Genomic DNA, 57,671 nt, shown 5'->3' with positions numbered 1-57,671 from the left:
CCTGAACATGGTTCAGGATGACCGTTACTGCGTTGATATTCTCACACAGATCTCCGCAATCAAATCCGCGCTTGATGGTGTTTCCATCCAGATCCTGTCCACCCACGCTAATGGTTGTGTCAGGAAAGCCGTGCAGACGGACGGTGGCGAAGAGGCGATTGACGAGCTTTTGCAGGTCGTGCGCCGGATGATGCGCTGACGCCTCCTCTTTTCCATCGGTGGATTTAGCGGTCCTGTGTCGCGTCCGGGGCTGTGTCAGAAGGAGCGTCCATGCTCATCGCCTGACAGGCCTTGAGCTGCTGCTGCATCTTCGGAGTTAAAGGTTTGCTCTGCGTCTTGAGAGTTTCAAGGCGCTCGCAGAGTTCCATCTGCTGATCCATGGTCAGGCCTGCCAGAGGATCTGCCTTTACCTTTACGGCCACAGGCGCCTTTGGTTCGGTTGTCTGGCTGGAGGCAGCATATGCCACTGTGGCGAACAGAAAGGCAGAGGCGGTGAGAAGAGCTTTTTTCATTATAAGAACTCCTGAAAAATGAAGATCAGAACCAGCTTCTGATGCCGAGGCTGAAGCGTACCGAGCCGGGCTTTTCGCCCTGATCCCGTACGATCCTGCGAGCCTGTGTCAGATGGCCGGAATATGTGACGCCCACATAAGGCGCGAATTTTCGCCATAGCTCGTAACGAAGCCTGAGCCCGGCATCGACGTCTGACAGGCCTGCGCCTGCCTGCCGGGCTGGATCAGACTTCGTATAGAGATTGAACTCCGCCTGAGGCTGGAGAATAAGACGATTGGTCAATAGGAAGTCGTATGATCCTTCGACGCGGGCACCGAAGCGCCCACGATCACTGACATAACCTGTGGCCTGGAACTCGAACTGGTATAAGGCCAGCCCTTGAATACCGAAGGCCCCCCACGTCCGGGCCGGGCCATCATCCAAGTCAACACGCACGCCTCCCTGCAGGTTCCAGTATGTGGAAATGGCACGGCTGTAGAGAATATCCTGCTGGCCATCGCTTAGGCGCCCTTTCTCAAGGGTGCCTTCAGACTTGATCCAGAGTCGATTATAATCCGTGCCGTACCAGACTTCACCGTCCCAGCGGAAATCAGTGCCGGCGGGGGCATAGCGCCCTTCTGCCTGCTCCAGAATGCCATGGAACCAGCTGCTCTGGTCCATCATCACGGGCATGATGTTGCCAAGATGCGTGACCGCGCCCGGAATCGGAGCATCCGCGGCGTGATATTGCGTGGTGTCTTCGGCATGAGCCATACCGGTTCCAGCCAGAAGCATGGTTGCTGCCCAGGCGGCTTTCATGACACCACCACGGTGCGAAACATGCCCAGATCCATGTGATAGAGCAGATGACAGTGATAGGCCCACATGCCGGGAATATCTGCCGTCACGAGATAGCTCATGCGAGATCCCGGTTGTGAAATGATGGTGTGCTTGTAAGGGCGATAATCGCCTTGGCCATTCTCCAGTTCACTCCACAGGCCATGTAGATGGATCGGGTGCTCCATCATGGTGTCATTGATCAGTGTGAAGCGGACCCGCTCTCCTTTTTTCAGGCGGATTGGTCCGGACTCTGAGAATTTTCGGCCATTAAAGCCCCAGATATAACGGTCCATATTTCCCGTCAGATGCAGGATGATCTCCCGTGATGGAGGCCTGCGGTCTGCGCCCGGTCGTGTCGCGCGAAGCTGCCCATAATTCAGGACGCGTCGGCCATTGTTTTCCAGCCCATCCCCTGGGCTGTTTGTCCGATCAATCGGCATTATCGCGACGTTCTGGTTTTCGACATTAATCGGCGGCGGCCCAGGATCGTCGATTTCCATCTTTGGCATGGACATATGCCCCATATGGCTCATGTCCATGTGAGACATATCCATTCCAGGCATGTTCTTCATGTCCGTGCCGTGGTCCATGCTCTCTCCCGGCTTCATGTTGCCCATACCCATGTCGACCATGGTGCGGACGGGGCGTGGATCCATGGGCGGAATCAGTGCACTCATGCCCGAGCGAGGCGCCAGTGTGCCGCGGGCAAAGCCTGTTCGGTCTTCGCTTTGAGCAAAGATCGTATAGGCCCGGTCTTCCTTGGGCTGAACGATGACGTCATATGTCTCCGCCACGCCGATGCGGAATTCATCAATCGGAACTGGCTCCACATCGTTGCCGTCTGCCTGAACGACGAGCATTTCGAGCCCGGGAATCCGCACGTCAAACAGCGTCATGGTGGCGCCATTGATGAAGCGCAGACGCACACGCTCGCCTGGGCGGAACAGGCCGTTCCAGTTCATGTCTGGCGCGTTGCCGTTCAATGTATAGGTGTAGATAGCGCCTGAAACATCCGCGATATCGGTTGCGGCCATGTTCATCCGGGACCAGGCAAGCCGGTCCTTCAGAGCGGCCATGGCGCTCCCCGCATCACGGGCTTCTTTGGGAAAGGATGCGGCTGTTCGTTGACGGAAGACGTAATAGTCATCCTGCATTTTGAGATTGCTGACGATGTCATGCGGCATGACATCCGTCCATTCTCCCAGAAAGATAACATAATCCCGGTCGCAGGCATTCGGATCAGGACGAATGGGGTCAATGACGATGGCGCCATACAGTCCCATCGCTTCCTGCATGTTGGAATGGCTGTGATACCAGTATGTGCCGCTCTGATGCAGGCGAAAGCGATAGCTGAAAGTCTTGCCCGGTGGGATGCCCGCAAAGCTCAGGCCCGGCACGCCATCCATATTGGACGGGACGCGGATGCCGTGCCAATGGATCGACGTTGTTTCATCCAGCGCGTTTGAGACGTTCAGTGTGACGGTTTCGCCCTGTTTCCAGCGCAGGATGGGGCCAGGCACTGTTCCACCAATATTGGGGGCGTGCATGGATTTTCCATCGAGAGAAATATGCGTTCGGCTGACCTTTAGATCCCAGATATTGGAAGGGGTTGAAGGCAGAAGGCCTGTAGACGTGCGAGTGCTCGCTTGTGCTTTGTGAGGCAGGGCGCTTAGGCAGGCTCCCGCACCGAGGCTCGTAACAAAACGCCGCCGCGTCAGGGGGCGTATGGGGTCGAATGAATTAGGCATCAGCTGAAAACCGGGAAACGGTGCAGGAAAACCGGAGCGCACGGATGCACACTCCAGCCGCAGCAAAGCTGCGGATCGGGTCGTTTCAGGAAATCAGCTGTTTGGGGGGAGGGGGCGTCGGAATCCAGTCTGTTCCAGACAGCGATGTGTGGCCTGTTTTGGCAAAGCGTCTGGCAATCGCAGGATGCGCCGACAACGAGGGTGTGTTCGCAAGCGTCAAGAGAGGGTCAGCCGACACGGAATGGATGTGGCAGCAGCCCTGTCCATGCCCCGCGCGGTGATGATCATGGAGAGTGGGAGTTCCGAGGCCCGGCATACTGTGCTTGTCGCAGGCATCAGACGTCTTGTGAGTCATGGATGCGCAGTGCGTCATGGCCATGGCGTGTGCCCGTGATGCTGCATGCGCCGGAAAGGCACCAGCCATCAGTCCCACCTGCATCAGCAGGCAGGCGATGACGCCAAGCCATGTCCGGGTATGCGTTTTGAGCATCACAGATCCCTGTCTTCCACAGGCGTCTGGATGTCCTTTCGCCTGCCTCCTGCAATGACCCTATACCCAGGCAGGGAATGAATGGAAGAGACATTTCACCCACAGAGCATACACAAAAAGGAGGGAGACAGGATTTCTCTTGGATACCCCCCATCCGTACACATTATTTAATACGGTATATTAACGATTTTAATTTCAAAACCGCCCGGAAATTGCATAGGAGAAAAACATATACCCAACAGGGGTATGAAAGAATCGCAGTATTCCAAGGATACTGAGTAAGCCGGAAGGAAAATGACCATGACGCAGACAGCACATCTCAAAGTGGAAGGAATGTCCTGCGAAGGATGTGCAAAGCGTCTGCGCGAGGCGCTGGAACACGTGCGCGGCGTCTCATCGGTTACAGTCGTACTGGCTGGCGGACAGGTTACGGTGGCGTACGATCCCGACGTGGCAACTCCTGCGGGGCTGGCCGAAACTGTTGAAGAGACAGGGTTCGACCTGGTTTCCTAACGCGCGTCGCCTTCTCATTCAGAGAGGCGCACGGTACACAACACCCGGTTCAATCTGTGAAACCAGTCCGGGTGTCATGCTGCAGCGTTATATTGTCAAATCGAAACAAATTGTGCGGCAGAGTTATTTTTTCTGGGCAGGTTTTATGACACATCACGGCATTGACGCATCCAGACGTTTCCTGAAGTTCTCGGTCTCCGGGTCTGCCCTTCTTTGTGGGACTGTCCTGATGGGCTCCGCTCCTGATGCTCAGGCTGCTGAACGCGGAGAGAAAACACGCCAGAAAATGTCTCATTGCCGCATTCAGCACAAAGATGCGGGGGGACGACAGGTCTGCGGGAAGCCGATGGTTTCTCCGGAAACTACAGCCGCTATTGCTGAAGCACCCGTGGCCCAAAGCCCCGATCTGGCCTCGACCGTAGAAGGCGGAACAGAGAACCTGCGTGTTTATGGAACGCCACGCTCCTATACCGCACCCGCCGTAGAGGCATGGGGTAAAACGCTTGTCGCATTGAAGGATATTCCGCACTCCATTTCTGTCATCACACAGCAGCGCATGGAAGATTCCAACATGCTGACGATGACGGACGCCATGCGGCAGATTAACGGTATCCGCGTTCTTCCCGGTTCCACTGCCAACAGTAATTTCTATTCACGCGGCTATCAGCTCACGACGTCCATCGATAATACGCCGAACGCTGCTGGAACGCTGAACAATGCGAGTTTTGACCTGTCCATGTTTGACAGGATCGAGGTCATGCGCGGGTCGGCTGGACTATTGCAAGGTGCTGGCGGAGCTGGTGGCGTTGTCAATCAGGTGACAAAAAAGCCCGGCAAGGATTTTGCTGCAAGCGGAAGTGCCTCGGTTGGTAGCTTCAATAATTATCGCGCCGATGTTGATCTGACCGTTCCGCTCAATCGCTCCAAAACGCTACGGTTCCGTACGGCCGACGTCTTTCAGGATAACGATTACTTCTACAAGTATGCCCATAATCGGATGTGGCAGGCTTATGGCGCTTTGGAATGGGACATCACACCGTCCACCACATTCCTTGTGTCTCATGCAGCTCAGAAGCAGAATATTGATGCACCCTATTACGGGCTCCCCGTCACGACCACGCGGACGCTCTGGTATGGCGGGCGCGATGCGAACCCCACGCCTCCCTGGGGCTACAGCAATTACATGACGCAGCAGACGATCGCCTCGTTGACGCAGAAGCTCTGGGGCGACTGGAGCGTCACAGCACGTGGGACATTCTACGACCAAAGCTACAATACATCGTATAATTCTCCCGACACTCTTCCGGATGTGCGTACCGGCCTTACAAGTTACGTAGACAGTGGGACTTTCCCTTATCGTGGGACCAATACATCCAGATCTGCGGACATCTACGCAACAGGCAGCTTTCGCCTTCTGCACCGCACGCACCATTTGCTGCTGGGCTTTAATTATAACGCCTACAACACACATGTTGCCTACGGAGCTGTAAATTCAGACGCGCTCTACTCTGATGTCAGCATTAACAATACGGCAGTTGTAAAGAAGCCTGCCACAGGCAGTATTACCTATAACCCGGCGGACGGGGCTGAAGGCACAGACGACAATGCTTATCAGTGGGGGTTCTATGGTCAGCTACGCCTTGAGCTGATCCATCATCTTTCGCTGATTCTTGGCGGCCGGGTGTCACGCTTTTCCGAAAAGACGCGGGATGGCAGTCCGTCTCCGGAAAGCCCATGGAAAACCACGGCGAATATTCATGGCCAACTGACGCCTTATCTCGGCACGGTGTATCAGATCACGCCCAACCTCTCCTGGTACGCCAGCTATGCCAGCATCTTCACACCTTCTGTGGGGCGGCTGACTTTCAACGGAGAAGGTTTGACGCCGCAGCAGGGCAATCAGGTCGAAACGGGGTTTAAGGGCGAGTACTTCCATGGGCGCCTCAATATCTCGACAGCCCTGTTTCGTATGGAGAGTGTGAACCAGCCTGTTCAGGATCCGGATCACACCAGCTTTTATATCACGACCGGCCCAATCCGTCGGCAAGGCTGGGAAGCGCAGGTGGATGGCCAGATCCTGCCGGGACTGGATGTCTCCATCGGATACACATATCTGGATACCAAGGTTTCCAACCCGAAAGTTTCAGACTTCGGGGGTGTTTTCTCACCGCATCACATGTTCAAGTCCTGGGTACATTACAATGTGCAGCAAGGTCGTCTGAAGGGACTGAACTTTGGCGTCGGGCTGGACGCATACAGCAATCTTCGGGGCAGTTATGCCACGACAGTCCAGGGCGGTTACATGACGCTCGACAGCGTCATTGGGTACCGGTTCAACAAGCATCTCAAACTTCAGCTGAACGCCTATAACCTGACAGACCGCTATTATTACGAACGTGCCAGCGGCGTCTGGCAGTTTAACTTCCCAGCCGCTCCCCGCAGTTTCATGGCAACGCTTCGTGGCACATACTGAATCCCCGACACCCCCACATTCTCTTTCTGACTGGAAGGTTCTGCTCCCCTACTGGCGGTCGGAAGATCGCTGGAAGGCGCTGGGCCTACTGGGCAGTATTATCGGCTTGTCCTTTCTGGATGTTCAGGTCGCGGTGTGGTTTGGGAAATGGGACCAGACCTTTTTCGACACAATGTTCGCGTACCGTGTTGCAGCCTGCATTGCGTTACTGCCAATTTATATTCTGATGACGTCGCTTAGCGCCGGAATGAGAGTTATCCAGCAATATATGACACAGGTGCTCTCCATGCGCTGGCGCCTGTGGAATACACGGGTTTTTCTGCGCAAATACCTCTCCGATGACGCCTATTATCATCTGGAACATGGTCAGAACCGGGCGGATAACCCGGACCAGCGTATTGCCGATGATCTGGCCCAGATGACCGTCTGGACGCTCCGCCTCGGGCTGGAAGCCATTCAGGCTGTCACAACCTTTTTGTCCTTTGCAGTCGTGCTTTGGACAATTGGTGGAACGCTCTCATTTGTCTGGCATGGTTGGCACATCGTCATCCCGGGATACATGTTCTTTGGAACGACGATTTCCATTCTTCTGGTCTCGTTCGTGCTTGAGAAAGCAGGTGGCCCCCTCGTAAGCGCTAATTATCGTCAGCAGCATTACGATGCTGATTTACGCGCGACCTTGCTGGATGTTCGCCGCAACGCGGAACAGATCGCGTTCTATGGTGGGGAGGCTGCGGAGCACTTCCGTTTGTCCGAATGCCTGAACCGTATTGCCAAAAACTGGCGCGGCGTCATGACCTACACGTGGCGCGCCAATACTGTGGTCGAACTCTATACGGGTGGCGTTAATATCGTTTTGTGGGCGCTGCTTGTGCCGAAGCTGCTGGCACATGCTCTGACGTTTGGTCTGTATTCGCGAATCAATTCAGCATTCATGAATGTCCGCCGAAGCCTGCAATGGTTTATCGAAAATTACACGGATCTGGCAACGCTTCGCTCCATCCTTCAGCGTCTGGGGGAGTTTGAGCGTGTTGTTGTGAGCCTTCCGGCTGGTGGCATCGTGCGGACGCCGACGGATGCAGACGGGCTTGAAATCAAAGCTCTGTCTCTGGATCGCTCTGATGGTTCTCGCATCGTTGATATAGGAAGTCTCCATATTCCTGCGGGAGAGCGATGGTTCATTAGCGGGCCATCCGGGGCAGGAAAGAGCACCATGCTTCGTGCCCTCGCCGGACTATGGACGCGGGGGACGGGGCATATTTCTTTCAACATGCGCGATGCCATGTTCCTGCCTCAGCGCAGTTATGTTCCGGCTGGCTCTTTGCTTCAGGCCCTTAGCTATCCAGCAACCCCGGATCGCTATGCCCGTGAAGCCTGTGAAGAGGCGCTTCTGGCGGCAAATCTGGAGTTTCTTATGCCAGACCTGGAGAATGAAGCGGCCTGGGGAGACGTGTTATCTCCGGGAGAGCAGCAACGACTGGCATTTGCTCGGGTTTTTCTTGCTCGACCATCCACGTTGTTCCTCGATGAAGCGACGTCTGCTCTGGATGAGAAGAACGAGGCTGATCTTTATGCGCGCCTCCTTGAACGCCTGCCTCACATCACCCTCATCAGTGTTGCGCATCACGCAGCCCTCAAGGCATTTCATGGCCAGGAAATGATTCTTCGCGAAAAAAGCGTAACTGTTCAGCGTCTTTTATAATACCATATGGGGGTATATTATTCCCCTTTGTTTTGGAGCCTGTGGCTTCGCGAATTCCGTTCGCTCAGGAGAGTCCCAGATGTCACAAACGGTCAGTTTTCCAGTTGGTGGAATGACCTGTGCGGCCTGCGCTGCGCGGATCGAGAAAGTTCTGAACCGCAAGGATGGTGTTCAGGCAGCCGTCAATTTTGCGTCTGAGCGTGCGCAGGTCGAACTGGAAGGCTCGGGCACCACAGTCGGGGACGTTATTGCCGCAGTGCGCAAAGCCGGTTTCTCGGTGGATGAGCAGAGTGTGGACTTCGCAATTACGGGCATGACCTGCGCTGCCTGCGCTGCGCGGATTGAAAAGGTTCTGAACCGGATGCCGTCCGTGCAGGGAAGCGTAAATTACGCTGCCGAGCGTGCGCATGTCACTTATGTTCCAGGCATTGTGACGCCTGATGATCTTGCAACCAAAATCACCAAGGCTGGGTTTGGGGCATCTCGTCTGGATGAAGGGACGCGCGAAGATCCGAAGGCAAAGCGTGAAGCTGTATGGCGTCGGGAGCGAAACCGCTTTCTGCTGACATTCGTACTTGCACTACCGCTTTTCATTGAAATGTTCGGAATGTTGCTGGGGCGTATGGAGACAGTCCCGCTTGCGGTTCAGTTTGTAAGTGCGACGCTGGTTCAGTTCGTCTGTGGCGCTCATCTTTATCGCCGGGCCTGGAATGCAGTTCGGGGCGGATCGGCGAACATGGATGTGCTGGTCGTTCTGGGAACGAGTATCGCGTATCTGTTCAGTGCCCTGGTGGCGATCCTGCACTTGCCCCAGCCAGTTTATTTTGAAGCCAGCGGTGCAATCATCACTCTGATTTCGCTCGGCAAGCTGATGGAAACGCGCGCCAAAGTACGTACCAGTGCAGGGATTGAAAGCCTGTTGCAGCTTCAGCCGCAAACCGCACATGTCGAGCGGGACGGTGTTCTGGTTGATCGTGCGGTAGCTGATATGCACACCGGAGACATCTTTGTCGTCCGGCCGGGCGAGAGTGTCCCGGTGGATGGCGAAGTGCTGGATGGTGCTTCCGATGTAAACGAAGCCATGCTGACGGGCGAAAGCGTACCGGTTCTGAAGCAGGTCGGGAGTGAAGTTTTTGGCGGGACGATCAACGCGAACGGTATGCTGCGAGTTAAGGCAACAGGTGTTGGCTCGGATACAGCTCTGGCGCGGATTGTTCGCATGGTCGAGCAGGCGCAGGGATCGAAAGCAAATGTCCAGAGACTGGCAGACCGTGTTTCCGGCATCTTTGTTCCCGCCGTTGTCGCATTCGCTGTTGCGACTTTCCTGATCGGATGGCTGGTGACGGGTTCCATGACATGGAGCCTGATTTCAGCGGTTTCTGTTCTCGTCATTGCCTGTCCTTGCTCGCTTGGTCTGGCTACACCGACGGCCATCATGGTCGGGACAGGGCGAGGGGCCCAGAATGGTATTCTGTTCCGGAATGCAGATGCGCTGGAGCAAGCCGAGAAACTTACGACAATCATTCTCGATAAGACTGGAACCCTGACGCAAGGTCGCCCGACCGTCACCAGTTTGCATCCTGCTGTCGGCGTTTCGGCTGACCGTCTGCTGGCCGTAGCTACATCCCTGGAGCAGAATTCCGAGCATCCTCTGGCTCGGGCTATCGTGGATTATGCATCAGCTCACCATGCGACGATTTTGAGTGTGGATGGGTTCAAGGCCATCCCAGGTCTGGGCGTTGAGGCCCAGATTGACGGAGAGGCAGCCTTGCTCGGATCTCCGCGCTATCTTACGCAGGCCGGCTACAGCCTGGATGCTCTTCCTGTGGCGGCGCTCGAAAATGAAGGGCAGACCGTAATTGCGGTCGCCACGGGAGGACGCCTGCTTGGCATCGTCGCGTTGGGGGATGGTCTTCGCCCGGATGCCATTTCAACGGTTACAGCGCTGAAGGCACGTGGAATCAAGGTTGTCATGCTGACGGGCGATAATGAGCGTGCCGCAGCTGTTGTTGCGCGGCAGGTTGGCGTGGATGATTACCTCGCTGGCGTTTTACCGCAGCACAAGGCTGAAAGCGTGACGAAATATCGTGCTGAAGGTGCCGTTGTGGGGATGGTCGGGGATGGCATCAATGATGCACCGGCCCTGGCAGCAGCGGACGTGGGCTTTGCTGTCGGGGCCGGTTCTGCCGTTGCGTTGGACACGGCAGATGTCGTGCTTATGAAGAGTGAATTGGCGGCCGTTCTGGATGCCATTTCCCTATCCAGGGCTACGCTTTCGAAGATCCGGCAGAATTTGTTCTTTGCCTTTATCTACAACGTTCTGGGTCTGCCACTGGCCGCACTGGGCATGCTGAACCCGATTGTCGCGGGTGCAGCCATGGCCATGAGCTCAGTCTCGGTCGTTAGTAATTCCCTGCTGCTGAACCGCTGGAAACCACATTCTCATCACTGAGCTGGTGGCGTGAGGCGGCGCTGAACAAAGGAGATAAGGGTTCTGGCGCCATGGCTCCAGAGTCCCAGAAAGTCATTACTCCCCACATGTCCTGTCAGACCGGCATCCGTAAATTCAGCCTGCCACCGTTGTGCCAGTAGCCGGGCACGATCGTTGGAAAGCCACTGATCGTTCCGGCTGGCCATCATGGCAACGGGAACCGGAGAGGGAGCCTCTGAAAGTGGAGCAAACGCGTTGATGCGAGATGCTTCCGGGTGCGTCGTATGCTCAATATCCGCTGGCGCGACGAGGAACGCACCAGCGACATTGGATGACTCATGCTGTGCGAGCCACCGCATGGTCAGGACCGCACCAAGGCTATGGGCGATCAGAAGGACAGGTTTTTCTGCTTGCTGAATGGCCTGTGTCAGCGCAGCGTCCCACTCTTCCGGTGTTGGATTTTCCCAATCTGCCTGATGCAGGCGAGGCAGGCCAAAAGCAGTTTCCCATCGGGTCTGCCAGTGGTGCTGTCCGGAACCGAAAAGCCCTGGCACAAGCAAAGGCGTGAACTGTGTTTTGATGTGATGAAATTCGGCGGCAAGAACCGTCTCTTCAGACGAGTGCTGAAAGGAAAGCGCTCGAGCACTCGCTGCTAGGTCCAGAGCAGTTGCGCGGCCAGAGAAAAGGTTCATGCCCAAAGCCTCCAGAAACCTGACCGGGAGACAATTCCCGATCAGGATTTGTGATCTGGATTAATAACGAACATAAATCAGAGTTCAATAAAATAACTATATTATAAAGTTATTTTATTGAACATTCTTAGGCCAGCCCGTCGAAAAGCTGTGTGGAGAGATAACGCTCCGCAAAAGACGGGGCGATAACAACAATCGTCTTGCCGCGATTGGCGGTTTTCTTGGCCAAAGTCATGCCAGCATAGAGTGCGGCGCCAGAGGAAATTCCGATGGGAATGCCTTCGACGGCGGCACAAAGACGGGCTGTTGTCAGCGATTCCTGCTCTGAAACCTCAATCACGCTATCCAGTGCCCGCAGATCCAGCGTATCTGGCTGGAATCCGGGGCCAATACCCTGAATACCGTGGGGGCCAGGTTCATCACCATGTAGAACGGCGCTTTCCCGTGGTTCTACACCAAAGACCTTGATCGCCTTGTTGTGTTTCTTGAGGCCGTGCGCAATTCCGGAGGCTGTGCCGCCAGTGCCCAGCCCGGCTACAACCATATCCACTTGCCCGGCAGTGTCGTTCCAGATTTCTAACGCGGTTGTCTGCTCATGAACTGCCGGATTGGCGTCATTTTCAAACTGACTTGGCATCCACGCGTCAGGCAGCGTTTCCATCAGCTCTTCTGCCCGGCGGATGGCACCCGCCATTCCGTCATTTGCAGGTGTCAGCTCGGTTGTCGCGCCCATGAGACGCAGCATCTTGCGCCGCTCAATGGAGGCACTTTCCGGCATGGTGACGATCAGGCGATAGCCTAGCGCAACAGCCGCAAATGCAAGCGAAATGCCTGTATTGCCGGATGTCGGCTCAATGAGGGCTGTCCGTCCCGGCGTGATCAGCCCGCGGGCCTCGGCATCGCGGAGCATGGCAACGCCAATACGGTCCTTGACGGAGCCTAGCGGGTTGAAGAACTCGAGCTTCAGCAGGAGGCGCCCCTGCAGCTTTTCCTGTTCCGTCAGGCGGGGTAGTGCAACGAGCGGCGTGCCCCCGACTGTCTCCAGGAATGAGTTGTAAACCTTACCGCGCGGAGCGGCATAACCTTCGAAGGGAGCGGGGGAAGACAAGGCCTTTTTGTTCATATCGTTTCTGTATCACAGGACGTGGAAAAGGGCAGGACGGAATTTGATCTTAAAAAACTAAATATAAAAGTAATATAATATATAATTTTACGAATCACTTATTGTTTATCGTAATATATTGACGATCTGACGTTTCATCCGTTATGAGAGCATGAACTGATCCACCGGAAGGGCATCCTGATGATGTGTCGAATGTGCTGCTGGCAACCCCCGTGTTGCCGACTTTCCGCGAGCCGGAATTCTTTCTCTTTTCATTCGTAATTTCCCGACAGCACACAGATGTCGGGCGCTTTTAAGGTTCGACGTCATGCTTGGTTCCACAGTTATCGAAATCAATGGTATTTTTCTCGGCGTTGCCATTCTGGTCAGCGCAACGGGTGCGCGCCGCTTCTATGCCGCCCATGACAGCGTTCGCGGGCTGCATAACCAGACCCTGACAGATTTGTCCGCCCTGCGCCGCCTGGTCTCGCAGCACGCACGGTCCGTTCTGAGGCCGATCTGAAATAAACGATTTACGTTTCTTCCTTTACACCTCTTCTCTTCCCCTGTCGGTCCGCTAGAACGGTAGGCTGAACAGATCGGCAGATGGGAGTGTGTGTGGGAGGAAACGGTTTTCTGCGAATGATCCGCGCGCTTTCCGTCAAGAAAGGCGTTGCTCTTGCAGTCGCGGCGTTGGGGCTCGTCATTCTGGCGAGCTTATGCGCTCCGCTCTACGCCCAAATGGCGGGAGTGGACCCGTTTTCTTCCAACATCGCGGGAACCACCACACGTCACGGCCAGTCACTGGACCTGATGCAGCCCAACGATAATCCTCTGCATCTGGGTTTGACGCCCCTGGGGCCTGACTGGTCACCGGGTGCCTATATGCTGGGTTCTGATTCCCAGGGACGGGATGTTGCGTCTCGTCTGTTGTATGGCGGTCGAAGCTCCCTCTTGATCGCGGTATCGGCCGCACTGCTGTGTCTGTGCCTCTCGGGAAGTATCGGTATTTGTGCCGGATATTTCGGGGGGTGGGTGGATGTCGTCCTGTCCCGGTTACTCGATATCCTGTGGGCTATCCCGGTTTACCTGTTTGCCATTTCACTGTCGGTTGTAACGGTAGGGCATGGCCTTCATCTGGGGTTTATAACGCTTGCTGCCGATAGCTTTCTGATTCCCATAGGCATTATTGCGCTGGTTTATGTGCCGTATGCTGCCCGCCCATTGCGAGCCCGTGTCCTGAGTCTGTCACGAGCAGAATTCGTCATGGCTGCCCGGGGGATGGGAGCCTCGGATTTTCGTATTCTCCGACGTGAAATCCTGCCCAGTCTTGCGCCTTCGATGGTTGTTCTCGGGCCTCTCGTCATGGCTCTTTGCCTTCTGGCGGAATCGGCGTTGTCCTTTCTGTCTCTTGGTGTGCAGGCCCCCGCAGCGTCATGGGGAACGCTCATTCAGGATGGAGAAGGCCTTCTTTATACGAGGCCGATTGTCGCCATAGCGCCGGGCATAGCGATTGTCGTGACAGTGCTGGCCCTGAATGTTCTGGGGAATGCCCTTCGGGATCATCTGGACCCGAAGGGAGCCGGTCGATGATACGCAGTTTCCTGTCGCGCACCGGGCAGATGGCGCTGGTGATTTTCGGCATTTCCGTTCTGGTATTCTGCATTTTCTTCGCCACTCCCGGAGCAGACCCGACTGCGCGTATCGCAGGGAGAGGCGCTAGCCCGCAGGTCATGGCGCGGATCCGTACCGAATATGGGTTCGACCGCCCGTTACCTGTTCAGTACGTGCGCATGATGGAGAAATTGTTCGTCACCAGAGATCTCACGTCTTTCGTCAATCACGGTCAGAAAGTCGTGCCCGAAGTGGTGTCTGCGGCGCCGGTAACGCTGTCCCTCGTTGTGTGGGCTGCCTTCTTCTGGGTTGTGGGATCTCTGGGAATTGGCGTTGCGTCCGCGGTGCTAAGGGATAGCTGGGTGGACCGCGTCCTGATGGTGCTGGGTCTGATCGGGCTGTCCATGCCGGTTTTCTGGCTCGGGGAGGTGATCAATCTGTTCACCCAGAGTCGCTGGCACGATACGTGGCTGTTTCGATGGGTGCCTCCGCTGGGATATGTACCGCTCTCTCAAAGTCCGATCGGCTGGGCAAAATCCCTGCTTCTTCCATCGCTGACGCTCTCGGTCTCCTTCATGGGACTATATGCCCGTATTCTGCGATCAGAGCTTCTGAGTGCGATGGGAGAAGACTCTATCCGCACGGCAAGAGCGAAAGGCGCAGGGCCGGCACGTGTGTGGCTCTGGCATGGATTGCGACTGTCATGGTTGAGCTATGTCTCTCTCTTCGGTCTGGATTTTGCCCAGTTGCTAGGAGGCGGAGCGTTGCTGACAGAAGTCGTGTTTGCTTTGCCGGGCGTGGGACGTCTGACTTATCAGGCTCTGGCCACCCTGGATCTGCCTCTGATCATGGCGACGGTCATGTATGCAGCCGTATTCGTTGTCATCGCGAATGCTCTGGTGGATGGACTGTATGCGCTCCTCGATCCGCGTATCAGGAATGGTCAGCATGGACGCTGAACAGTTGCTCGATATTCAGGGCCTGAAGCTGAACCTGCCCGATGGTACGCGGCTCCTTGAAGGTGTCTCGTTTCACCTGAAAGCTGGCGAGGCTCTGGGAGTCGTGGGGGAATCTGGGTCGGGGAAGAGCCTTACGGCCATGAGCGTCATGGGGCTTCTTCCCGGCCTGAAAGCATCAGGGCGCATCCTCTTTTCTGGACAGGAACTGGTTAACCTTCCGGACAAGGCTATGCGTAAGCTTCGGGGCGCGCGGATTGCGATGATCTTTCAGGACCCGATGACGGCTTTTTTACCAGTAAGGTCTATCGGGGCGCAGATTGACGAGCAGATCCGTTTGCATCATCGCGTCAGTAGACGCGAGGCCCGTGCAAGGACGGTGCAGCTTCTGGAGCGGATGGGTGTGCCCGATCCGGCCATGGCCGCAAAGAGGTACCCTCATCAATTGTCAGGCGGTCTGCGCCAGCGCGCCATGATTGCGATGGCACTCTCCTGCACACCGGCCCTACTGATTGCTGATGAGCCTACGACGGCGCTTGATGTCACAGTGCAGGCTCAGATCCTGACATTGCTGCGCGAAATCCGGGAAGACGGCGCCGGGGTCATGCTGATTACGCACGATATGGGTGTTGTCGCGCAGGCCTGCACACATGTGGCAGTCATGTATTCCGGACTGGTGGTTGAAAATGGCCCGGTTCGGGATGTGCTGGATCGTCCCTTGCATCCCTATACTCAGGCGTTGCTCGCAGCCATTCCACCCCTGGACGGTCCCAGACCCGAACGGCTTCCAACCATTCTAGGTCAGCCGCCGACACCTGATAGTCGTCCAACCGGGTGTGTGTTTGCTCCCAGATGCAGCGTCGTTCGGCCAGAATGTGCCGTGCGTCCGCCGCTGACTGAAATCGAGGAGGGACGACGCGTGGCGTGTGTCCTGTATGCGGCATGAGTGTTCTGCTGGAAGCGCGCAATCTGGAGAAATCTTACCGTCTTGGCCGGGGACGTGTGTTGCATGCTGTCTCGGGTGTTTCCCTGCAGGTGCGGAAAGGAGAAGCTCTGGCGCTCGTCGGGGAATCCGGATGCGGAAAGTCGACCCTGGGACGTACTCTGATTGGTCTGACACAGCCGACATCTGGCAAGGTTATGTTCGACGGGGAGGAAATTTCCGGACTGTCCGATCGCGCAATGCGCCCTTGGCGCGCGCGAATGCAGATGGTCTTTCAGGATTCTTCTGCTGCCTTCAATCCACGCCGAACCGTGGGGGAGTCTCTGGCCGAGCCCCTCCGCATTCATCGTCGGCACGGGGTTAGGGAGCGTGTTGCGGAACTGCTTGATCAGGTGGGTCTTTCCCAGTCAGTCGCGGGGCGTTTTCCGCATGAGTTCTCCGGGGGGCAGAGACAGAGGTTGAACATTGCCCGCGCTTTGGCGCTAGGGCCGGAGCTTCTTGTCGCAGACGAGCCCGTTTCCGCACTGGACGTTTCTGTTCAGGCTCAGATCGTCAATCTGTTTGGGGATCTGCGGGCTTCTCTCGGCGTGGCATGCATCTTTATCTCTCATGATCTGTCCGTTGTCCGGCAAATGGCAGATCGGATTGCTGTCATGTATCTGGGCAGTATTGTGGAAGAGGGAAACGGCCTCGATGTGCTGGACCGGCCGGCACACCCCTATACCAAAGCATTACTGGATGCGGTTCCGCGCCCGGATCGGGCCTTGCCGCCGCCTTTGCAAGGCGACGTGCCTAGCCCGATCAATCCGCCATCAGGGTGTCGTTTCCATACCCGCTGTCCGATTGCCCAGCCGCGTTGTGCAACAGAACGTCCTGTACTTCAGCCGTCCGGTGAGGGACGGCAGGTCGCCTGCCATTACCCTCTGTGAAGTTGAAATTCAGCGAGAGGCCGTTTCAAAAGCCAGTGGGTAAAGGGACGCAACCAGTAACAGAGCCATCGCATAGTTGAAGCTCCGTAACAGAAGCGGCCGATGAAGCCACCGTCTCATGCCTGCGCCAAAGCCGGCCCAGAGCGCGACGGAAGGGCAATTCACCAACCCACAGATGACGCCGGCGATGGCAAGGTTGAAGAAGAAACCTTCCTTCGGAACATAGGCTGCAACAATACCGACGGCCATGACCCAGGCTTTCGGGTTGACCCACTGGAAACCAGCAGCCTGCAGGAAGCTGATGGGCTTTCCTTTCCCATTGGCTTCAGGCGTTGCTGAGGATGTGGCAATTTTCCAAGCCAGCCAGAGCAGATAAGCCGCGCTGGCATATTTCAGGCCAACGTAAAACCAGGGTGCATGCTCAAACAGGCTTCCCAACCCAAGGCCGAGAATAACCACCATTAGGACAAACCCCAGCGCAACCCCAAGCATATGTGGGATCGTCCGGCGGAATCCGTGTGTCAGCCCGGAGGACGCCAGCATCATATTGTTGGGGCCGGGCGTAACGGATGCGACAAACGTGAAAAGAACGAGAGGCGCAAAAGCCTGCCAGTAAGTCGGCATGACGGAATTTCCTGTTGCAGACGGGATTATCCTGATCACTATGACAAGGATTACCGGAACAGTACCGGTACAGTTGAACAGGATTCTTTCAGACTGTTCCGGAGGTTTGACCATGACAGTAATGCCAGCTCAGCATGGGACATTTCCCCTCTGGAAGCCCGTCCGTGGTGGTGACACAACGCTCGTCGAGCAACTCGAAACTGAATTCGCCGAGCGTATAGAGACACACAGGCTCAGGCCCGGCAGCCGCCTGCCGTCAGTTCGCAAGATGGCCGAAAGCGCAGGGCTCAGTCGCTATACGGTGATGGAAGCGTATGAGCGTCTTCTGGCGCGCGGGCTGGTTTTGTCACGGCCAGGCGCGGGATATTTCGTGCGCTCACCCGTCGAGCCGCCGGTCTTTGCGGAAGCCATAACGCAGGCGCCCCCGGAACAGTCAAAGCTCGATGTGACATGGCTTTTGCGCGAAATGTTCGGCACCGGACAGTCTAATCGCCTGACTGCGGCCTCTGGTGTTCTTCCATCGCACTGGCTGGATGCGGATCTGATCGCCAGCGCCATTCGGGCGGCCGCACGGGAAGATTCTGCGGGGTTACTGCAGTACGGCCATCCCCAGGGGAGCCCGCAGTTACGCCGACATATTGCGGCCATGCTGGGTGGTCAGGGAATCGCTGCGCATCCGGATCATCATCTGCTGATGACGGCGGGTGTCACGCATGGAATTGATCTTGTGCTGAGATTGATGGTCCAGCGTGGAGATACCGTACTGGTGGAGGAGCCGGGCTGGCCTTTGATTTTTGGTCGCCTGGCTGCCTACGAGGCAAGAATCATCAGTGTGCCGCGGGGACGGGAAGGGCCGGATCTGGAGGTTCTGGAGCGTCTGGCTGCGGAGCATAAACCGAAGCTTTTCCTAATTAACAGCGTTGTTCACAACCCCACGGGTTATACTCTCGGAGCCGCAGCGGCGCATGATATCCTGCGTTTGGCCGAGAAATATGACTTCATGGTTCTGGAAGACGATACCTACGCGGACTTCCATGATGGAACTGCTATTCGTCTTGCATCCATGGACCGCCTGCAACGGGTTATTCTCGTTACAGGCTATGCCAAGACGATGGCGGCTGGTCTGAGAGTGGGTGTGCTGGCGGCACGTCCGGATATTGTGGCGCGGCTGACGGACCTAAAACTTCTTGCTGGTTTATGTACGCCGCAACTGGGAGAAAACGTCATGGCACGTCTTCTGAAAGATGGACACTATGGTCGGCATCTTTCCCGGCTCCGGCAGAGGGTCAATCAGGCGCGCCAGAAATGTGCTGATGCGCTCATCGGATGTGGTCTTACGCTGCCGTATCTTCCGCCTGCGGGTATTTTCGTCTGGGCGGATTGTGGGCAGGATTCTGAGGCCGTTGCGCGGGCGGCATCTGCAAAAGGGATGCTTTTGGCACCCGGAACATTATTTTCTCCGACGCAGGCACCGTCGAGCATGTTGAGGTTTACCGTCAGTGCTGTGGAGCAGCCCGAGCTCTGGTCTGTTCTAAAAGGTCTTCTCTGAGGCGGCGCGCTGCAACAGCTATAAAGGCGTGCTTGAAGCTGCGGCATAACGAAGCGGAAAGTGAGCTCGGTCTTGTGTGTCAGTGGGCGTTATTTGTGCTCTCGAAAAAGCAACGCGTTATGCGTATCTTGGATATGGACGGCAACGCCCTCTTCGGTGCAGGACTTTGCTAGTCTCCCATTTTCATATTCGGGGTTTCCCCATCTTCACCAGGGTCGAACTTTGACAGTCCAGCCAGCCTTCTTCCGTTTTGCTTTGCGTGTGTTGCCTCATGGAGGGCAAGGATCATGAGACAGGCTGTACAATTCTATCTGGGCGATGAGCACTGCACTCTGAATGGCCTGAACCCGACCCTGACTCTTCTGGACTGGCTACGAGATCGTGGCAAAACCGGAACGAAAGAGGGCTGCAACGAAGGTGACTGTGGTGCGTGCACCGTGCTGGTCGTACGACTGGATCAGGATCGGCTCGTTTGGCGCGCTGTGAATGCATGTATTCAGTTTGTCAGCATGCTGGATGGTGCGCAGGTTTATACGATTGAAGACCTCGGTACGCCTGATGCACCGCATCCCGTGCAGGCTGCTATGGTGGAACAGCACGGTTCGCAGTGCGGTTTCTGTACGCCAGGTTTTGTCATGTCCATGGCCGCGTATCGCAAGACGCCTGGTGCAACTGTTGATGATGCCCAGATTGACGATGCTCTGGCTGGAAATCTTTGTCGCTGCACCGGGTACGCGCCGATCGTGCGCGCCATGAAACAGTCCATGTCGGCCGGCCCGGACCGTTTCGATGCGCAGGTTGCGACGATCACGGAGCGTCTCACAGCCCTGAATGACGGTGAAACCGTTCAGGTGTCTGGCGCAGAAGGCACCCTCACAATTCCGGCGACTGTAGATGTTCTGGCCGACACATTGGTGCAGCATCCCGAAGCCACGATTGTCGCCGGGGCAACGGATGTGGGTCTGTGGGTGACCAAAGGCATGAAGCAACTGCGGCATGTCGTCTCGATCGGCCGTGTCCCTGAGTTACGGAAGATTGAGCGCACTGATGAAGGCCTGACGATCGGTGCTGCCGTGACTTATCAGGAAGCCAAACCGTTTATCGCAGACCTCCTTCCCGATGCAGCAGAGATGATCCGTCGTCTGGGTTCAACGCAGGTGAGGAACAGCGCGACAGTCTGTGGAAATATCGCCAACGGTTCTCCAATTGGTGACGGGCCGCCGATGTTTATTGCGGCTGGTGCAACCCTGCATTTGCGACTGGGCAATGAACGTCGCTCCATGCCTCTGGAAGCCTATTTCATTGCTTATGGAAAGCAGGATCGGCGGCCCGGGGAGTTTGTGGAAGCCGTTACCCTTCCGGTTCCTGAAAAGGACGTTCAGTTCCGCGCTTACAAGATTTCCAAACGGTTCGATCAGGATATCTCAGCGGTTCTGGGGGCTTTTTTCATGCGCCGGAATGCAGACGGAATCATTACGTCTATCCGGCTGGCCTATGGTGGGATGGCAGCAACACCGAAGCGCGCAGCGAATGCTGAAGCAGCTCTGCTCGGCCGCCCATGGGATGAAGCGGCGCTGGACGCCGCAAGAGCCGCGATTGCACAGGACTTCACGCCTTTGACGGATATGCGCGCCACAGACTGGTATCGCCGGACAGTCGCCGCGAATCTGCTGACGCGCTTTTTTGAGGAAACAACGGGCGGCCCACAGGCGCGTCTGGCCCGTACGGGAGGGCTGGCCCATGTCTGAAGCTCGCAAGATGCTGGTTCAGGGGGCTGCCTCAACCAGCATGAAGCATGAAAGCGCGATCCTGCATGTGACAGGGCGCGCAAACTACATTGACGATATGCCCGAGCCGAAAGGCATGTTGCATGTTGTTCCGGGGTTGAGCACCAAGGCTCATGCGCGGATCGTGTCCATGGATCTGAGCGCCGTGCGGTCTGCTCCGGGTGTGGTGCGGGTTCTGACGGCCGAGGATGTCCCGGGCGAGAACGAGATCAGCCCGGTTCATGCGCATGATGAGCCCCTTCTGGCCACGGATCATGTCTATTACTGGGGCCAGCCGATGTTTGCCGTAGTGGCGACGTCCCGGCAGGCTGCCCGTCAGGCCGTGCGGCTTGCGAAGATCGAGTATGAAGAAAAGCCCGCTATCCTGAACGTTGCTCAGGCGCGGGAAGCTGGCGGCGATCTGGTTTGGCGTCCACTGGTCATGAAGCGCGGTGATGTGGATGCCGGACTGGCTGCCGCGCCGCGCCGTCTGTCCGGCAATATCACGATGGGCGGGCAGGAGCATTTCTATCTTGAAGGCCAGGCCGCTCTGGCTCAGCCGGGTGAGGCTGGGGAAATGCGTGTCTGGTCTTCCACGCAGCATCCGTCTGAAACGCAGCATCTGGTGGCGTGTGTTCTGGGGCGGCCCCATCATCTGGTCACGACTGAAGTGCGCCGGATGGGCGGGGGCTTTGGGGGCAAAGAAACGCAGGCCAATGCTGCGGCCTGTCTGGCGGCTATTGCGGCTGATCTGACCGGGCAGGCTGCCAAGATGCGTATGGACCGTGACGACGACATGATGATGACCGGCAAGCGGCATGATTTTGTCGTGGATTATGAGGTCGGCTTCACGGATGACGGAGACATTCTAGCAGTCGATATGGTTCTGGCTGCCCGCTGTGGTTGGTCCGCCGATCTGTCCGGGCCTGTTGTGGATCGTGCGCTGTTTCACGCGGACAACGCGTATTTCTATCCGGATGTGCGGTTCCGTTCCGAGCCACTGCGCACTAACACGCAGTCTAATACGGCCTACCGAGGGTTTGGTGGTCCGCAGGGCATTGTCGCGGCGGAGCGTGTTATCGAGGAAGTCGCATTTGCGACAGGGCTTGATCCTGTGACTGTGCGGCTGCGCAATTTTTATGGAACGACAGACCGGAACATCACGCCGTATCACATGACGGTGGAAGACTCGATCAGCCGGGAAATCGTCACGGAACTGGTACGGCGCTGCGATTACGCGAAGCGCAAGGAAGAGATCCGCGCGTTTAATAAAACCAGTCGTTACATCAAGCGCGGGATTGCCCTGACGCCGGTAAAATTCGGCATTTCCTTCACGGCGACACATTACAATCAGGCGGGTGCGCTGGTTCATGTCTATACGGATGGTTCCGTACAGGTGAACCATGGCGGGACCGAAATGGGGCAGGGTTTGCACACGAAAATGGTGCAGATTGCCATGCGTGAGTTCGGGCTGACGTCCGATCGCGTTCGCATCACAGCCACTACAACGGGCAAGGTTCCCAACACGTCCGCAACGGCAGCGTCTTCTGGGGCAGATCTGAACGGCATGGCAGTTCTGGATGCCATCACCAAGATCAAGCGCCGCATGATCGCGTTTGCCGCCGAGAAGTGGAGCGTTGCTGAGGAAGACGTGCAGTTCCTGCCCGATGGCGTGCATGTTGGGTCAGATGTCATGACCTTCCAGCAGTTGGCCTGGCAGGTTTATTTCGCCCGCATTTCCCTGTCTTCCAACGGGTTCTACAAGACGCCCAAGATCTCCTGGGATCCGGCAACGGGGCGGGGACGTCCGTTTTTTTACTTTGCCTATGGTGCGGCCTGTGCGGAAGTCTCCGTTGATCTGCTGACGGGTGAGAACACCATGGACCGCGTGGATATTCTCCATGACGCCGGGCAGTCCCTGAACCCGGATATTGATGTCGGGCAGATCGAAGGTGGCTTCGTGCAGGGTGCGGGCTGGCTGACGATGGAAGAGCTGGTCTGGGACCCGGCTGGTCGTCTGCGGACCCATGCGCCCAGCACTTACAAGATCCCGGCCTGTTCCGATCGGCCACGGATTTTCAATGTGGAACTGCTGGAAAACGCCCCGAACCAGGAAGAGACGATTTTCCGGTCCAAGGCCGTTGGGGAGCCTCCTTTTGTGCATGGCGTGGCAGTTCTTCAGGCCATTTCGGACGCTCTTGCCAGCCTGAATGACTACAAGACCTGCCCGCAGCTTGATGCGCCTGCGACGCCAGAACGTGTTCTGCGGACTGCCATGAGCCTGCGTGGCGAGAACGACTGACCATGCTGGAAGCCATCCGCCGCTGGCGTGATGCGGGGGAAGCGGTGGCCAGAATAACGGTTCTGGTCGCCAAAGGGTCCACGCCGCGTGAGGCCGGGGCTTATATGCTCCTCACACAACGCGAGCAGGTTGGGACCATCGGTGGGGGACGTCTGGAGTGGGACTGCATGGCGGATGCCCGGGCCCTCCTGACCGATGGTGCAGACCATCTGGAGCGGCATATCCCGCTGGGGCCTGCCATCAACCAGTGCTGTGGCGGCGCTGTGACGGTGAGCATCGAGCGCATACGAAACCTGGATGACATTGAGCGTCAGGCCTGGAAAGAGCGGGAGACGCTGCCTCAGTTGATTCTGTTCGGGGCAGGCCATGTTGGGAGAGCGCTCGCGAAATCACTGGCGCTTCTGCCCCTCAGGCTTGTCTGGGTTGACGCGCGGCAAGATGAGTTCGGGCCTGTTCCGCCAACAGTCGAAGCACAGGTCACATCAGACTGGGAAAGTACTTTGAATGCAGCGCCTGCTGGTTCGGGCGTTCTGGTGCTGACACAAAGTCACACTCTGGATGCCCTCATTACGGGGGCAGCGTTGGCGCGAAATGATCTGCGATACGTGGGGATGATCGGCTCTCGTACGAAACGCAAACGCTTTGAGAGTGCGTTCCGGGCAATCGATATCCCGCAGGAGCAGATTGATAAACTGGTCTGTCCGATTGGAGATTTTGGCGTCCGAGACAAGCGTCCTGAAATGATTGCAGCTTTCGTGACGGCAGAAATTGCGGCTCGTTTGCTGGAAGTTTGACGGCAGTAGGAATCCGGGACTCGCTCATGTAACGGAAGCTTGCAAAATCGTACGGGATTCGTGATTTCCGAGTGGATAATTTTCGATATTTCTGGCAGTTTTCCAAGCCTCGCAGACATCACGCCGTTGTGATGTAACACCACGTTCAAGTGATGCATCTTCTGCGCTTATGGTGAGCCTATGAGCACTGACTTTCGGATGCAGCCTGCGCCAGGCAGCAGGTTTCTCTCGACAGCACGACGTGCAGGACAAAAGTTCTGTGCTTCATCCTCCCGTTTTCTCCGGACTGGAGTAGCGGCAGGGGTTGTGCACCTTGCCCTCTTTTCAGGATCTGCCATCGCAGCAGGTGCGGCGATACCGCAGGCCGACAAACCACCATCCCTCACGGCGGCCGATCAGACTTTTGTGGAAGATCTGGAACATCGGACGTTCCGCTGGTTCTGGGATACGGCCAACCCCAAGAATGGGCTGATCCCTGATCGTTCTCCGCTGCCGAACGGCGCTGCGAGCATTGCGGGCGTGGGCTTCGGTTTGACGGCTTATGGAATTGGAGCGGAGCGCGGATACATAACCCGCCAACAGGCTGCGGACCGCACGCTGACCACCCTGAGATTTCTGATTGGTCTGCCGCAGAACGACAAGGTTTCAGGTGCGGCAGGGTATAAAGGCTTTTTCTACCATTTTCTGGACCCCAATACCGGCTTGCGCGTCGCGGACTGGTCTGAACTTTCCAGTGTAGACACAACACTTCTTATGGGCGGCGTTCTGTTTTCCCAGTCTTATTATGACCGCGATACTGCGCAGGAAAAAGAAATCCGCGACATTGCCGATCGCCTGTATCGCCGTATCGACTGGACGTGGATGAAAGCGCATGGCCCTTGGCTGAGCATGGGCTGGTCGCCGCCCAACACGTTCATCACGACGGACTGGAAGGGCTATAATGAAGGCCTGATCATTTATCTTCTGGCCATAGCATCGCCGACGCATCCCCTTCCGGCAGAAACATGGAAGACCTGGACGGCAACCTACGATGGGCAATGGGGAGATTTTCAGGGCCATAAGCTGCTTAATTTCGCACCACTCTTTGGTCACCAGTACAGCGAATCCTGGATTGATTTCCGTGGCATTCAGGACGATTTCAATCGCAAGCATGATGATGACTATTTCCAGAACGGGCGTGAAGCCGTGTACGCGCAGCGCGCTTACGCACAGGCGAATCCCGGAGACTGGAAAGACTACGGCGCTAATATCTGGGGTCTGACCGCCTGTGATGGCCCCGGGGACATTCAGCAGGATTATGACGGCAAGCATCGCCATTACCTCGCCTACAGCGCGCGCGGGGCGGGCCGGGATTACATTCTGGACGATGGCACCATTGCACCAACAGCCGCGGGCGGATCGATTGCCTTCGCGCCTGAAATTGCTCTTCCCGCACTGGAAGAGATGCGCAAGCGCTACGGAAGCCGGATTTACAATCAGTATGGCTTCCTAGACTCCTTCAACCCGTCATTCAAAGACAAGAATGATTACTGGGTCGACGGGCAGCAGCTTGGTATTGATCAGGGACCTATTCTGCTGATGCTGGAAAACTGGCGTAGTGGCTTCGTGTGGAACACGATGAAAAAGAATCCTTACCTGCGTGATGGCTTAAAGCGCGCGGGATTTCAGGGCGGCTGGCTGAACGAAAAAACAGCGTCCAGCCAGGGCGACCGTCCGCTGTAATTTTGTAGGTCGTCCCGCTTAAAAGGCGCGACCAAGTGCCGCAACGAGCGTTCCGGGCGGAAGTGTCTGGGATGCTCGTTTAGGGCTAGTTTCGTAAAAGATGTTTTCTGGCTCGGGGACCGATACAGTGTCTGTCCCCAGATTAACGGCGATGGTCAGCAGGCTGCCATCTCCAAGAGTCCAGGAGGCAATGACAGCTTTCTCTCCCAGAATATCAGCTCCCGCGCTGTAAGCTCCTTTCAGGTGCGGCGTAATTTTGGAATGGCGTAAGGCCAAAAGTTCTTTTGTTCTGGCAAGCCATGTCTGACCTTCCGGTGTGTCCCGTTCGGCTCGGTCCGGGCGAGAAATTCGAAATGTTTTCGGGTCAGTGGGGCTCGGAAGTGTCGCAAGAATGTCCGGGTCCGTCAGGTTGCAGTATTCGGCAAACTGTTCTTCGCGCCCACGGCGGACCTTCTCGCCAATGGCCCCGTGAAAATCCGAAAAGAAATAGAACGGCGTTTTTGAGCCCCACTCTTCCCCAAGGAACAGCATTGGCGTCATGGGGCAAAGAAGAAGAAGCGCATAGGCGGCTTTGAAGGCGTCCGGGTTAGAAAGGGTGATCAATCTTTCCCCCAGAGGGCGATTACCGATCTGATCGTGGTTTTGTAAAAACGTTACGAATTTTGTTGGAGGCAAATCGCTGCTCGGACTACCACGCGGTTTCTGGCGCGGCGGGAAAAATTCGCCCTGCCATGCAAGCCCCTCTGTCAGGACACGTTTAAGAAGGCCGGTTGTTTCGTGATGAAACGGCAGGAAAAACCCCTTGTCCTCTCCGCTGAGCATGACGGTCAGGGTGTGGTGCCAGTCTTCGCTCCACTGTCCGGAATAGCCGTCGCGAAGAAGGCCCGCGTCATTATTCTCGTTTTCAAGAATTAAATGAACATGGCGGCCCTTTTCGACGGTTTTGTGAATGCGGCTCTGAAGTTTATAAAACCATTGTCGATCCGTAATGGCCCATGCGGCATCGATGCGGAGGCCGTCGAAGCGATATTCCATCAGCCAGTAAAGCGCATTGTCGATAAAGAAATCCGCTACGATTGGGTTATGGAAGTCGATACCATCACCCCAGGGCGTGTCGTATCGCGGGTCGAAGAAGCCTTTTGCATATTCCAGCAGGTAATTCCCGTCTGGCCCGAAATGATTGTACACCACATCCAGAAAAACCATCAGACCCAGTGAATGAGCATGGTCGATCAGGTCTTTCAGGGCTTCAGGCCGTCCATAAGCTGGCGTTGGGGCATAAACCAGAACGCCATCATATCCCCAGTTCCAGTGACCACTGAAACTGTTGACCGGCATGAACTGAACCGTTGTGATGCCCAGATCCGCCAGTTCCTGAAGGCGGGTTTTCATGCCCTCATAATTGCCTTCGAGACCCAAATGCGTCTCGTAAATGATCGTTTCTTCCCACGGGCGCCCCTTCCAGTCGGGTGTTTTCCAATCATAAAAATCGGGGTCAAGAATTTCGCTTCGCCCATGTACGCCATCAGGCTGAAAGCGGCTGGCCGGGTCAGGAACCGTGATGTTGTCGCGGACGCGGTAAAGGTATCGTGCCCCGGCACCGCAAGGTGCTTCAGCGACGAATGTTCCATCCGCGTGTCTCCTCATGGCGATAGGTGGAAAGTCCTCCACCTCCACGAAAACTCTCTCACAGGAGGGAGCCCAGAGCGTGAACCGTGTCCGATCGGGAGCGATGAGTTCTGCACCCAGGCGGTTTTTAAACCTGAAGGAAGACATGCGCTGCGTCCTTTGTCTCAGGGGGTTGGAGAAAGATAAAGCACGGCAAGGGGGGGGAGGATCAGTTCGACAGAGTGTGGCATGCCGTGGGCGGGAATATCCTCGGCATACACCTGCCCATGATTGCCGAGATTACTTCCACCCAGATGGGCTGCGTCTGTATTGAGGAGCTCTCGCCATTCACCGCGCCATGGAACGCCAATGCGGTAGTTCATGCGCGGAACAGGCGTCATGTTGACTACAACAAGAACAGGGCGTGCATCTGAAGACTGTCTGAGCCAGGCAAAAACCGTGTTGGTGATATCGTCAGCAACGAGCCACTGAAACCCTTCATGCTCATCATCGGAAGCATGAAGGGCAGGGTGAGAGCGATACAGCGTGTTGATGGAACGAACCGTGTCATGCATGCCGCGGCCATACCCGTCCCACAGCCGATACCACGCCAACTCACCTTCATGATTCCATTCGTGCGGTTGAGCCAGCTCTCCACCCATGAAGAGAAGTTTTCGGCCCGGATAGGCCCACATCAGGGCATAGAGTACGCGTAGATTGGCATGTTTCTGCCACTCATCTCCCGGCATTTTGGTCAGGAGAGACCCTTTTCCGTGAACAACCTCATCATGGGAAAGTGGCAGGATAAAACGTTCCGAATAAGCATAGATCATGCCGAAAGTGATGTCGTTTGCATGGTAACTGCGCCAGAGCGGATCAAGCTCCATGTACCGCAGCGTGTCATGCATCCAGCCCATATTCCATTTGTAGGTAAAGCCCAGGCCGCCTGTTCTGGCGGGCGCTGTCACGCCTGGCCAGGACGTCGACTCTTCTGCGATCAGCATGGTGTCAGGGTGAAGGTCTTCCAGAGTTTCTGACAGATGGCGCAGGAAATTGACCGCTTCCAGATTTTCGCGCCCTCCATGAATATTGGGGCGCCATTCCCCTTCCTTGCGGCTGTAATCCCGGTACAGCATGGACGCGACAGCATCGACGCGCAGACCGTCAACGTGGAACTGTTCCAGCCAGTGCAGGGCGCTGCCAGCCAGAAAACCACAGACTTCGTTGCGCCCGTAATTATAAATCAGGGTGTGCCAGTCTTGATGATAGCCTTCCTGCGGGTCTGCATGTTCATACAGGTGTGTGCCATCGAACTGGCTCAGCCCATGCTGATCGGCAGGGAAATGGGCAGGAACCCAGTCGATAATGACGCCGAGGCCAGCTTGATGGCAACGGTCAACGAAATTGGCAAACTGGGCGCGTGAACCATGGCGCACTGTAGGTGCATACAGGCTGAGCGGTTGGTATCCCCACGAGCCGGAATAAGGATACTCCGCGATCGGAAGCAGCTCGAGATGAGTAAATCCCAGATCCTGAAGATACGGAATGAGCGCATCACCAAGCTCCTCCCACGTCATGATGTCATTGCCATGCTGGGGATGCCGCCATGAGGGGGCATGAATTTCGTAAATTGAAATGGGAGCCTGACTGGCATGTCTGGCCGCACGTGTGCTCATCCATTCCGCGTCGTGCCAGACAAAGTCATCTGGTGCCGCAATAACAGAGGCATTGGCCGGCGGCAGTTCTGCGGCTTTGGCATAGGGATCTGCCTTGGCGGGAAGAACGTGTCCATCCTGAGAGACTGTTTCGTATTTGTAACGCTCTCCGGCGTGCACTCCAGGAATAAACAACTCCCACACACCAGACCCATGACGTAGGCGCATGCAGTGCCGGCGGCCATCCCAGATATTGAAATCGCCAACGACGGAGACACGTTTGGCGTTTGGTGCCCACACTGCGAAGCGGACGCCATTTACGCCGTCAACGGCCATGGGAATGGCGCCCATCATCCGGTCGATCTGCTGATGTTTCCCTTCCGAAAAAAGGTACAGATCCATGTCGCCAAGAAGCAGTCCGAAGCTGTATGGATCATGGGTGTCCTGCCAGGCGTCGGCCCAGCGGATGCGCAGGCGATAGCGGGCGGAGCGGGGGAGCGTTGCGGAATACAGGCCGCGATCATCGATCCGACGCATGGTCTTTTCCAAAATCTGCCCTGATGCCTGTTCCACCATGAGATGGACTTCCACAGCATCGGGGTAAAAGACTCTCACAATATCCTGGCGATGATCCCGGTGGCGGCCCAGGAGTGCGAAGGGGTCACTGCACTGCCCGGCCATAAGTGCGTCTGTCATGGATTGGAGAACGGGATCGACCGGACGAGCCATCATGCAAAAATACCTTCAGGAACGGGTGCCCGTACGGGGCGTGAATGGAACCAGTGAAGACGTCGCGGCGTCGCCTGCGGTGCGCGGCATCCGTGCAACCTGCCGTGACAGCCGTGGACGTGCAGATGCCGGATCGGCCCGGCGTGGGGCGATATCACTGCCCGGCTCTGTCATGACTGTTTCATGGCCGGTCATGTCCTGCAGCAGGCGGGCGTATTGGGCGGCTTTGCCATTCCAGGACACATCGTGCAGCGCCCCATTTCGCTGCATCCGTGCCCAGACAGCCTTTTGACGAAACAGTGCCTGCGCGCGGCGGATTGCCAGATAGAGCATGTCCTCTGTTGTGGGGGAGAACAGAATTCCGTTTGCGACGCCCTCTGATACAGCGGCTGAATTGGCATCAATAATGGTGTCGCTCAGCCCCCCCACACGGGCTGCAATCGGGATCGATCCGTAACGCAGGGCATGAAACTGCGTCAGGCCGCAGGGTTCAAAACGGGAAGGGATCAGGGATGCATCGACCGCAGAGTGCAGTCTGTGGCCAAGTGTCTCGCTGTATCGCAGATGGCAGACGAAACTTTGCGGATACCGGCTACGTAGGGTCGCAAACTCCTGCATGATGCCTTCATCACCCACACCGACAACTGCGAGCTGGATATTCTCCTGAAAGAGGCGAGGGGCCAGCTTTGCCAGTATGTCAGCCCCTTTCTGTGTTGTCAGACGACTGACCATCCCGAGAAGCAGAGCATCCGATTTCTGGGGAAGGCCAAACTCAGCCTGAAACACACGCTTGTTCGCACGGCGCGCGATGATGTCTCCAACCGCATAAGGAAAGAAGACGGAAGGATCGGTCATGGGGTTCCATTCCCGAAGATCCACGCCATTCAGAATGCCGGTCAGGGCGTTGGAACGTGCTCGCAGGACGGTATCCAGCCCCATTCCTTCCTCAGGGGTCTGAATTTCTTCTGCATAGGTTGGTGACACACTGATCAGACGGTCTGAAAACTGAAGAGCGGCTTTCATGAAGCTGATCTGGCCGTAATATTCGAGTTGGTCGAAGGTAAAAGACCACTCTGGCAAACCGAACGCGTGTAGCATTTCGCGTGGGAAGAGCCCCTGGAACGCAAGGTTATGTACGACATGGGCGACCGGCGGTGTCGGGCCCTCCATATAGCGCAGATAGGCGGGAACCAGCCCGGCATGCCAGTCGTGGCTCAGAACTGCGTCTGGTTTCCAGTCCGGTAGTAATCCGGCCGCAATTAATGCGGCCGTTCGGCATAACACCGCATAACGAATGCCGTTGTCGCTCCAGGGCTGACCGTCTGGCGAAAGATAGGGATTTCCGGGACGATTATAGAGATCTGGCACGTCCACAGCATAAAGCGTGCCTCCATCAGTGCGGCCTTCCCAAAGAATAACGGAATATCCGAGAACATTATCGATCCGGATTGTTTCTTTGCGGTTGCACAGTGCATGCAGAACTGCCGGATAGCCGGGCACAATGGTGCGTGTGCTGATCCCGTGAGGCTCAAGTGCCGCTGGCAGTGAGCCAACGACATCTCCCAGTCCCCCGGTTTTGATCAGCGGATAGATCTCCGCCGCTACGGAAAGAAGCTGCAGCTCTCTCACAGCTGATGCGGGCGTATTCTGCGTCATCACACACACACCTCTCGCTATCCTGCGGAGTTGGATATTTTTTGGCTTTGTCGATGAAACAACGCCTGATGGATGCTGTTGGAAACGCCTTCACAAATAATTTATAGTCGTGTCAGAAGCACTTCCAGCGTTATCGCCCCAAAAGCTGCACGGCTCTGCCATGGGGCAGGAAAACCGACTTGCGTTTTTGCTGGAACAATCAAAATGAGCGGTTCGCGTCAGAAGGGATTACAGGAAGGAAATCCTAATAATCTCGGAGCTACCTATGACGATTCCGGGGTAAATTTCGCCGTTTTTTCTGCCCACGCCAAAGCTGTTGAAGTCTGTCTGTTCGATGAAGACGGAACACGCGAGACAGATCGGATCCGTCTGCCTGAATATACCGATCATGTTTTTCATGGATGGATCCCGGATCTGAAGCCGGGGCAGTTATATGGTTACCGTGTTCATGGGCCTTATGAGCCCGACGAAGGGCACCGGTTCAATCCGAATAAATTGCTCCTGGATCCATATGCCAGAGCATTTCATGGGGATCTTAAATGGGATCCTTCCCTGTTTGGCTATGAGCTGGATAGCCCGGACAAGGATCTGAGTTTCAGCACGGCAGACAGTGCTGCATTCGTCCCCAAAGCCATCATCATTGACCCGACGCCGCAGCATTTTGACCATCCCGATACACCCTGGACGGATACGGTCATCTACGAGATGCATGTGAAGGGGTATACCCGTCAGAACTCTACCGTGCCCGAAAAACTGCGGGGAACCTATGCCGGACTGTCAGACCCGAAACTGCTGAAAAGTATTCGGGATATGGGCGTGACGGCGGTGGAATTCCTGCCGGTGCAGAGCTTCGTTAACAGCAAATTTCTGGCGGATAAGGGCCTGAGAAATTACTGGGGCTATAATACGATTGGTTTTTTTGCTCCCGAAAGCCATTACGCAGCAGAGCCTGATAATGCGGCTCAGGAATTTCGGGCTTTGGTGCGTGCCTGCCATGAGGCGGGCCTCGAAGTTATTCTCGACGTTGTTTATAATCATACCGCCGAGGGTAACGAGCTTGGTCCTACGCTTTCATTTCGGGGCTTAGATAATGTTTCCTATTACCGGCTCATGCCGGATAATAAAAGATATTACATAAACGAAACGGGAACCGGAAACACATTCAGCCTGACGCATCTGAATTGCATCCGCTTCGTTGCGGACAGCTTGAGATATTGGGTCAAGGAAATGGGCGTTGATGGGTTTCGGTTCGACCTCGGAACAATACTTGCGCGTGAAGAAGATGGTTTCCATAATGATGCAACGTTCCTGCGTGTCTGCCGGCAGGATCCGGTCCTGTCGCATGTGAAACTGATTGCCGAGCCTTGGGACGTTGGTCCGGGTGGTTATCAGGTTGGGAATTTTCCGCCGGGCTGGGCAGAGTGGAACGACACGTTCCGGGATACTGTTCGTGATTTCTGGCGTGGCGAGGCCAAGTCAGGCGCTCTTGCGCCCAGGCTTCTGGCCAGCCCGGACCGTTTCAACCACAGTGGACGTCAGACATGGGCCAGCGTGAATTTTGTCACGGCTCATGACGGTTTCACGCTCATGGACTGCGTTTCCTACAACGAGCGCCATAACGATGCGAACGGGGAGGAGGGCAAGGATGGCTCTCCCGATAACCGATCCTTCAATTATGGCGTGGAAGGACCGACAGAAGACCCGGATATTAATGCTACTCGCTGGCGCCAATGCAGGAACATGCTGTCCACACTACTGCTGTCACAGGGAACGCCGATGCTTCTAGCCGGTGACGAATTTGGCCGGACGCAGCAGGGGAACAATAATGCCTACTGCCAGGATAGTGAGATTTCGTGGCTGAACTGGGAGATCGGCAAAGAAGGCGCTCAACTTCAGAGTTTCGTTCGCCGCTTAACAGGGTTGAGGCGCCGGTATCCCATTCTCCGGCGTGGGCGCTTTCTGACGGAGGCTTACAATAAAGAGCTGGATGTTCAGGAACTCACCTGGCTGACTGCCGGTGGCAATCAGATGATGCCGGAAGACTGGGGGCACGATCAGTGTTTTGGTCTGATGATCGACGGTCGCAGTCAACGGAGTGGCATCATGCGACGCGGGTCAGATGCGACGGTACTGCTTGTATTCAATGGATGGAAAGATGCCGTTCCATTCATACTGCCAGAGACAGGAGAAGGCCGGTGGAAGCTTCTGCTGGACACCAACCAGCCAGACGCTGGTAGCGAGATTGAGAAAGAAGTCTTTGACCAGAAGCATGAATACACCGTCACCGGTCGGTCTCTGCTGCTGCTGGAACTGATTTGTCGTGAAGCTGGCGAGTGTGCCTGACGGCGGACATGGCGGATGAAACATTGCATCCATGTCAGACCTGACGAAGAATGACGGACCCTGTTTTAGGAAAGGACTATTTTATGCGTCTCATTCTTGCCCTGCTTCTGCCGTGGCTTCAGTTCTTCACCATTGGTCGCCCGTTTGCAGGTATTATCTGCCTGTTCCTTCAGGTGACTGTTATTGGCTGGATTCCGGCTGCAATCTGGTCCGTGTATGCGTTGAGCCAGTATCGCACAGATCAGAAGCTGGCCGCTGCACGTCGCGGCTGAGCCTGTAACGCCCCATAAAAAAGCCCCGGCGTCGAAAGGCGCCGGGGCTTTTTTATATTTTCAATTCGGGTCTTTAGATCGTATCGACGGTTCCACCATCAACCCGCAAAGCTGCGCCTGTCGTGGCGGAGGCGAGGGGCGATGCGGCGTAAACAACGATATTCGCGACCTCGTCGACTGTTGCCATGCGCTGAAGGATATTGCTCGGGCGGTGCTTCCGGACGAAATCCGCCGCAAGCTCTTCCACAGGCTGAGTGCTGTCAGGGTTCTGGGCCTTGAGCATGTCTTCTACACCCTCGGAAAGGGTTGGGCCTGGCAAGATGGAATTTACCGTGACATTCGTTCCCGCCATATCCTTGGCCAGACCGCGGGCAAGACCCAGCATGGCCGTCTTGCTGACACCGTAATCGATCATTTCCACCGGAATGTTGATCGCAGATTCCGATGCAATGAAAAGAACACGGCCCCAGTTACGCTCTTTCATGCCTGGCATGTAGGCGCGGGCCAGCCTGACACCGGAAAAGAGGTTGACCTCGAACAGCTTCTGCCAGCTTTCATCCGTAGTCTTGAAGAAGTCATTGGGGCCGAAAATTCCGGCATTGTTGATCAGAATATCAACTGCGCCTTCAGTGTTCACAAGCGTGTCACACCCTTCGGCAGTGCCAACATCCGCCACCACACTGCGGAAAGTGCCACCAGGAATACGTTCCCGCAGAACGTCCAGCGCTTTGTCTACGCTTTCCTGTTTGCGGCCGTTGATGATGACGGTTGCGCCAGCTTCTGCCAAGCGCCGCGCTATGGCGAGCCCGATCCCGCCAGTGGACCCTGTGACAAGGGCTGTACGACCACTCAGATCAATTCCAAGCATGGCGGGTTTCCTTCTTCATCGGATGGCACATGGCGAAGGAAACGCGGCACGCTCTTGATGGTCGCAAAGGTTTTATGGAAAAGAACTCTGGCGGGAGGCTGCGCTCCTGTGAAGATCTGTTAGTGTGAGGTCGGCCCTCGTCCATCCGGGAAAAGCGGCGTGACCGGGAGAGACAGCATGACGGCCGGTTCAGAAGTAGCGCAAGCCAGCGGCAACGCTCTTCCTCCTTCGATCGTGCATCAGATCAGAACAGCCCTTGAAGACTTCTCGGAGCATCTTCTGGCTTTGGCGGTCAGTCTGGGCGGTGGAGCTGCTGCTCTGGTTCTCCGTGACCATGATCGGGAGTGGGTTATTGTCTCTGGTGGAGACAGTCACTTTCTTGCCGAGCTTGAAGGTCAAAATCCTGAGACAGTTTGCCGTCTTCCCGTTTATGAAAGCTCTCCTGAAGTCTGGCTGTGTGTCAGGCAGAAAACGCCAGGTCTGGAGAATGTGCAGGCTCTTTGCGCGCGCCATATTGCCAGGTCATTTCCCGTGGCAGACGGCTCCGGAGTGGCCAGTCAGCTTCATCGGCTGGATCGGCGTATCAGAAGAATGGCCGAAGCCGCGGAGATGGGTTTTTTCCGCTGTAATCTGACGCGTCGGCTTCTGTTTGGAGATGAGCGCTTTGCCCAGATCTGGGGGCTTCCTCCCGAACTGCTGATGCAGGGGCTTTCGCTGGAAGATGCATATGCCTGCCTCCACCCAGATGACCGCGCCGCATATGAAAGTGTTGCAGAAGACGAACTGCGGGAAGAGGGCACTTTCGAATTCCGTTTCCGCATCGTGGTCTCACATGCGCAGGGTCCGACAATGGTGCGGCATCTGCTTATTCGTGGCTGGCGGGATGATGATCGGCCGGGTCACGATGATCTGTGCTCTGTCGGCGTGGTCATGGATGTTTCAAACGCCTCGGCCGTGGCTGAAGCACTCAGATCCAGCGAAGCCTTTACCCACCTTCTTCTCTCCAGTTCGCCAGATTGCATTCATATTCTGGACATGGATGGGTGCATCCGGTTCATCAATGCAGGTGGCATCGAGGCAATGGAACTCGACAGCCCGATTATCCTGCATGGTGTTCCCTGGGTTGATCTGTGGCGGGGGCAGGCCCGCATCATGGCGACTCAGGCCGTCAAAACGGCACTGGGTGGAGAGGCGGGACGCTTTCAGGGGTATGCCAATACCATGCGGGGAAACCGCCGCTTCTGGGATGTGGCCGTTACGCCGATTTTCGGAGAAGACGGAGACGTCCAGAGGCTTCTGGCGACGGGGCGTGATCTGACGGAAGTCAATCAATCCAGTCTTCGGCTCCAGCTTGCACTGGATGCAGGCGCCATTGCCGGAACATGGATGTGGGATGACAATTCTTCTCTCGTGATCGGGGATACCCGTCTGGCTGAAACGCTGGGACTTGATGCAAAAGCGCTGGAGCAGGGCGTTCCTGTTACGGCGTTCTATGCTGCTATCGAGCAGGAAGATCAGGGGCGCGTTGCGGCCGCCATCACAAACGCCCTCCACACAGGGGGGCGATGCGATTTCGAATTCCGTGTCCACACACCAGCCGGCCCGCGATGGTTTGAAGGGAATGGGCGTTGCGATCTGACTGAAGACGGGCGACCGCTCCGTTTTCCCGGCATCGTGCTGGATATTGATCACAGCAAAAGACAGGCCCTCCGTCAGGCAGCCCTGGTGGAGCTTGGAGATCGCCTGAGGGCACTGGAAAACGCTGATGAGATGGAAGGCGTCGCAGCGCAGATCCTGTGTCGCGAACTTTCCGTAAGCTGCGCCGCCTACGGAACCGTCGATGAGGCGGGAACGGGTCTGCTGATTGGTGCAATGCGGACAGTGACGCTGGGGTCAGGCAGTCATGTTCAACGTCAGGCGTCTATCCGCGGGTTCCATGCCTTCCGCGACTATGGCGATTATGGCCCTCTGTTGGCTCGCGGGCGTACTGTCGCAATTTCAGATGTGCGTCTGGATACTTTGACGCTTAAGCGTGTCGAACGCTTTGAAACCCTCAACATTCGCGCGCTTTTGAATGTGCCCCTGTTCAAGTTTGGCAGGCTCGTGGGTGTGATGTGCGTGTATTCCACTGTTCCGCATGTCTGGACGGAAGAAGAAATTGTCTTCACCCGCGCTGTGGCGGATCGCACCCATGCTGCCATGCGCCAGGCCAAGACCCAGCAGGAATTGCGTGAAATGAACGTCATGCTGGAGGAGCGAATCCGCCAGCGAACGCGGGAACGTGACCGCCTCTGGACCATCGCCAAAGACCTGTTCGTTATCATCAGCCGAAGTGGTCACTACATGGCTGTCAGTCCCTCCTGGTTGCGGGCGCTGGGCTACACACAGGAAGGTTTGATCGGGCTGAGGATTGAAGCCCTGTGTCACCCGGATGATCAGGGCGCCGTTTGTGAAGCTTTTGATCGGGTTCGACACAGCACGCCGTGGTCCGACGTCGCGCTGGACGTGCGGATGAAGCACCGGAACGGTACATGGCGGCTCTATAACTGGAACTTTAATAATGAAGGTGACACCATTTACGGTGTTGGCCGTGATGTCACCGAGCGCAATGATCTGGAAGAGCAGTTGCGCCAGTCCCAGAAAATGGAAGCCGTTGGCCAGCTAACGGGTGGTCTCGCACATGACTTCAACAATCTGCTTGCGGGAATAGGTGGAAGTCTTGAGCTGCTTGAGACCCGACTGACGCAAGGCCGCACCATTGGTCTTGATCGCTATATCACGGCGTCGCAGGACGCGGTGCGACGTGCGGCCTCACTGACGCACCGTCTGTTAGCCTTTTCGCGTCGGCAGCCTTTGGACCCCGTGCCGACAGATGTGAATGGTCTGGTCAGCGGTCTGGAGACCCTTCTTCGCGGAAGCGTTGGCCCACTGGTGTCTATTCAGTTTGATCTGCAGCCAGGAATCTGGACGACACGGGTCGATGCCAACCAGCTTGAGAACGCCGTGCTTAATCTCTGTATCAATGCACGTGATGCGATGCGAGAGAGCGGCGGGACCATACGGATCGTGAGCGCTAATACATCTTTAGGATCTGTGGCCAGCCACGAAGCTGGGGTGCCTGTTGGTGACTACGTGCTTTTGAAGGTTGAGGACAACGGCTGTGGGATGGCGGAAGAAACCCTGCAACGGGCGTTTGATCCGTTTTTTACGACCAAGCCTCTAGGGAAAGGGACGGGCCTGGGGTTGAGCATGATTTACGGTTTTGCCCGTCAGTCTGGTGGGCAAGCCCAGATCAGGTCCCGGCCGGGAGACGGAACGTCTGTCAGCCTCTGGCTCCCCCGCTACAGCGGGCCTGCCACTGTGTTACCGGCAGATGTTCCGGACGGTGATATCCTGACAAAAACGGCGTCAGTACGGTTGGCTGGAAAGCTGGTGCTGATTGTGGATGACGAGGAAGCCGTGCGCCTCATTGTCAGTGACGTTGTCGGCGATCTGGGTGCAAAAGTTCTGACAGCAGAGGACGGTATTTCAGCTCTGGAATTGTCAGATCGTTTTTCGAACGGCGTTCAGCCAAGCGTGATGATTACGGATATTGGTATGCCAGGGGGCATGAACGGGCGGCAACTCGCTGCGCGCATGAGAGACAGATTTCCCGATCTGAAAATTCTGTTCATTACCGGCTATGCGGAGCAGAATATTCTGGATGAAGGGCTGCTTGAACCAGGCTGTGCTCTGCTTGTGAAACCGTTCAGCACAGAAGCTCTGGCCCGCAAGCTTTCACAGCTGGTGGTGCCAGCCTGAACTCAGCCCGCCGATCAGGCGTTTGATATGTAAGAACAAGATTTGAAAAGGAATTTCTGATGAACGATGAGGTGCCATATCTGGATAACCAGACAAGAATTACACTGAACGATGGCCGGGTCATTCCGCAGCTCGGGCTGGGCGTCTGGAAGACGCCCCCTGAAGAAACAGCAACGGTTGTGCGGGAGGCTGTGAAGCTCGGATATCATTCTGTCGATACAGCGCGTCTTTATCGGAACGAAGATGGCGTTGGTGAAGCTCTGGCGGATTATCCTGAGGTATTCGTGACGACGAAGGTCTGGAATGACGAGCAGGGCTACGACAGTACGCTGCGTGCCTATGAGGAGAGCTGCCGGCTGCTGCGCCGTCCGGTTCTGGATATGTATCTCATTCACTGGCCGATGCCGGAGCAGGGGCAGTATGTGGAAACATGGAAGGCACTCGTGACCTTGCAAAAGGAGGGGCGCGTGAAGTCCATTGGAGTGTCCAACTTCGAGCCGGACCATCTCTCGCGTATTATGGATGCAACTGGCGTCGTTCCGGCGGTCAACCAGATTGAGCTTCATCCATTTTTCCAGCAGAAGGCGCTCCGTGCCTTTAACGAACAGCACAATATCCGCACGGAATCATGGCGCCCGCTCGGGAAAGGGCAGGTGCTGGATAACGCGACGATTGGGGAGGTTGCCCGGAGTGTTGGTCGGACACCCGCTCAGGTCATTATCCGCTGGCATCTTCAGAACGGTCTGATCGTGATCCCGAAATCAGCGAACCCAAAGAGACTGGCTGAAAATCTGGACGTCTTCGACTTCACCCTCACGGAGAGTGACATGGCAGCGATTGAAAAACTTGATCGCGAAGATGGCCGTATGGGCGCGCATCCGATGACTGCCCGTTTCTGAAAAAAGAGAGCGTCCAGCGGTTCCCTGGCTTCTGGTGACGGTCAGAGTTCTCCTGTAATGGTGCCGGAACCAAAAATTCCGACGATGGCAGGAGAGTTGTCATGACGACACTGAATGAGCAGGACTTTCGCCGGGCGATGTCCCATTTCGCAACGGGTGTCGCAGTTGTGACCGCCAAGGGAAGCGAAGGCGAACAGGGCGCAACCATCAGCGCCCTGACATCGGTTTCTCTTGATCCGCTCCTGCTTCTGATCTGCCTGCATCGCGGCAGCTCGACTTATAAAGCGATTGCTGAAGCCGGGCGTTTTGGTCTGAGCATCCTGAACAACAGCCACAAGGATGTGGCTATGCTGTTTGCCAGCCGAACGGCGGACAAATTCGGGTCAGACGTTGTAGTGCGAGCTGAAGATGGCACAGCCTTCATCGATGGCGCGCTGGTGCAGATGCATTGCGAACTCGTCGAGACGTTCCAAGGTGGCACGCATGCGTTGTTTATGGCGAAGCCCACGTCCATCACCGTTCGTGATGAAGCCCCATTACTGTACTTCCAGGGTCAGTTGGGAATTGAAGCGTAACCATTCGCCTGCTTTGGTTACAGGGATATGACCTGTAGGTCATGATCTGAAAAAGTGATGGAAATTTCGAAGCTTTTTTCGAAATTCCTCATTTTTCGTTGTTGAGAATAATTATCATTAGTGTTATCTCCGCGCTCGCTTTTCGGAGATTTTGTGATGCGGGTACGGTCGTGTCTTATTCCCTGTGCAACGATGTTGCTGGGGCTGCCTTCGGGTCTGGTGCTTGCGCAGGAGCCGGAGAAAGAACGTCCGAGGCATTATCAGCACCCACCTTCTGGACGCGAAAAAGCTGCTGAGCATTCCAGACATGCGGGTCATTCCCCCGAACTGTCACGGGAAGAACGTCTAGAAGTGAAGGGCAGTCATGTCGGATTGCTAGCGGCTGGCGGAAATGCTGCGACCAAGACATCCACGCCACTTGAAGACGTGCCCCAGAACCTGACCGTCATTACGCAGGCCCGCATGACGATGCTGAACGCCCGGAGTATTTCCGAAGCAGTTCGCTATGCGGCTGGTGTGTCCGATTATGGCTCCAAGGATGACCCACGCGGCTATTTCGGAACGATCCGTGGATTTTCGCCTGATATTTACCTTGATGGCACACGGACGCCGGACGCGACGACGTCTTTTTCTTACAGCATTGAGCCGTGGGGCCTTGAGGAGATGGACGTGCTGCGTGGTGCCTCGTCCGCGCTGTATGGGTCGGGACAGCTTGGCGGCATTATCAATGCTGTCAGCAAACGCCCGCGGTTGAATCAGCAGAATCAGGTGACATTCCAGACCGGGTCTTACAGTCGTGTTCAGGGCGCAGCAGATGTGGGTGGAGCGTTGAACGCCTCCAAGACACTCCTGTGGCGCTTCAACGGATTGATCCGAAAATCCGACACGTATGCCAAGAACATCAAGAACAATGAGATTTACGTCGCGCCTTCCGTCAGCTGGCGGCCGGACAGCAAGACGGATTTTACGATCCTTGCCAGTTATGAGCAGGTCGATGGCGGGTCTACGTCCCAGTTTCTTCCCGCAAACGGAACGCTTTATGCGAGCCCATACGGCTATATTGCGCGCAATTTCCTGAACAGCGATGCAGACTATGATGTTTACTCAAAGCGCCAGGTTTCCATTGGCTACAGCTTCACACGTCATCTGACGCCCAACTGGACCATCAGTCAGAACATGCGTTACGCGCATATTGATGCGTCATACCGATATGTGACGGCTGTTGCCCTGTCTGCTGACCAGAGAACTCTGACGCGTCAGGCTCTGCTGCAATCCTCAAACTATAACAATGTCACGCTGGATACGCGCTCAAACCTGAAGCTCAGGACGGGGCCTGTTCACCATGAGTTACTGGTCGGTGTGGATTTTCGCAGTGACTTCATGGCGTTCCGTCGTGGGCAAAAGACAGCGCCCTCTCTTGATCTGTACAATCCCGTTTACAATCCGATTTCCTGGCCGACCTACGGTACGACCACCAATACAAACGAGACAGAAACACAGACAGGCCTTTACGCGCAGGAACAGGCAGACTGGCATCGCTTTTACCTGACGCTTTCTGGCCGTGAGGATTTCACGCAAAGCCTGACGGTCAATAATCGGACCGGGGAGCAGACCCCTCAGCAGAACAATGCCTTCACCGGGCGTGTTGGGTTGCTTTACAAATCCGCCATCGGTCTGGCGCCGTATGTGTCTTATGCAACGTCTTTTCAGCCGCAGGTTGGAACGACACGTGAGAACACGCCTTTTCTGCCGACACGCGGACGGCAGATCGAAGCTGGCCTGAAATACAAGCCACCACATGGCACGCCCTGGGGCGAAGATTTCATGTTAACGGCTGACTTCTTCAATCTGGTCGAAAGCAATGTTCTGACGACTGACCCAGCTGATTCGACCTATGACATTCAGACGGGCGAACAGAGAACACGGGGGTTCGAGGCGGAAGGCGTGGGTCGACTTCCTTACAAGATCGATATGCTGGCGTCTTTCACCTATCAGGACCCTCGCATCACGAAGACGACCGTCGCGGCCCAGAAAAACCAGCGTCCAGTGGCCATCCCATCTCATATGGCATCCCTGTTCCTGAAGCGTGATTTCCATCTGGCCCGAAACTGGGTGACGGGTTTGGGCGCTGGTGTGCGCTATACGGGCAACACGGCAGGCGCACTTCCTGCGACCTTTACGGTTCCAAGCCAGCTTGTCTGGGATTTGCAGGCGCACATCGATTATCAGCGCTTCGGAATTCAGTTCAACGGCACCAATATTGCAAACCGCCACTACGTCGCCGCATGTACGCGCTCGGTTGCTTGTGCGTGGGCGCCGGGGCGGGCAGTCTTCGTCACTCTGTCTTATCGTTGGTGAGCGACCGGTGGTGTTCGAACTCCTTTCTGTAGTCCTGACAAGTCTCGCGGCTGGACTGTTTTACCTGTCTGTACCGTCTCAGTGTCTGCTGCGCCGCTCTCTTTCGCCGCGTGAGGGCTTATTGCCGGGGCTGCTCAGCCTGTTGGCTGCTGTGGCGGTGATGAGCCTGAGAATGCATTTTCTGACCGCACTGCTGATCGTCGGAACCGTGCTGATGCTGGCGTGTATTCTGCTGCCTCTGACATTGGCGATTTTTAGGCCTCAGGGGCGCACATTGTGAGTGGTACGACGCAGCCCAAGCCATTGGATGGCACAGGATGGATCGGGAAGGTGTTGGCTGGACTGATACTCGGCGCGGCGCTCGCGATCGGTCTGATGGGCATCCTGGGGCTGCTGTTTCACGCCGATGCCCAGCTTAAAACCGCAGCATCCCAGATTTTGCGATGGTTTCCCGGGCCTGTCTGGGGGCTCGTGGTGGCATTTTCTTTCCTGTTCCGCTCACCCCGTCAGGCATGGCTGACGCTGGTTGTGGTCAATGCCGTGGTGTGGGTCCTGTTTTTCCTGCTGCATGGTGTCATGGCATGAAGATTCGCGGAGATGTCGTTCGGCTTTACCGGAATGTTCATAGCTGGGTGGGCATTATGGCAGGGCTGTTCCTGTTCATCGCCTTTTACGCAGGCGGCATGACGATGTTTGAATTGCCGCTGGGGAACTGGGCCTCTCGCACAGCTACGTTGCCAGCCCCGGTTCCGGCTGATCGCCTGTCCGAACTGGTGCAGAAGGCCGAGACGGTAGATCCGTCCATGATTGCCAACCATACTGTGGTTTTGCATCCGGATGAGACCAGTCCATCGAGCCTCATGTGGGTTGTCTCATCAGACAGGGACCATGGGCCTGCACGGACAGTTTATGCAGGTCTGGCCGCAGATGGCACACTCGTTACCCAGACGAGAACACCCTCGCAGGTCGGGTATTTCCTCAACATCCTGCATCAAAGAATAGGCCTTCCCTTGAACCGGGAATATGGGCGCCTCATTATGGGGATTGTGGCGCTTTTGTATGCTGTGGCTCTCGTGTCGGGCACGATTGTTCTGCTGCCCTCTCTGGTCCGTAATCTCTTTGCCGTCAGACTGACCGAAAATCTGCGCCGCATGTGGCTCGATTTTCATACATTGCTGGGTGTTTGCTCGCTGCCGTTTCACATCGTGATGGCTGCAACGGCTGCTGGGTTTGCATTTCATCAGCCCATCATGGCGTTGGAGAAAACCCTGTTTCTGCCAGCAGTGTCCGCACATCCGCCTCAGAAAAATCACTCGCACCAGGGTGACCGGCCTCAGGCACTTCTTGAGCCACTGGCGATTGTCGATGCCTTCCGAAAGCAGGTTCCGGGGCTTGAGCCGGACACGCTGGCCTATTCCAGCCGGGGCGGGAAGCTGTCTTTGCACGTGACGGTACAGGATGCGGCGCAGATCAGCCGGCGACCGGATGGTGGGTATGGCGAGGTCAATCCTTACACAGGGCGCCTGATCTCAACTGATTTTCTGCCCAACCATCAGAAGCCGGCATTCCAGGCCCTCACGTTGATCTACGCTCTGCATTTCGGGACTTACGGAGGGTGGCTGATCCGGTGGGGCTATGCTGTTTTGGGGTTTGGTGGAGCTTTCCTGTTTTACTCAGGCAATCAGCTCTGGATCTCATCGCGCAGGCGCCGTGACCGCTCGGCGGGTTTGATGGAAGACAGCTTTGGAACGCGCTGCCTCTCGGCTCTGACAACAGGCTGCATGATTGGCTGCGTCAGCGGTGTATCCGCAGTTCTTGCTGCCGCGCCTTTCTTGCCAGAAGGAGGCCACTACCAGGCAGCTGAGGCCCTGTTTTACGCGGTCTTTTTCATCTGCCTCACTGTCGCTGCGTGTTGGGGCGGAACGAAAAGTCTTCGTCCCCTTCTAACTGTTGCTGGCGTGCTGACCCTGCTGATTCCCCTGACAGACATGACACGATCTCTGACGTCGGGAGAGGTTACGTCCTTGGCTGCGAGTGTGGATGGTGTGGCGCTTGTTTATGGAGTGGTTCTCATTGTGCTGGCCCTCAGAAAGAGCCCGCACAGGCGGACTGAAATACGCATCCCGGTTACATCATAAGGGGGACGGTAAGCTCCACATTTCCACGGCCGTATCAACCGCCTGCGCAACTGGAAACAGCCGCGAGGGGGCCGCCCCGACATGGCCATGTTGCAGCATGGCCTGCCCATCTAGCTTTGCCCCGATGGCCGGAAAGCGCTCCACATTCGTTTGCGGCATGCGGAACCGGACCCAACGACGTTCTTCATCCACCGGCAGAGCAGTTCCGTCTTCAAACGTGGGACCGTGCGGATCTGAGAGGCGTTCCGCCAGATGAAGCGCCGTACAGGTTTCCCAGCCTGTGCCGATCATCAGCACGTAAGCGCCGCACTGGTTCAGAACCGCGAGAGGGGAAACAACGCCAAACGGGTCTTCGAGAGGCTGGCTGGAGAGGATGTCTGCAGCCCGTGGCCCCCGGGCTGTAAAGGAAACCTGCGGATGCAGGCTTCGGAGCGTTCCAGGCCACGTGCGGAAGGTCTCGGCAACGGTGCCAACGCCCCGCGTGGAGGTTGTGCGGGGATCGAACGCTGGCATGCTGGCCCGAATGGTGTCCCACCAGGTCTGTGGAACGGGTGGATCACACCATCCGGCGGGATCGCTCAGGTCCGAAGACTGCGCAGGCATGACAATCGTGCCTTCCGGCCCCACAACCTGAAGAAGAGCCTCAATAACACTTCTGGCCCCGCCACAGATCCAGCCAATACGGCTCATGGCCGTATGAACCAGAACCGTCATGCCGGGTTCAAGGCCAATCCGTCTGAAATCAACCGCCAGCCGTGCCTGGGTGACAGGCCCGCGGGCACGGGCAATGGCAGCCGCTTCAGTCATGTCTCAGCCACGGCCCCGATAGCCGGGAACGTCCTGTGAAGGAATCCAGACGCCTGCTGGCGGTTCACCTGTCTGCCAGAAGACATCGATTGGAATGCCGCCGCGGGGGTACCAGTAGGCTCCGATGCGCAGCCATTCCGGATCGAGCAGTTCGACAAGGCGTTCGGCAATCGCAACGGAACAATCCTCGTGGAAAGCGCCGTGATTGCGGAAGCTGGTCAGGTACAGCTTGAGAGACTTGCTCTCCACAATCCATTTGCTCGGGATGTAATCGATGACGATGTGCGCGAAGTCCGGCTGGCCTGTCACGGGGCAAAGAGATGTGAACTCCGGTGCCGTGAAGCGCACGACGTATTTGCGACCCTGATGAGGGGAGGGCACACGCTCCAGAACGGCTTCTTCCGGGCTGTTTGCGGCAGGCGTGTTACGGCCAAGCTGGCTCAGGGCGTCAGTTCCCGGGGCGGAAGGCCCGGTTGGATGATGGTCGGACATGGTGGATTCTTCTCGCGGAAAGACTGTGTTTTCCGAAGATGTGGACCAGCTTTGCGCCTCACTCAACCCGGCCCCTTTACGAAAAGACTGCGACAGAGTTTGCATATTCGCGGGATTCGGTGCAGAAGACGGCGCAAATTCTCATCTTCGATGCACCGTCTGGAAGACCAAATGGAAATCCGTAACATCGCCATCATCGCGCACGTCGATCATGGCAAAACCACGCTGGTTGACGCGCTCCTCAAGCAGTCCGGCTCTTTCCGCGAGAACCAGCACGTTGCTGATCGCGCGATGGACAGCAATGACCTCGAACGCGAGCGTGGCATCACCATTCTTGCCAAGTGCACGTCCGTTGTCTGGAAAGACTCGCGTATCAACATCATTGATACGCCGGGCCATGCTGACTTCGGTGGCGAAGTCGAGCGTATCCTGAGCATGGTGGATGGCGCGATCATCCTCGTTGACGCCGCTGAAGGTGCTCTGCCGCAGACGAAGTTCGTTCTGGGCAAGGCTCTGGCCCGTGGCATCCGCCCGATCGTGGTCGTGAACAAGATCGACCGTAGCGACGCGCGTCCGGACGAAGTGCACGAAGAAATCTTCGATCTGTTCGCATCCCTGGGCGCTGACGAGCACCAGCTCGACTTCCCGATGCTGTACGCTTCCGGCCGTCAGGGCTGGGCTGATCTTGAGCTGGACGGACCGAAGAAGGACCTGTCCCCGCTGTTCGATCTGGTTCTGCGCCACGTCCCGACGCCAAACGTCGACAAGGATGCGCCTTTCGGCATGGTTGCAACCATCCTTGAGAGCGACAACTTCCTTGGTCGTATCCTGACGGGTCGTATCGATCAGGGCCGTGCGAAGGTGAACATGCCGGTTCGCGTGCTGCGTCCGGACGGAACGGTTGTTGAAACCGGCCGTCTGACCAAGCTGCTGTCTTTCCGTGGTCTGGACCGCGTGCCGGTTGATGAAGCCGAAGCTGGTGACATCGTGGCCGTTGCTGGTCTGTCCGAAGCAACGATTCCGGATACGATTGCTGACCCGTCCATCAGCGAGCCGCTGCCGTCCCGCCCGGTTGATCCGCCGACCCTGTCCATGACCTTCCGTATCAACGATGGTCCGCTGGGTGGCCGTGAAGGCAAGAAGGTCACGTCCCGTCAGATCCGTGACCGTCTTTTCAAGGAAACCGAAGGCAACGTGGCCATTAAGGTTACGGAAAGCCCGGAAAGCGAAGCTTTTGAAGTTGCCGGTCGTGGTGAACTTCAGCTTGGCGTTCTGATCGAGCAGATGCGTCGTGAAGGCTTTGAGCTGACGATCGGTCGTCCGCGCGTTCTCTTCCGTGAAAACGAAGAGACCGGCGATCGTGAAGAGCCGTTCGAAGAAGTTCTGGTCGACGTTGATGAGCCATATTCCGGTGTTGTCGTCGAAAAAATGTCCCTGCGTAAGGGTGTGATGCAGGACATGCGTCCGTCCGGCGGTGGCAAGGTTCGTCTGACGTTCCTGATCCCGTCCCGTGGCCTGATCGGCTATCACGGTGAGTTCCTGACCGACACGCGCGGTACGGGCCTCATGAACCGTCTGTTCCATGGTTATCTGCCGTATGTCGGCACGATCGAAGGACGCCGTAACGGCTCGCTGATCTCCGCTGAAGACGGCCAGACAACGCAGTATGCTCTGTTCGCCCTTCAGGATCGTGGCACGATGTTCGTGGACGCTGGCGAGAAGATTTACACAGGTATGATCCTGGGTGAGCACTCCCGCGAGAACGATCTGGACATCAATGCGGTCCGTGAAAAGAAGCTGACCAACATGCGTGCGTCCGGCAAGGACGAAGCCCTGCTTCTGACGCCGCCGCGCCGTATGAGCCTTGAGCAGGCCATCGCCTACATTGAAGACGATGAGCTGGTTGAAGTGACGCCGTCCGCCATTCGTATCCGTAAGCGTTACCTGGATCCGAACGAGCGTAAGCGCGCTTCCAAGAGCCGCGAAAGCTGATCTTTCCCCTCAGGGAATAGATTTCGAAGAACGCGCACCGGGTTTCCGGTGCGCGTTTTTTTTATGGCTGAGAGTCGAGAGGCAAGAAATCAGGAAGTCCTCGACGGGACTTTGGCGGAATTGAGGCGTCTTTGCGAAGAGGAACCTCTATCCCCCTGAAATTTCATAAAGTTAATGCACGACGAAGACGCGCACTGGTGCTAATTTCAAAGCATGGCCACTTCGAATTTTCTGAAATGTGGTCCGTTTTTCAGTTCTCTGGAGCTTCGTTCTCAGATGCGCCTTTTCAATCGTTCCCTAATCGCCGCCGTTTCTGCTCTGGCCCTGACAGCTGCTCCGGCTTTCGCTGATCCAGTGTCTGCTCCGGTCGAAGCAACGCCTGCTCCGACGGCTCCTGCCGCGCCAGCAGAACCGGCTGCGCCTGCCGCCGCTCCGGAAGCAGCATCCACGGATGCCGCAACGTCTGACAAGACGAGCACCACGAAGAAGCATCATCACAAGAAGCACCACCACAAGAAGCACAAGAAGGCTGCAGCTGCTGCCTCCACGACGGATGAAGCAGCACCGTCCAACTAAAGAAAACTTATTTCAAAAATATAAAATGGGTGAGGGAGCATTTCCCCTCACCCATTTTTTTATTTTCCAAGGAAGCGGACACTCTTGAGATGGAGTATTCTGTTTTCTCCTGGAAGAGAAATAATTATTTTTTTTGCTATTATTTCTTTATGGAAATTTATTAAAAAACAATCTCCGTCGTTAATATTTTCGATTTTGAAATTTTCCATTTTCAATAAATTATTATTTTCGTTGTAATATAAAATTACAAATGGCGTGAGTCTCTGTTTGGTGGTGGAATTTTCTTTTCTATTATAAATTACCATTCCAGTAATAAGAGTATTTTTTGGAAAATCTATTCGCCACCATGGGTTTGTTTCTGAAGACGTATGATTAGCGTAGGACCAATGTGGGTGAGCATTGATTACTCTAGTGGCATCTTCAATAATGGTTTTTCCTCCGGACCAATCTGAAATACTACTTTGCTCCGCTTTGCACCCTGTTAAATCGATGATATTTTTTGGCTCATCAAAGTCAGGTCTGTAAGGAAGAAAATTTCTTTTTATTCCAACTCTATTGTAATGATCTGCAGGGGATGAATACCATCCTTGACTAATTTCCCACGCAGCATCGAGATATCTCTTTACGTACCAGTGATTATCGACAGAGTTAACTTCTACGCTTTGTTTTTTTGCTATTTTTCCATTTTCATGCAGCAACCTTACTGTTGATCGGTCGATCTCTTTTGTAACGAGGGGATGATTTTTATGTGTTTCAATAAAAGAATTAATATTCTCACCATAGAACAGGGGCAGTATAAAAAATCGATATCTGGGATCTTTGTAAGGCACTAATTTCGTAGGAGCTATTCGTATAGAGTAGCAGTTCTGGAGTGCTGGATGTAAAAAACCTGCCATAGGGTAAAATATCTGTTTGGCCTCAGACAGCCACGCTGCGAGCCAAGAATAGGTGCTCACTGCAATGCAGATATTTTGTGCGCCAAGAATTTTTTCAAAGTCCTCGATAACCCCAGCTGATGGAATATAACGTGCATCAGGGAATTCGGCTTTAAGTAATTTTACATAGGCCGGATTATCAAGTTGTCCTAAAAAGACAGGCCGAAGCCCAGTGATCTCTATAAGGTTTTTATAGAAAGAGACAGGTATCATAGGATACCATTCGACCCCACAAGAAATATCTCCGCAGCGAATATTTATGACAAGATCTTTTTCTGTAAAATTAATTTCCAAATTTTCTTTGATATTTAATAATTTTCGGCTTTCGTTTTTGTTTGGAAAATAGTCGATGTTTTGAAAAAATCCCTCCATAATAAATTCGGTACCACCTAGGCGGTGGCTTGCATCTATAATTTGAAGAATATCAAAGTTTTCTTCATCAATTTTGTATTTATATTTTGTGGATGAATATTTTTTTTTTGAAAAATCTATATTTATTTCTGGAATAGAAATTTCTGAAATTATGGATTGTGAAATCTGATCTTTTATTTTGCAAGCAGCTAGGTACTGCATAATTTTATTTCCGAAATTGCATCTCCCGGGAATTTTAATAATATTCATGATAAGTTTGTATCCAAGCTAAGGGCTTTCGAGTGCTCTTTGGATATTAGCAATAAGAAATAAATGGGTCAAAATACACTCTAGTTAATCGAAATTTATTCTCTGCCTGTTTATTTATCGCAATAACAGGCAGAGAATATTTTTACAGATAACGGTCGAGAGAGAGATCCAGTGACGGGATGGCCGTCTGTCGGCCAGAGATCTGGTCTGCAACGATCTGGCCGGAGCCCGCTGCCATCGTCCAGCCCAGCGTGCCGTGACCGGTGTTAAGCCATAGATTGCCGTAGCGCGGAGCTGGCCCGACGATGGGTGTGCCATCTGGCGTGCAGGGACGCAGGCCGGTCCAGTAACGGGCGGCGGAGAGGTCGCCGCCGCCGTACATCTCGTTGAACGACAGTTCGAGCGTTTCACGACGGTCCGGGCTCAGGCGTAAGCTGAAGCCAGTCAGTTCGGCCGTGCCGCCAATGCGGATGCGATCCCCGAGGCGCGTGATGGCAACCTTGTACGTTTCGTCATTCACCGTGGATACCGGCGCACGGCTCTCGTCTGTGATTGGCATGGTCAGGGAGTATCCCTTGACCGGATAGATCGGCAGACGCAGCTCCAGCGGCTTCATCAGGCGCGGGGAGTAGCTGCCAAGAGCCAGCACATACGCATCTGCTGTCATGCGCCCAGCGCTGGTACGAATGCTCACGATGGATTTGTCAGCCGCTTCGATGGCTTCAATCGTGGTGCCAAGACGGAACTTCACACCCTTCTGCTCGGCCATGGCGGCGAGACGACGTGTGAAGAGATGCGCATCACCCGTCTGGTCGCCTGGAAGGCGGAGGCCACCGCGCAGGCGATGGCGGGCATGGGCCAGACCTGGTTCATGCGCAATGATTTCATCGACGTTCAGAAGCTGATGATCCACGCCGCTTTCTGCCAGAAGACGCATGTCCTCGGCTGCGTGTTCGACCTGGGCATCCGTCCGGAAAAGCTGGATCAGACCCTTTTGGTCTCCGTCATACGTGATGCCGGTTTCGTCGCGCAGGGCGTCGATTTTATCGCGGGCATACTCCGCAATCCGAAGCATACGGCTCTTGTTAATGTCGTATGCTTTTTCCGAACAGTTCGCGAGCAGCTCGCCCATGAAGCGGAACATGGCCGTGTCGAAGCGCGGGCGGATGATCAGCGGACTGTGTTTGCTGGTCATCCATTTGGCGACTTTGAACGGCAGACCCGGCATGGCCCATGGTGTCGAGTAACCAGGGGAGACCTGACCGGCGTTGGCGAAGGACGTTTCAAGCCCTACGCCAGGCTGCCGGTCAATAACCTCAACTTCATGACCTTCCTGAGCAAGATACCAGGCGGTTGTCACGCCGATGACGCCGGCGCCCATGACGATGATTTTCATGACAGTTCTGCTGCTTTCCGATTGGTAGAAAACCGTATTTTCGATTTGGTACCGATCAGATCAGCACCAGCGGAAACGGTTGTCTACCCCGGCTTTTCAGCCCGGAACGCCCTTGCTGGTGGAATATTCGAAGTGCAGGGCTGTATCCGGATGAACTATGGCGTGAATGGCATGAACTGCCATCGCACCTTCAGAAAATCCCTGAAGAATTAATTTAAGCTTACCAGGATAGGTTGCCACATCACCGATGGCGAAAATGCCCGGTGTGCTGCTTTCCAAGGTCGCCGGGGTGACCGGAACCGTGTTGCGATGCGTGTCCAGACCCCAAAGCGCGATCGGGCCGAGATCCGTGGAAAGGCCATAGAACGGCAGGAGCGTGTCAGCATCCAGATGGCGGGATTCGCCAGCCAGAGTGGTGACTTCCACCGCAGAAAGCTGGCCGTCCGTACCGTGCAGCGCATGAAGCTGGTACGGGACAACTTTCTCAATGCGGCCTGCTTTGATCTGATCGTCGATGCGGGACAGTGTTTCCGGGGCACCGCGGAAGCGGTCTCGGCGATGCAGCAGATAAATGTGCTCAGCAACATCTGAAAGCGACAGCGCCCAATCCAGAGCAGAATCGCCACCACCGGCAACGACAATTTTCTTGCCGGCGAAATCAGCGCGCTTCTTGACGTAGTACTGAACTGCACCCGTGCGCTCGTACGCTTCCAGTCCGTCTAGTGGTGGACGGTTCGGACCGAATGCGCCAGCTCCAGCCGCGATGATGACAGCCTTGGCTTTCACGGTGTCGCCACGCGCTGTGGTGAGCGTGAAGTCTCCACGGTGGCCCGTCAGGGTTTCCACGCGGGAGCCGAGCAGACGGGGAACGTCGAACGGTGCAATCTGCTGATCCAGCGCTTCGATGAGTGCGCCGCCCTCAATGGAAGGGTGCGCCGGAATGTCATAGATCGGCTTTTCCGGATAGAGCGCCGCGCACTGACCGCCAATGCTGTCGAGCGCGTCAATCAGGACGCAGCTCAGTTTGAGCATTCCGCATTCAAAAGCTGCAAAGAGGGCGGTCGGACCGGCGCCAACAATCGCGACGTCGGTGGAGAGGGTTTGAGGTGAAATCGTCATATCTGTTTCTTAGGCGTTTTGAGTTGAATGGGGTAGACCATCCCGCATGCGGTGCGCCTTTGTCATCCAACATATTAATGCAACAGGTGGAACCGAGCGCTCTGCCTGCGCGGTGATGAACGGGCTTGTTCCGCGGGATGTGACGGTTCATCTGCTGGAACTGGTGGGAAACGGCCCGCCCGTCTTTCCGCTGGATGACAGAATTCCCGTAAAATCCCTGTTTGAAAAGCCGGTAAAAATTTTCAGTTCCTGGCCACGCATTGTTGGGAAATTGGTGCGCTATCTGAAGCGTCACCGCATTGACACACTAATTGTCGTGGAAGCCACACATGCTCTGTATGGCGTGGCTGCGGCCCGTCTGGCCGGGTGTCGGTGCATCGTGTGGGAGCACTTCAATTTCAACATTACGCTGGGGCGTCGCAAACGGGTCTGGGGGCGGCAGATTGCGGCACGATGGGCTGATGATGTGGTGGTCCTGACGGCGCGTGACAAAGCGCTCTGGCAGGCAGGACTATCCCTCAAAGCGTCTCTGTCAGTTATTCCGAATATGGCCCCCCCGGTCTGGCAGACAGCTTATGCGCAGGCTTCTCGTCTTGTTCTGACGGCAGGTCGGCTGACCGCTCAGAAAGGCTATGATCTCCTTCTGAAAGCCTGGGCGATTATAGAAGCCGATCAACGCGGAGCAGGCTGGTCTCTGCTTATTCGTGGAGACGGACCGGAACGGCTCATGCTTCTGCAACAGGCGGCGTGCCTCAAACGGGTGACGATTGCACCCGCGACCCCTCATCTTGACGACGATTACCGGCAGGCCGCGCTCTACGTGTGTTCATCGCGCTACGAAGGGCTGCCGATGGTTCTGCTGGAGGCTGCCTCTGCGGGATTGCCGGTGGTGGCTTTCGATTGCGAAACCGGCCCGGCGGAAGTGGTTGTGCCGGAGGAAACAGGAATCCTCGTGCCACCAGAGGATTATATCGGACTTGCTGAAGCTCTTCTGGCTCTGATGGAGCAGAATGAAAAAAGGCGGCCCATGTCTGACATGGCCCGCCTTAAAGCACTGGAATTTCAGGAAGGCCCCATCATGGATCGATGGATGGCTCTCCTGGGTCAGTCCTGACTTTTCTTCAGCCTGCTGCCTGAAGCGTTACTTTCCGCTCAAGTGCCATACCTAGTGCCGTTGTAACAGCGTCTTCAGAGAATGTGACGCTGGTGTATGTCTGTCCGGCTTCAATGATGCCAGACAGAGTTTTGGCGGAGTGCAGCGCCACAATCTGTTGGGCCATGTCTTGGGTGGTGGACTGGACGAGGCCACGCAGGCTTTCCGGAAGCGCCAGTCCTTCTGCGGCCACGGGCGTCATGACGCAGGGCACGCCCGCAGACAGGCTTTCCAGAACCTTGCCCTTGATGCCTGCCCCGAACCGGAGAGGAGCGACACTGAGGCGCGCCTGATTCAGTACGCTGTCCAGGTTCGGGACATGACCAAGAACCCGGATGTGATCGCTGGCCAGAGCATGGATGCTGTCTGGCATCTCTGCCCCAACCAAAGTGCAGGTAATGGTCGGATCCATGGCCCACACTGCGGGCATGATGTCATGCACCAGCCACTGCACGGCATCGCTGTTTGGGGCATGTGCGTAGTTACCAATGAACAGTAGGCCGTTTCTGTCGTGGCTTCTGCACGATGTGCTCGCCGCAGGTGTTGCCCATGGAACCACATGTACGATGGCTTGCGGCAGATCTTTCCGAAGCTGGGCCGCTTCTGCTTCAGAATGCGTCAGGACAGCATCCGCCTGTAGCGCCGCCCGGTATTCCGCCACCCGAACCTGATTGGCTTTCGCCATCAGTTCCGGTCGGCCCTGCACTGCAGCCTGACGTGCCAGACGCAGGAAGTGAAGGTCTGCGACGCTGTAGAGGACGTAGGCTTTCTGCTGGTTACGGCGGACGAGTGCCATGTAGCGCGTCGCGATGTCTTCACGGTGCAGATACACGACGTCGAAGCTGTTCAACTGGCGACGCAGAACGTCTTCGACGGACGCAAAGAACGGTAGTCCCTGCACCTTTACACTCGGCAGTGAGTCCAGAGGTGCGGTCATGTCCATTTGGTCAGCGGCTACGAAACAGACGTCATAACCCAGAGTTTCGAGGGCCATCATGTGAGACAGGATCGCCTGCGACCCTGCATCCCGCTTGGCATCGGGGCGAAGACTGTCAATGACGAGTGCGCGCTTGCGTTGCGTGGTGGCCTTCGTGGGCATTCCCCGGCGACGGCGCGTGGCATGAAGAGACTGTTCTGCCAGACCACTCACGGCCAGCGCACGGGACTGTCGAAGTTTCTCCACCTGTCCGAGGAGGAAGGACAGAACCTGATCGCCGGACTGTTCGTCAGCGGCGGCAGACACAGCGCGGGCTACAGTCTGCTCCATATCCGCGTCGAAGGCCGTTACGGGTTCCAGAACCTGTGGTGTGCCCAGAAGTGCGCCGTCCTCTTCCCGACGCACTTCCAGAACATGGCGTGTGAGGGGGGAGAGGCCGCCGGGCAGGATCACATCGAAGCCGCAGAGCAGGGGCCGTCCGCTCTTGGCAACATCGGGGCGACGACCGTTCGCCACGATGGAAGCGAGAACCACACCGTTATCGACAATCTGCAGCGTCACGACATCTTCGGAGTCAGCAGGGTTCGTCGCCCAGCCGGAGATGCGATTGCGTGTAGCGATGTCGATGAAGCCATCCAGAGGGGCCACTGGCGACGGTGATAGAACAGCCTGTGGAATTTTTTGCTCCATCTGGTCCATCATCCAGGGCGTGTTGCCCAGGGGAGCATGATCGGTGGCGCGACGCACTTCCAGAACGTGACGATCCAGCGGAGACAGACCGCCTGGAATTTCAAATCGGAAGCCACAGGCTCCACCAACATCTGGCCTTGCCGTTGCAGTGGTGACTTCGCCGAGAACAACCCCATTATCAAGGATCTGAAGACGAACGGCGTCAGTGCTGCCCGGAACGCGCGCCCATCCTTCAATATGAGTGTGGGTTACGACGTCCAGGAAGCCTTCCAGAGCGCCCGTTGCCATACGTGTTTTTGTCGAAAGAGCGTTCAGGCGCGCCCGGATGGCGGCCAACTGAGCGCCTTCTTCAACACGCGGCGCACAATAGCGGGCCTGAACCTGCTTTGCCGCAGGATAAAGCGCATCATACTCAGAGGCATTGTGGAACATGCCGCGAGAGCTGTCGTCTACAAAGGTTTCAGATTGCGCACCGTTTGCGAAGATGACGTCGTGGCTTTCCAGCTCAATGTGGAAATAGGCCACCTCATCCATGCGTTCTGCCTGAAGGATGCTCGTGCCATTGACCAGAGCGACTGCAGGGATCAGGACCCCGTCCAGATACATGGCGTGGAGCGGCGAAACGGACAGGTCCTGCTGGGGCAGATTGTTGCCCAGAGAACCGCTCCGGAAAATGACTGGCAGGATGTCGCGGTTGCCATTGGCGAACGTACCCGAATAGCTGCGGCGACCGATCCAGTGAATAGCTCGCAGACCGTTCGAGCGGGTCTGAACCAGGTCACCGATTTCAAGCTGCTCGACGGGAATTTCCCCGCGGTTCGTCAGGATGAGCGTGCCACGGCAATAGCACGGCGTCCCTTCGGCCAGCAGGAGTGTGCCGCCTGTACTGTCAGACTGAACTGTGAAGAAATCGGCGGCGTAATCGCTGTCGAGAGCAATCGTATAGGTGTCTGTGCCGTTGGAGATTTCCAGCGTGGAAGGGTCTGTCAGGGTTGCTGTTGTGCCGCTGGACCAGGCGAGTTCCGGCAGATCCACTTTTGCACCACTGGCAAGATGGATATTCTTGGTCGTGCTGCCGGCATAAAGTGCCAGACGGCTGCCATCACCAACGCTGATGTTCGAGGCTGTGCTTCCGCTGTGAACGGCAGCGGTCTGACTATTCGTTAGAGCAACGTCGGACAGAGCTGCGCCGCTTGTGGCGCTGTAATCTGTCATTTCCAGCAGGGTCAGGGACGGATCGTGATCCGATTCACCATCCAGCTGCCCTGTGTTGATATGCAGGGTCTGGAACTGGCCTGCATTGGCGAACCCGTCCGTGCCGATGGTGTGATCGAGGGACTGAGCGTTACCTTCGTAGATGTAGGTGTAGCGGTTGCTCGCGTCTTCCTTGGTTTCCATGTCCGTCAGGCCAGCGTTGGCATAGACCTGATTGGCGTCGCTCCACGCTACGTCATTGAAGTCTCCGAGGATGCCGATCTTCGCGGTTGGATCGCTCGAAAGCTGGTTCTGGACGTAGTTCGTGATGTACTGGGCCTGCGCGATACGGTTGTTAACCGTCGCCGTCGTGCCGCCATGGTTTACCGGGGGCTGGGTTGCGCCATACAGTTCCGAACTTCCAGCCTGGGAGGACAGATGCACGTTGATGAGCGTGACGTCCTTACCGTTGAACTCGAAGGTTCCAACCAGTGGCAGGCGGGTATTCTTGAACGTGCCGCTCAGTTCCTCACTGCCGATGGTGGTAACGGGCTCTTTCAGCGTGACGCGGTCTGCGTTGTAGAGGAACACGCTACGGATGTTGCCGCCCGTGACACCGCCCTGCGTGTTATTGGCAGGATCAACCTGAGCCCAGGAATACGTTGGGCCACCGGCATCTGTGATTGCCTTGACCAGCGCTGCGAGGTTTTGCTCGGCGCTGACCGTACCGTCGCTGGTTGTGCCGCTGTCGTCCTGGATTTCCTGGATAGCCAGAACGTCCGGGTTGTCGAGGTTCTGCACGATGATCTTGGCAACCTGCGCCAGACGGTCTGCATTGGCCGGATCAAGAGCGTTGAAATTCTCGATATTATAGTCACTGACGAGAAGATTCTGCTCGTCCTTGTGGAAGGTCGTGACCGGCGCAGGCGTTTCTGTGTGAATGACCGTGACCTGTGTGGTCGGGATCAGTTCATAGACGCCGTTGTAATAGGTCAGAACACCTGTGATATCGCCAAGCTTGTCTCCCACCTCGGCACTGATGGCAGAGCCAGGGGTGACACCGCTGTCGTAATAGATTTCGACGCGCTGGGTGTTGATGCTGCTCTCGGTGCTCTGAAGTGCACCGGTGGGCGTCAGGAGGCCATTACCATTATCAGGCACAACCCATGTGGCAT

The 57,671-nt window shown here is 56.0% G+C and carries 44 protein-coding genes (2 of these 44 only partly in view); 27 read left to right on the top strand and 17 right to left on the bottom strand.

What is annotated here, in order from left to right; genetic code table 11:
- Positions 1-199, top strand: partial view of a metal-sensitive transcriptional regulator gene (locus R5H23_RS14415; RefSeq protein WP_408870800.1) — the 3' portion only. 143 nt of this gene lie to the left of the window's left edge; only the last 199 of its 342 coding nucleotides appear in the window; its start codon lies beyond the left edge, outside the window; its stop codon occupies positions 197-199.
- 25 nt (positions 200-224) lie between these two features.
- Here R5H23_RS14415 and R5H23_RS14410 read toward each other — a convergent pair whose 3' ends face one another.
- The 4 genes from R5H23_RS14410 to R5H23_RS14395 form a co-directional block, all read right to left on the bottom strand.
- Complete coding sequence (locus tag R5H23_RS14410) at positions 225-512, bottom strand: hypothetical protein (protein WP_317215872.1); 288 nt, start codon at positions 510-512, stop codon at positions 225-227.
- 25 nt (positions 513-537) lie between these two features.
- On the bottom strand, positions 538-1,287 hold the full coding sequence (locus tag R5H23_RS14405; protein WP_317215876.1) for a copper resistance protein B: 750 nt from the start codon (positions 1,285-1,287) through the stop codon (positions 538-540).
- Between the two features lie 20 nt (positions 1,288-1,307).
- Positions 1,308-3,080, bottom strand: coding sequence for a copper resistance system multicopper oxidase (locus R5H23_RS14400; protein ID WP_317215870.1), 1,773 nt, complete (start codon positions 3,078-3,080; stop codon positions 1,308-1,310).
- An 85-nt stretch (positions 3,081-3,165) separates the two neighbouring features.
- Positions 3,166-3,570: a hypothetical protein gene (locus R5H23_RS14395; protein ID WP_317215869.1), complete on the bottom strand. Its 405-nt coding sequence runs from the start codon at positions 3,568-3,570 to the stop codon at positions 3,166-3,168.
- Between the two features lie 300 nt (positions 3,571-3,870).
- Here R5H23_RS14395 and R5H23_RS14390 point away from each other — a divergent pair, with 300 nt between their 5' ends.
- The 4 genes from R5H23_RS14390 to R5H23_RS14375 all read left to right on the top strand — a co-directional run bounded on the left by R5H23_RS14390 (position 3,871) and on the right by R5H23_RS14375 (position 10,710).
- The gene (locus R5H23_RS14390; protein WP_317215868.1) at positions 3,871-4,083 is read left to right on the top strand and encodes a cation transporter; all 213 of its coding nucleotides are present in this window, start codon (positions 3,871-3,873) and stop codon (positions 4,081-4,083) included.
- 76 nt (positions 4,084-4,159) lie between these two features.
- A complete protein-coding gene (locus tag R5H23_RS14385) occupies positions 4,160-6,556 on the top strand; it encodes a TonB-dependent siderophore receptor (protein ID WP_317215867.1) in 2,397 nt (798 codons plus the stop codon).
- A complete protein-coding gene (locus tag R5H23_RS14380; RefSeq protein ID WP_317215866.1) occupies positions 6,543-8,258 on the top strand; it encodes an SbmA/BacA-like family transporter in 1,716 nt (571 codons plus the stop codon). The genes R5H23_RS14385 and R5H23_RS14380 overlap by 14 nt, the downstream gene beginning before the upstream one ends.
- 79 nt (positions 8,259-8,337) lie before the next feature.
- A complete protein-coding gene (locus R5H23_RS14375; protein ID WP_317215865.1) occupies positions 8,338-10,710 on the top strand; it encodes a heavy metal translocating P-type ATPase in 2,373 nt (790 codons plus the stop codon).
- Here the strand turns inward: R5H23_RS14375 and R5H23_RS14370 are convergent.
- Entirely contained in the window at positions 10,704-11,381 is a 678-nt protein-coding gene (locus tag R5H23_RS14370; protein WP_317215864.1) for an alpha/beta fold hydrolase, read from the bottom strand. The genes R5H23_RS14375 and R5H23_RS14370 overlap by 7 nt on opposite strands.
- 127 nt (positions 11,382-11,508) lie before the next feature.
- On the bottom strand, positions 11,509-12,504 hold the full coding sequence (gene cysK, locus R5H23_RS14365; protein ID WP_046900204.1) for a cysteine synthase A: 996 nt from the start codon (positions 12,502-12,504) through the stop codon (positions 11,509-11,511).
- 307 nt (positions 12,505-12,811) lie between these two features.
- Here cysK and R5H23_RS14360 point away from each other — a divergent pair, with 307 nt between their 5' ends.
- From R5H23_RS14360 to R5H23_RS14340, 5 genes are all read left to right on the top strand, one after another.
- Positions 12,812-13,006 carry a hypothetical protein gene (locus tag R5H23_RS14360; protein WP_046900203.1) on the top strand — a complete coding sequence of 65 codons (195 nt, stop codon included), beginning with the start codon at positions 12,812-12,814 and terminating at the stop codon, positions 13,004-13,006.
- A gap of 119 nt (positions 13,007-13,125) precedes the next feature.
- Positions 13,126-14,076 (top strand): ABC transporter permease, encoded by a 951-nt coding sequence (locus tag R5H23_RS14355; protein WP_211498744.1) that lies wholly within the window; start codon positions 13,126-13,128, stop codon positions 14,074-14,076.
- Positions 14,073-15,056, top strand: coding sequence for an ABC transporter permease (locus R5H23_RS14350; RefSeq protein WP_317215863.1), 984 nt, complete (start codon positions 14,073-14,075; stop codon positions 15,054-15,056). The genes R5H23_RS14355 and R5H23_RS14350 overlap by 4 nt, the downstream gene beginning before the upstream one ends.
- Positions 15,046-15,999 carry an ABC transporter ATP-binding protein gene (locus R5H23_RS14345; RefSeq protein WP_317215862.1) on the top strand — a complete coding sequence of 318 codons (954 nt, stop codon included), beginning with the start codon at positions 15,046-15,048 and terminating at the stop codon, positions 15,997-15,999. Before R5H23_RS14350 ends, R5H23_RS14345 begins: the two co-directional genes overlap by 11 nt.
- Positions 15,996-16,925: an ABC transporter ATP-binding protein gene (locus R5H23_RS14340; protein WP_317215860.1), complete on the top strand. Its 930-nt coding sequence runs from the start codon at positions 15,996-15,998 to the stop codon at positions 16,923-16,925. The genes R5H23_RS14345 and R5H23_RS14340 overlap by 4 nt, the downstream gene beginning before the upstream one ends.
- 9 nt (positions 16,926-16,934) lie before the next feature.
- On the opposite strand, the gene R5H23_RS14335 is transcribed toward R5H23_RS14340, so the two are convergent.
- The gene (locus tag R5H23_RS14335) at positions 16,935-17,549 is read right to left on the bottom strand and encodes a LysE family translocator (protein ID WP_086634204.1); all 615 of its coding nucleotides are present in this window, start codon (positions 17,547-17,549) and stop codon (positions 16,935-16,937) included.
- 112 nt (positions 17,550-17,661) lie between these two features.
- On the opposite strand from R5H23_RS14335, the gene R5H23_RS14330 reads away from it, so the two are divergent.
- The 5 genes from R5H23_RS14330 to R5H23_RS14310 all read left to right on the top strand — a co-directional run bounded on the left by R5H23_RS14330 (position 17,662) and on the right by R5H23_RS14310 (position 25,682).
- Complete coding sequence (locus R5H23_RS14330; RefSeq protein WP_317215859.1) at positions 17,662-19,098, top strand: PLP-dependent aminotransferase family protein; 1,437 nt, start codon at positions 17,662-17,664, stop codon at positions 19,096-19,098.
- 287 nt (positions 19,099-19,385) lie between these two features.
- A complete protein-coding gene (gene xdhA / locus R5H23_RS14325) occupies positions 19,386-20,846 on the top strand; it encodes a xanthine dehydrogenase small subunit (protein WP_317215858.1) in 1,461 nt (486 codons plus the stop codon).
- A complete protein-coding gene (gene xdhB / locus R5H23_RS14320; protein WP_317215856.1) occupies positions 20,839-23,166 on the top strand; it encodes a xanthine dehydrogenase molybdopterin binding subunit in 2,328 nt (775 codons plus the stop codon). Before xdhA ends, xdhB begins: the two co-directional genes overlap by 8 nt.
- 2 nt (positions 23,167-23,168) lie before the next feature.
- A complete protein-coding gene (xdhC, locus tag R5H23_RS14315; protein WP_317215855.1) occupies positions 23,169-23,960 on the top strand; it encodes a xanthine dehydrogenase accessory protein XdhC in 792 nt (263 codons plus the stop codon).
- A gap of 180 nt (positions 23,961-24,140) precedes the next feature.
- On the top strand, positions 24,141-25,682 hold the full coding sequence (locus R5H23_RS14310; protein WP_235271728.1) for a glucoamylase family protein: 1,542 nt from the start codon (positions 24,141-24,143) through the stop codon (positions 25,680-25,682).
- Between the two features lie 18 nt (positions 25,683-25,700).
- On the opposite strand, the gene treZ is transcribed toward R5H23_RS14310, so the two are convergent.
- The 3 genes from treZ to glgA are packed head-to-tail and all read right to left on the bottom strand — an operon-like array spanning position 25,701 to position 31,330.
- On the bottom strand, positions 25,701-27,458 hold the full coding sequence (treZ, locus tag R5H23_RS14305) for a malto-oligosyltrehalose trehalohydrolase (RefSeq protein WP_317215854.1): 1,758 nt from the start codon (positions 27,456-27,458) through the stop codon (positions 25,701-25,703).
- Positions 27,459-27,475: 17 nt separating this feature from the next.
- Positions 27,476-29,677 (bottom strand): 1,4-alpha-glucan branching protein GlgB, encoded by a 2,202-nt coding sequence (gene glgB, locus R5H23_RS14300; RefSeq protein ID WP_317215852.1) that lies wholly within the window; start codon positions 29,675-29,677, stop codon positions 27,476-27,478.
- Positions 29,678-29,689: 12 nt separating this feature from the next.
- Entirely contained in the window at positions 29,690-31,330 is a 1,641-nt protein-coding gene (gene glgA, locus R5H23_RS14295) for a glycogen synthase GlgA (protein WP_317215851.1), read from the bottom strand.
- A gap of 204 nt (positions 31,331-31,534) precedes the next feature.
- Here glgA and glgX point away from each other — a divergent pair, with 204 nt between their 5' ends.
- Together glgX and R5H23_RS14285 are read left to right on the top strand one after the other, a co-directional pair.
- Complete coding sequence (gene glgX, locus R5H23_RS14290; protein ID WP_317215850.1) at positions 31,535-33,673, top strand: glycogen debranching protein GlgX; 2,139 nt, start codon at positions 31,535-31,537, stop codon at positions 33,671-33,673.
- Between the two features lie 83 nt (positions 33,674-33,756).
- Positions 33,757-33,945 carry a YqaE/Pmp3 family membrane protein gene (locus R5H23_RS14285; protein ID WP_086634214.1) on the top strand — a complete coding sequence of 63 codons (189 nt, stop codon included), beginning with the start codon at positions 33,757-33,759 and terminating at the stop codon, positions 33,943-33,945.
- Positions 33,946-34,018: 73 nt separating this feature from the next.
- Here R5H23_RS14285 and R5H23_RS14280 read toward each other — a convergent pair whose 3' ends face one another.
- On the bottom strand, positions 34,019-34,813 hold the full coding sequence (locus R5H23_RS14280) for an SDR family NAD(P)-dependent oxidoreductase (RefSeq protein WP_264648728.1): 795 nt from the start codon (positions 34,811-34,813) through the stop codon (positions 34,019-34,021).
- A gap of 177 nt (positions 34,814-34,990) precedes the next feature.
- Here R5H23_RS14280 and R5H23_RS14275 point away from each other — a divergent pair, with 177 nt between their 5' ends.
- From R5H23_RS14275 to R5H23_RS14245, 7 genes are all read left to right on the top strand, one after another.
- Positions 34,991-38,614 (top strand): PAS domain-containing protein, encoded by a 3,624-nt coding sequence (locus R5H23_RS14275; protein WP_317215849.1) that lies wholly within the window; start codon positions 34,991-34,993, stop codon positions 38,612-38,614.
- Positions 38,615-38,673: 59 nt separating this feature from the next.
- Positions 38,674-39,513: an aldo/keto reductase gene (locus R5H23_RS14270; protein ID WP_408874359.1), complete on the top strand. Its 840-nt coding sequence runs from the start codon at positions 38,674-38,676 to the stop codon at positions 39,511-39,513.
- Between the two features lie 101 nt (positions 39,514-39,614).
- Entirely contained in the window at positions 39,615-40,088 is a 474-nt protein-coding gene (locus R5H23_RS14265; RefSeq protein ID WP_046900185.1) for a flavin reductase family protein, read from the top strand.
- Positions 40,089-40,244: 156 nt separating this feature from the next.
- A complete protein-coding gene (locus tag R5H23_RS14260; protein ID WP_317215848.1) occupies positions 40,245-42,446 on the top strand; it encodes a TonB-dependent siderophore receptor in 2,202 nt (733 codons plus the stop codon).
- 7 nt (positions 42,447-42,453) lie between these two features.
- Positions 42,454-42,726, top strand: coding sequence for a hypothetical protein (locus tag R5H23_RS14255; protein ID WP_317215847.1), 273 nt, complete (start codon positions 42,454-42,456; stop codon positions 42,724-42,726).
- Positions 42,723-43,031 carry a hypothetical protein gene (locus R5H23_RS14250; RefSeq protein ID WP_317215846.1) on the top strand — a complete coding sequence of 103 codons (309 nt, stop codon included), beginning with the start codon at positions 42,723-42,725 and terminating at the stop codon, positions 43,029-43,031. The genes R5H23_RS14255 and R5H23_RS14250 overlap by 4 nt, the downstream gene beginning before the upstream one ends.
- Positions 43,028-44,584: a PepSY-associated TM helix domain-containing protein gene (locus R5H23_RS14245; RefSeq protein ID WP_317215845.1), complete on the top strand. Its 1,557-nt coding sequence runs from the start codon at positions 43,028-43,030 to the stop codon at positions 44,582-44,584. Before R5H23_RS14250 ends, R5H23_RS14245 begins: the two co-directional genes overlap by 4 nt.
- On the opposite strand, the gene R5H23_RS14240 is transcribed toward R5H23_RS14245, so the two are convergent.
- Both R5H23_RS14240 and queF read right to left on the bottom strand, forming a co-directional pair.
- A complete protein-coding gene (locus tag R5H23_RS14240; protein WP_317215844.1) occupies positions 44,579-45,391 on the bottom strand; it encodes an AAC(3) family N-acetyltransferase in 813 nt (270 codons plus the stop codon). The two genes, R5H23_RS14245 and R5H23_RS14240, sit on opposite strands and share 6 nt — an antisense overlap.
- Before the next feature lie 3 nt (positions 45,392-45,394).
- Positions 45,395-45,883 (bottom strand): preQ(1) synthase, encoded by a 489-nt coding sequence (queF, locus tag R5H23_RS14235; protein ID WP_046900909.1) that lies wholly within the window; start codon positions 45,881-45,883, stop codon positions 45,395-45,397.
- Between the two features lie 171 nt (positions 45,884-46,054).
- On the opposite strand from queF, the gene typA reads away from it, so the two are divergent.
- On the top strand, positions 46,055-47,875 hold the full coding sequence (gene typA, locus R5H23_RS14230; protein ID WP_086634249.1) for a translational GTPase TypA: 1,821 nt from the start codon (positions 46,055-46,057) through the stop codon (positions 47,873-47,875).
- A 276-nt stretch (positions 47,876-48,151) separates the two neighbouring features.
- On the top strand, positions 48,152-48,451 hold the full coding sequence (locus R5H23_RS14225) for a hypothetical protein (RefSeq protein ID WP_046900907.1): 300 nt from the start codon (positions 48,152-48,154) through the stop codon (positions 48,449-48,451).
- A 59-nt stretch (positions 48,452-48,510) separates the two neighbouring features.
- Here the strand turns inward: R5H23_RS14225 and R5H23_RS14220 are convergent, their stop codons facing one another.
- The 3 genes from R5H23_RS14220 to R5H23_RS14210 form a co-directional block, all read right to left on the bottom strand.
- Positions 48,511-49,959, bottom strand: a complete 1,449-nt coding sequence (locus R5H23_RS14220) for a discoidin domain-containing protein (protein ID WP_317215842.1) — start codon at positions 49,957-49,959, stop codon at positions 48,511-48,513.
- A gap of 190 nt (positions 49,960-50,149) precedes the next feature.
- Complete coding sequence (locus R5H23_RS14215; protein ID WP_211510071.1) at positions 50,150-51,403, bottom strand: D-amino acid dehydrogenase; 1,254 nt, start codon at positions 51,401-51,403, stop codon at positions 50,150-50,152.
- A 96-nt stretch (positions 51,404-51,499) separates the two neighbouring features.
- Positions 51,500-52,522, bottom strand: a complete 1,023-nt coding sequence (locus tag R5H23_RS14210) for an NAD(P)/FAD-dependent oxidoreductase (RefSeq protein WP_202206227.1) — start codon at positions 52,520-52,522, stop codon at positions 51,500-51,502.
- Between the two features lie 46 nt (positions 52,523-52,568).
- Here R5H23_RS14210 and R5H23_RS14205 point away from each other — a divergent pair, with 46 nt between their 5' ends.
- On the top strand, positions 52,569-53,636 hold the full coding sequence (locus R5H23_RS14205) for a glycosyltransferase family 4 protein (protein ID WP_317215841.1): 1,068 nt from the start codon (positions 52,569-52,571) through the stop codon (positions 53,634-53,636).
- Between the two features lie 7 nt (positions 53,637-53,643).
- Here R5H23_RS14205 and R5H23_RS14200 read toward each other — a convergent pair whose 3' ends face one another.
- Positions 53,644-57,671: the 3' portion of a Hint domain-containing protein gene (locus R5H23_RS14200; RefSeq protein WP_317215840.1), read on the bottom strand. It continues 1,252 nt past the right edge of the window; 4,028 of the gene's 5,280 nt are visible here — the last part of the coding sequence; its start codon lies beyond the right edge, outside the window; the stop codon is at positions 53,644-53,646.

Origin of the sequence: Gluconobacter sp. GP1 (assembly GCF_032913585.1) — a bacterium.
Classification (GTDB): domain Bacteria; phylum Pseudomonadota; class Alphaproteobacteria; order Acetobacterales; family Acetobacteraceae; genus Gluconobacter; species Gluconobacter cerinus.
This window is presented reverse-complemented; position numbering and strand designations above follow the sequence as displayed.

What these genes read in the sequence shown, in the direction of transcription:
- R5H23_RS14410 (WP_317215872.1), bottom strand. Translation starts at nt 512, where the DNA reads ATGAAAAAAGCTCTTCTCACCGCCTCTGCCTTTCTGTTCGCCACAGTG.
- R5H23_RS14405 (WP_317215876.1), bottom strand. Translation starts at nt 1,287, where the DNA reads ATGCTTCTGGCTGGAACCGGTATGGCTCATGCCGAAGACACCACGCAA.
- R5H23_RS14400 (WP_317215870.1), bottom strand. Translation starts at nt 3,080, where the DNA reads ATGCCTAATTCATTCGACCCCATACGCCCCCTGACGCGGCGGCGTTTT.
- R5H23_RS14395 (WP_317215869.1), bottom strand. Translation starts at nt 3,570, where the DNA reads ATGCTCAAAACGCATACCCGGACATGGCTTGGCGTCATCGCCTGCCTG.
- R5H23_RS14390 (WP_317215868.1), top strand. Translation starts at nt 3,871, where the DNA reads ATGACGCAGACAGCACATCTCAAAGTGGAAGGAATGTCCTGCGAAGGA.
- R5H23_RS14385 (WP_317215867.1), top strand. Translation starts at nt 4,160, where the DNA reads ATGCTGCAGCGTTATATTGTCAAATCGAAACAAATTGTGCGGCAGAGT.
- R5H23_RS14375 (WP_317215865.1), top strand. Translation starts at nt 8,338, where the DNA reads ATGTCACAAACGGTCAGTTTTCCAGTTGGTGGAATGACCTGTGCGGCC.
- R5H23_RS14370 (WP_317215864.1), bottom strand. Translation starts at nt 11,381, where the DNA reads ATGAACCTTTTCTCTGGCCGCGCAACTGCTCTGGACCTAGCAGCGAGT.
- cysK (WP_046900204.1), bottom strand. Translation starts at nt 12,504, where the DNA reads ATGAACAAAAAGGCCTTGTCTTCCCCCGCTCCCTTCGAAGGTTATGCC.
- R5H23_RS14360 (WP_046900203.1), top strand. Translation starts at nt 12,812, where the DNA reads ATGCTTGGTTCCACAGTTATCGAAATCAATGGTATTTTTCTCGGCGTT.
- R5H23_RS14355 (WP_211498744.1), top strand. Translation starts at nt 13,126, where the DNA reads ATGATCCGCGCGCTTTCCGTCAAGAAAGGCGTTGCTCTTGCAGTCGCG.
- R5H23_RS14350 (WP_317215863.1), top strand. Translation starts at nt 14,073, where the DNA reads ATGATACGCAGTTTCCTGTCGCGCACCGGGCAGATGGCGCTGGTGATT.
- R5H23_RS14345 (WP_317215862.1), top strand. Translation starts at nt 15,046, where the DNA reads ATGGACGCTGAACAGTTGCTCGATATTCAGGGCCTGAAGCTGAACCTG.
- R5H23_RS14340 (WP_317215860.1), top strand. Translation starts at nt 15,996, where the DNA reads ATGAGTGTTCTGCTGGAAGCGCGCAATCTGGAGAAATCTTACCGTCTT.
- R5H23_RS14335 (WP_086634204.1), bottom strand. Translation starts at nt 17,549, where the DNA reads ATGCCGACTTACTGGCAGGCTTTTGCGCCTCTCGTTCTTTTCACGTTT.
- R5H23_RS14330 (WP_317215859.1), top strand. Translation starts at nt 17,662, where the DNA reads ATGACAGTAATGCCAGCTCAGCATGGGACATTTCCCCTCTGGAAGCCC.
- xdhA (WP_317215858.1), top strand. Translation starts at nt 19,386, where the DNA reads ATGAGACAGGCTGTACAATTCTATCTGGGCGATGAGCACTGCACTCTG.
- xdhB (WP_317215856.1), top strand. Translation starts at nt 20,839, where the DNA reads ATGTCTGAAGCTCGCAAGATGCTGGTTCAGGGGGCTGCCTCAACCAGC.
- xdhC (WP_317215855.1), top strand. Translation starts at nt 23,169, where the DNA reads ATGCTGGAAGCCATCCGCCGCTGGCGTGATGCGGGGGAAGCGGTGGCC.
- R5H23_RS14310 (WP_235271728.1), top strand. Translation starts at nt 24,141, where the DNA reads ATGAGCACTGACTTTCGGATGCAGCCTGCGCCAGGCAGCAGGTTTCTC.
- treZ (WP_317215854.1), bottom strand. Translation starts at nt 27,458, where the DNA reads ATGTCTTCCTTCAGGTTTAAAAACCGCCTGGGTGCAGAACTCATCGCT.
- glgB (WP_317215852.1), bottom strand. Translation starts at nt 29,677, where the DNA reads ATGATGGCTCGTCCGGTCGATCCCGTTCTCCAATCCATGACAGACGCA.
- glgA (WP_317215851.1), bottom strand. Translation starts at nt 31,330, where the DNA reads ATGACGCAGAATACGCCCGCATCAGCTGTGAGAGAGCTGCAGCTTCTT.
- glgX (WP_317215850.1), top strand. Translation starts at nt 31,535, where the DNA reads ATGAGCGGTTCGCGTCAGAAGGGATTACAGGAAGGAAATCCTAATAAT.
- R5H23_RS14285 (WP_086634214.1), top strand. Translation starts at nt 33,757, where the DNA reads ATGCGTCTCATTCTTGCCCTGCTTCTGCCGTGGCTTCAGTTCTTCACC.
- R5H23_RS14280 (WP_264648728.1), bottom strand. Translation starts at nt 34,813, where the DNA reads ATGCTTGGAATTGATCTGAGTGGTCGTACAGCCCTTGTCACAGGGTCC.
- R5H23_RS14275 (WP_317215849.1), top strand. Translation starts at nt 34,991, where the DNA reads ATGACGGCCGGTTCAGAAGTAGCGCAAGCCAGCGGCAACGCTCTTCCT.
- R5H23_RS14270 (WP_408874359.1), top strand. Translation starts at nt 38,674, where the DNA reads ATGAACGATGAGGTGCCATATCTGGATAACCAGACAAGAATTACACTG.
- R5H23_RS14265 (WP_046900185.1), top strand. Translation starts at nt 39,615, where the DNA reads ATGACGACACTGAATGAGCAGGACTTTCGCCGGGCGATGTCCCATTTC.
- R5H23_RS14260 (WP_317215848.1), top strand. Translation starts at nt 40,245, where the DNA reads ATGCGGGTACGGTCGTGTCTTATTCCCTGTGCAACGATGTTGCTGGGG.
- R5H23_RS14245 (WP_317215845.1), top strand. Translation starts at nt 43,028, where the DNA reads ATGAAGATTCGCGGAGATGTCGTTCGGCTTTACCGGAATGTTCATAGC.
- R5H23_RS14240 (WP_317215844.1), bottom strand. Translation starts at nt 45,391, where the DNA reads ATGACTGAAGCGGCTGCCATTGCCCGTGCCCGCGGGCCTGTCACCCAG.
- queF (WP_046900909.1), bottom strand. Translation starts at nt 45,883, where the DNA reads ATGTCCGACCATCATCCAACCGGGCCTTCCGCCCCGGGAACTGACGCC.
- typA (WP_086634249.1), top strand. Translation starts at nt 46,055, where the DNA reads ATGGAAATCCGTAACATCGCCATCATCGCGCACGTCGATCATGGCAAA.
- R5H23_RS14225 (WP_046900907.1), top strand. Translation starts at nt 48,152, where the DNA reads ATGCGCCTTTTCAATCGTTCCCTAATCGCCGCCGTTTCTGCTCTGGCC.
- R5H23_RS14220 (WP_317215842.1), bottom strand. Translation starts at nt 49,959, where the DNA reads ATGCAGTACCTAGCTGCTTGCAAAATAAAAGATCAGATTTCACAATCC.
- R5H23_RS14215 (WP_211510071.1), bottom strand. Translation starts at nt 51,403, where the DNA reads ATGAAAATCATCGTCATGGGCGCCGGCGTCATCGGCGTGACAACCGCC.
- R5H23_RS14210 (WP_202206227.1), bottom strand. Translation starts at nt 52,522, where the DNA reads ATGACGATTTCACCTCAAACCCTCTCCACCGACGTCGCGATTGTTGGC.
- R5H23_RS14205 (WP_317215841.1), top strand. Translation starts at nt 52,569, where the DNA reads ATGCGGTGCGCCTTTGTCATCCAACATATTAATGCAACAGGTGGAACC.